The sequence below is a fragment of the Alkaliphilus flagellatus genome, from assembly GCF_018919215.1.
In the GTDB taxonomy this organism is placed as follows: domain Bacteria; phylum Bacillota; class Clostridia; order Peptostreptococcales; family Natronincolaceae; genus Alkaliphilus_B; species Alkaliphilus_B flagellatus.
The window spans coordinates 115,344-173,014 of record NZ_JAHLQK010000004.1; the positions used below are offsets into that span (position 1 = coordinate 115,344).

The window sequence follows — 57,671 nt, forward strand, 5'->3', positions numbered from 1 at the left end:
GTGAATATACAGCTATTACCTCTTTAAACATGCTCTTTACTACTTGAACCTGTCTATACTCTATCCTTGATTTTGAAAATACTTTAAAGTCAAATTCTGAAGGATATTTCTTAACATTTTTCTCAATCTTCTTTTTAGTAACTTCGCTAAATCTTATAAAACTAAATACATTTTCATTTATAAGTCTTGTAATAAGTTTTCTTTCCTTTGAACTTTCCATCTCTTCTAAAATGATTATAATTTTAATTCCCTTTTCTTTAGCTTTAGATGCTATCCTAACTAGGATATTCCCACTATCATCATCTAATAGCCTATTAAGTATTAATAAATCTGTACCTACAATATCCAAAACATCATAAATAATATTAATATTGTCCTCATAATCAATTATATTTATATTGGCTGAGTTAATAGCAGCTTCAACTTTAGTATCAATCTTTCCTATACTTAAAAGGACCTTGTATTTATCTTTATTTTTGCTTTTCAATCTCTTCCCCCCATTCAGGTAAATATTTATATGGATAGTACTTTTGATTCTTTGAAAATCTAATCATAAACTTAATCTGATCAAAAATAGATATGTTAGATTTGTCCTTTTGAGTTGCCATTACACTTGCTGTAACTGATGAAAGCATTATTACAACAAATATTAAAGTATTTTTAGTTATTAAAAATATAAAAGCATTAATTATCATTGCTATTAAGCATATAATTAACGCTCTAATCATTTCCTTCTTACCAAAGCCTGTGAAAATTTCATTTTCAACTTTAAGCCCCTGGGGTATATATAAACTTTTTTCTTCGCCCATATTTATATCAGCCTCCAAAATAATACATTGCAATATCTTTTATTTGAAAAATACTTTCTGCTAGAATGTAAAAGGTTATTGCATTTTTCATTCTTTTATTATAAACAGCAGCTTCTTCATCGTTTCCTATTTTTTTGAAGAAGCAAAACGCTACTCTAAAAATTACTCCCACTCTAGTAAGCCATATGAACAGCTGAGAAATCTCATCTAAAATATCCATTTCTACCTCCTATCGTTTAAATGCTATTTTTGTCATCTGCACCATTCTTGCGGCAGAATATACTCCATTCATACCTCCACCGCTACTAGAAGGTATTAAAAATTCTTGTAAGAACCTTGGTGTTTTAGCTGCTAAAAGTAAAGCTGCTATTCCAAAGTAGATATTATAATCTTGTATATGCCCGTTACGCATTAGTGCTAGACCTAGTTTGGCTAAGACTACTTGAATTAGTACAGTAAAAAACTCCTGAACGAGTTTTTGAATATATGTTTTAAAAGCACCTTTATCTGCATCCATAAGTCCTGTACATGCTAAAGGAATTCCAACTCTAAGCACAAATATTTCTAAACCTCTAACAATAAATTGAATATTTAGATACACAAATATAACCGTGAAAACTAAATATAGTATTGCTGGAAATATTCCTAAAGATGCTAAGTCATTTACTAGACTTAGCTGACTATTATCTATGTTTAGACCTATTGCCGTAATAACTTCCGTTGATAAATTCTCTATTATTTTCGCTACTGCTTCATAAATAACAGGAAATCCTATAGCGATGGTCATAGCTCTGAAGAAATTTGTAAGGAGTATTATAGGGTCTGCATCAGCATCTCCATCTACCCAGAGAATATATATATCAAATCCTTTCTTTAAAAATTTCAATACTATAAGAGATATTCCATAGCCAAAGAATATATCAAATAGAAAATTAAAGCTTTCAAATCCAATTCCAGCCATATGCTTTTCTGCATATAAAGCTAAGAAAACCATATTATCCAACCAAAAATTATACGCGAAAAATCCTGTAATAAAAGAAACTATCAGCCCTACAAATAGCACTGTCATATTATCACTTCCTTTTTTAAAAAGACAAAAGAAATTCAGATTTACAACTAAATTCTCATTTCTTTTGTCTATATGTTTTAAGCAAAGTATCCAATAATTAGATTAATCAAGGCAGAAGATACTACAACTCCTACAACAGAATATATGGCAGTATTGATTCTTTTCTGCCATGTTTTCTGATCCATTTCGTCTGCTCCACTTTTTCTAAGAAAGAAATACCCTATAAGTAATCCACCTACTATAGGTGCTAATAACATTAACAAAGAAGTAGCATCTTTAACTAGATTTTCAAATCCTTTAGCTATTTTACTGTTTTGTAGATTAATTGCAAATACAAAAGTATTTTGAAGTAAAATATAAAATATTATTGTAAGAATTGATATTGTTTTTTTATAAAATCTTTTCATAGATTAAATTCCTCCCTTTAATATTCGCCATATATGTGCCAAATGCCCCAAAGATCAATATCATTATCTATTGATTTAGCCTTTCTTGCCCTTTCTCTTCTTTCTCTCAATAACCTATTGTGCTCTTCATCTCCTAGACCTAACATTTTATTAAAATACCATTTACTTAGATCTGGAGCATGCATCATTGCTGGACGATTTCTTGACATTATTAATGAATATGGCCTAGAAATAAGCTTTACTTCATCATAAGTAAGTAAAGGTCTTGCAGTAAGATTTATACTATGTGAGCTGCTAGGTGTTGTATATTTTTGATGTGAAGCACTTTGAGAATAACTGCTTGTAGTATAGTTACCTAGCCTTTTAGATATTTCTTGTAATGTTTCATCATCATCAGTCTGTAGATATATCCAGTTCTCACAATTTCCTTTTATTGTTCTAGCTACTTCCTTTCCATACTTTTCTTCAAGCTGTGAAAAACCTTGTAAGAATAGATTAAAACGTATTCCTCTACCACCTCCAACAGTGAGTTTGCTTGAAAAGTCTGGTATCAAAGTAAAATTCCCGAATTCGTCTAATATAAAATTAATCCTATTTTCTAATCTTCCTCCTCTTGAATCTGCTGACTGTACAAGCTGCTCGTAATGCTGAGAAACTAATAAACTTGCTAAGCTGTAATATGTGGTCTTTTCATCAGGTAAAATTATAAATATAGCCATCTTCTTATTCCCTAAATCCTTTGGATTGTAAGTGCTTTTAGATGTCATAGTATTTATTAGTGGGTTTGTAAACAGCCTTAAGGTAGTTAATGCTGCTGTAAAGAAGCTACCTTTAGTTTTACTTGGTGCTACTTCTGATATAGCTAAAAGTCCTTTAGCAGGATGACTATCTTCTAATCCCTTTACATACTCTACTATAGGCATTGTTTTACCTACAGGCTTACACATTTCAGCTATAAAAAAATAAACGTTTGTCATATTCTGAAAACGTTTATTTTCCTTATCTTTATTATCATAAACTACACTCATAATGCTACTAGCTATAATAGAGGCTTCCCCATCACGCCATATTCTCTCACCTTTTGCCTCTCCTACTAAGGCAGCTGTAATATCCCAAGTAGCATCTATAGCACCAGCTATATCATTTTTATCTACCGAATCTATTACAGGCTGAAGGAAATTATATTCGTTACTTTTTAAAGGATTTTTAAAATCTATAGCAAAAACATCATATCCTAGTTTTCTTAAAAATGGCTCTGTGTAATTATATAATTCTCCCTTAGGATCACTTAGTATCATACTTTCTCCAGCAAGCCCTAAAGTACATATAGTAGGAATTACTATAGTTCTCGTTTTTCCACAACGGGTAGATCCTATAGTAATACTGTGAACATCATCTTCTATAGTATATATTTTTTCTTTTTTACCTAAATCTGTTTTTCCAATTACAATTCCTCCCTTTTGTAAAAAGCAGTTACCATCATTAATCACTTGTCTTCTTACCTCCTTCTGATGTATTAATGTACTTCTTATTTTCTTCCATAAGTGATTGAATAAATTTATCATTTTTAATTAATACATAGCTTTTAAATACCTGGTCCTTTTCTTTTTCTGTTAACCATCTAGCTGAACCATGCTGATTTTGTCCTGCTACTGCCGGTGTATATATCATAGGAGTTACTTTAATAAGTTTACTTTGATATGCTTTATCATTAGAAAAATAAAAGCCTATGCTAGCTAAAAAGCTAAGTGCTATAAAATATAAAAAGAGCTTTAAATGCTGCCTACTAGACATAAAGCTCTCTACACAATCTTTTAGTTTTGGAATACTTAAATTAGTAGTTTCTCCTGATAGCAACTTATGAAGTAATGTCGAGAAAAATATGCTAGAAACAATTCCAATTATAAGTATTAATATGGACATTATGAGTCTGGTTCTTTTTTGTTTATTCATATAAAAAGCTTCTCCTTTCTACGCTTTTCTTACTTCATAATAATTAGTTTCTATATCTACTTTTAAAAAACATTCCCTAAATCCATTTTCATTTTCAAATACGTAAAAACGTTCATAAGTTTCAATAAGTATGCCACAGAATTTTATATCATTACTTCTAGATTCTTTTCTTCTTACTACATATCTTTTACCTTTTGTTAATCTATTGGTCTTCACCAATTTATCAATATAAAAACAATTTATATCATCACCTTCTTTTACGATTTTTCTTTTGATGATTTGTACTTTTCTAGCCTTCTTCTACTTTCTAAAGCTATTAAACCATCTAGCTCCTGACTTAATGCTACTACCTCATTACTAGTAAGGCTTTCGGAATTTGAAATCGCTGAATTCAGCTTCTCTTTTAAATCCTGTATTTTTTCATGGATCTCTATATTAATCACCTCCTACAAAAAAAACAAAAAGACCTAAATAATTTAGCTCTTTAAATTAATTGATATTTATCTTTCCCAATCCAAGCCTTCGCCTTTTTCTTTCTCTTTAATTTTCTCCTTAAGTGCTTGGCCTTCTAAATAAGACCTCGGATAATCTTTATGTCCTTCACTAGGGTTGCTTTCAAGCATCTTTACAGTCTGTAATACTATTTCTTCTCTTTCGTCAAATTGTTTTTGTAAAGTAGAGTTATTAGTTATTTTTTCATACTGCTTATTAAGAGCAAATCTTTTTTCCATTGCCTCTTTGGTAAAGTTTTCAGGTGGATATAAACTGAGATTACTACATGGTCTTCCATTTGAAGTAGTAAATGTAATATTATTATCATCATTATCCCACTTAACCTGATATCCTAACTCACTCATGTTTTTAATAAATTCTTCTTTGCTTCTTGAATACTTAAGTACATTTCTAGCTGCAAGTTGAAGTTCGTGCTTCCAGCTCCTACCCTCTTCCCTTGCTTTGCGTTCTCCAATAGTTTCTGATTTAGTGTTAGCTCTTCGTTTTTTATTAGAAACACTATACTTAAGTCCATATTCTTCACAAAGTTTATCTGAATATGATATTAGCTCTTTCGCTTCTTTTATGCTCTGTTGCCACTTCACCCCAGTTTCATAATTAACAGTATTCAATATAAAATGAGTATGAAGATGATCCTTGTCTGTATGAGTCGCGACTAATATTTCAAACTCTTTAAATCTTTCTTGCTCTATAAGCTTAAGAGATATTTCATGAGCTAATTCTGGACTTATATCTTCATAAGGATGAAATGAGTGTATAAAATGTATAAATTGTCTTCCTTTCTCCTTATTGAACATCTTTTTAGTAACCATCATTTCATCAAAGGCAGATTCTGGACTACAGTTTATACCCGTTATTAATTTTGCTGATGTTTTACCATCTTTAGTAATATAATTTATTGCTCTATTTCCTTTATCTTCAGATATCAATTTTTCTACAAATGTCATTTCCTTGTCTAATTCACTCATATGTTCTTTTTTAATCCTGGCTGTGTTTATTTTTATTCCTTTTTCAAAGTTAGATTTATTAAGACTAAATATATTCTCTAATGCCTCTTTAGTGAAATTTTGGGCAGGATATAGCTTATTGTTTCTACGTACATGCCCATCAGGGGTAGTAAATGTTATATACTTACGATTATCCTCCCATTTAACCTGATACCCTAAATCGCTCATATTTTTAATAAACTCTTCTTTGCTTTTAGATATATCCTTATTTTTTTTAACTGCAGCAAATAGATTATATTGCCAATTTCTATCTTTATTATTTTGATTCATATTATCTTCATCTTTTACATTTAAATTTTCAAATGTAAATACTTCTGTTTTATTTTCATCAACAATATAATCTATTGCTCTTACTAGCCCCTGGACTTTTTTATTTGATCCGTTAATAAATTTAACAATTCCCATATTTCTTCCACCTTTTTTTGCGTCATTGATATGTCTGGACAAGTAATTTTACCTTGATGGCAAAGAATATTTAATTGATTAAGATTTCTTCCTATTCCTTTTAACTCCTTAGAAAAGTCTTTAAAATCCTCTATTATATTTATGTTTTTATTTAAAGAGCTGTATCTTAAATACTCGCTTAATCTCATATTTGCTTTTTTAGATTTATTCAGGATTTTTAAGTGTTCTTTTTCAGATACTCTAAAACTTATTTTTATTGTTTTATTTTCAATAACCATCACCTGCTTTTGAAACCTTTTTAAATATAGTACATGGAGTTTTCCAATTAAGTCTTCCAATACATTTTCCGTTATTGTTTATAAATCTTCTACACTCTCTACATTCTAAATTTATTTTCAATAAATCTGTTTCTATTATTTTTATAACCTCCTTTTTGTTTCCTTTAGAGGGTTCGGGATACTTCCCGAATATTTATAAAGCAACAGGCCAGTACCTGTTGCGAGCTATTTGACGAGCGAAGTCCGACAAATAGGAATCCTGCCTTCTCTAAAAGAGAAGTATTGGGTTATTGAAAAAGAAATAAAAAAACGTGTTTAAAAACACATTATTGTACATTTCTATCACTCCAATTCTCATAATATTTTCAGGATTATTGAAAAAATAGAAACTACATTTCTAGTTCTTCTTCATCCTCTATTGTTACTTCTTCTTGATTATGTTCAACTATCTCCGTTACTTTTACTTCCATACTTTCACTTTGTGTTCTTAAGTAAGTTTTTTCATTCATTAATTCTGCCTTATATTCCATATAGTTTGCAGTTTTCTCTGCTTCACGAATAGCTTTGATTAATGTATTAGGTTTTTCATTAATTGCTTGAATCCAGCTTTGCACATATGCCTTGTGATTATTAATATGTTCATCACTTTGTTCAGCATGTAAATTCACACTCATAAAACAGGAGCTGATTTCTGCAATTAGTTCTTCATAGGCGTAATCACTTGAACCGAACATATTGCTGATATTACGATTCAAACGGTGTACTGCTCCTGTTGAATGGGCCAATTCATGTAATGCTGTAGAATTATAAGCATAATCTGTCTTAAAATATTCGGGTTTTGGTAAATGTATCTTATCTTCCCTATGTCTATAAAAGGCCCTATCATTTCCGTCATTTAAAATTTCAACACCCATGTTCTTCGACAGTCGTTCAATAATTTCATCAGGCTTAATATCATTGGTTTCAAGGGGTGGCGATGGCGGTATCCCTGTAATATCTTTTCCATTAAAAACTACATAGTATTTTGCTGTAAAGCTTATGTTTTCCATGACTTCAGGATTGTTTTTAGCAGCATTAAACTCTTCCCATGTTAATGCCTTTTTATTTTTAAAGTCATATGGTAGCCAATACTCTACCTGTTCACCCTTTGAACCTCTATTTAGTTTCCATCCTTTATCTTTAATTTGTTTGAATGTACACCATCTTGGATCACTATAGCCTTTTTCTAGTGAAATAAAGCTTAGCCAAAATTTATTGATACCTTTGTATTTTTTATTGTTTGTGGCATTGACTGGAATCATGGATTGTCCTTTCCATTCCTTTTTCCAATCCAACTGTTTTTCTTCTAAAGATTTTACAAATGTATCTGCTAATTTTTGACGGTACTTCTTTACTTTTTTATTCAAATTTTAGTCCTCCTTTTCATTTTCTTTCATTTCATTTTCTTTCATTTCATCTTCCAAAATTGTTTCTGTGTCAATAAATATAATGATAGTTTCATTCGCCTTTTCTCTATTTTGTGTCAATCGGTGACACCTCCATTTCTAGTACTATTATTTTTCTAGCCTTCTATAAAAAGAAGTTTTGGATTATTGAAAAAGAAAATAAGAAAACACCTTGAATCCTAGTTACTGATACAAAGTGTTTTATTGAATAATGCATATTAGGTTTTGAAAGATATTGAGTAAAAAAGCTAAATTTCTAACTCCTCTTCCTCACTATCTTTATTATGTGCTAAATTTTCTTTTTGAATATTCATTACCTCATATAGTTTTTTTAAATCTTCATTATAATCTTTTTCATTAGGATACTCTATATTAACTATGTATTTATCTTTATATTTTTCCTTTAATCTATTAGCTGCCACATATCCATCACTATCATTATCAAGACATAGATTTATTTCTTTTATATTAGGTTTTTCTATTAAGTATCTTTCTAATGCTTTATCAGATAGTCCTCCCAAAGACACTAAATGATCATTAAACTTAAAACCATTACCTGAATTAATTCTTTTAAGAGTCAAATAGCTCATAAGATCTATAGGTGATTCAAAAACATATACTTTGGAACTATTTTTATTACCTTCTATACAAAAATTATAAGCTTTATCAGAGTTCTTTACATCACCTCTAAATCTTTCTATATTTGTATTAGTACCTCGTATACTTGCATATCTAGCTTCTCCTTTGTTGTCATAACCTACAAATACACAATTTTTATATTTATCTTCATATATTTTTTTATTCTTAATTAATCTATAAACTATATCTTTATCTATTTTTCTTGTTTGTATAAGATAAGCCATCATATGCTTATATGTATTATTTTTTTCAGGAAGAATTAATTTTCCTTTAGGTTCTTCTCTTTTAACTGTCTTCTGATAATTAAAGGCATTAATAGAAGTAACACCAATAAGCTGTTTTACTGCTTCTACCCAAGACTTATTCTCTGTGAACATTACAAACTGTATTGGTCCTCCACCTTTATTTTGACAAAAACAATTCCATTTATTTGTCACTGGATTTATATGTAGACCTCCATAGCCTTCTATTTTATATGAATTTGTACCTACTTTTTTAACATCAAATGATTGTTTTGCATACTCAAGTATATTTACATTATTAGCAAATTGTATTTGTTCCTCTGTAAATCTGCGTCTTTCATATGCCATAATCTTACCTCCTGTAAAAATTAAAAGACAAGCTAAAATTCTAGCTCCTCTTCATATTTTTATAACTCTAATTCTTCATCATTTTCATTTTCTAACGTATGTTTTGACTCTATCCTTTGTTTTAAAAATAATAGAGATTCAAGTTCTTTCACTTTATTACTATTTTTAGATACAAGAATATCATCCCAATTTAATTCTCCGTATCCTTTTTCCACAGCTCTGTAAATAGCTCCATTTTTTACAAAGCATTCTTCACCCCTCTTGCCCCTGTCACCATATCCAAACACCTCTATTAATTTATTTATTGCATCCTCTGGAGAGATTTCAATATCAACTCCATTTAACTTCACATTAGCTTTTATAAGCAATGATTTCATACTTTTCACCTCCTTCAATAATTAAAATTTTTATAAAAAAAGCGGGTAAATAAACTACATTTACCTGCTCAAGTGGGAGCTATTTAAACCTCTAAAATTTTCTTAATAATAAATTTCTATTCTAATATTTAATATAAAAATTATCGCCTTCGTATTTTTACAATAAAAAAGCAGATAGCTAAAATATCACTATCTACGCTTATTGCCTTATATAATTTTAAATTTATTCTAATTCCACATCATTATCAAAACTATTCGCAATTTTTAGCACTGAAATGCATTTTTCAAGTTCTTCTTCAACATATTTTAGACCATACATTATTCATTATCAATTTTTAATTTTGAGAAAAATAAATTTCTAATGCATTTTCTATAATTTCCTCAATCTCTTTCTGTGTTTGATTTTCTTTAAAATATCTACTAACCAGTTTAGGTTTTAATTTAAAAGACTTTATCTTTTTAGGCTTATCAAAATACCCACCTGATAAAACTTCATTAGCTTTGTCATAACTAAAATTCCTACTTTGTGAAAATGATTTTAATATCTCTGCCTTCTTTATATCTACCTTAGATTTATTCTTTTTCAATATCCCTTCTATAATTTCTTGTTCATCTTCTTTTAAGAAAGCTATCTCTACTCCTGCCATAAATGGAATTTCATTAGTGTCTATCCTGTCTTTCAATTCGCCTATTAAAGTGTCTATCTTTAAATATCTGGCAATCGTTCTTCCAGAAAGATCATAATTTTGACTTAGCTTTGTATCTGTCCTACCTTGCGTGCCAAGTTGGCACGCATCATTATTATCATTGAAATTTACAGCATTAGAAAGGTTTTGAAGCTCATCTATTAAATCTGTTCTTTTACCCTGCTGCTTTATTGAATTATAGTGTTCTACTAGTACTCTTGCCCTTTCAGAGTGAGATAAATCTGCGAAGGATCTTTGTATTAAGTTAGTTTCTGTAACTATAAGCATAGCTTCTTCATCTGTTAATCCTTCTTTAATTACTGCCGGTATTTTTTCTAATCCTACTATTTTTGCAGCATTAGCTCTATTGTGCCCTGAAAGTATTTCATACTTATCTTCTTGTATCGGTATTGGTCTAACTATAATTGGAGTTATTACTCCATACTCTTTAATACTTTCTACCATATCCTCTAAGCGTTGTCCTTCATATAGCTTAAATGGATGATTTCTAAAAGGTATAAGTTTATATAAATATATTTCCTTAATTCCTTCATCTGAGCTTCCTAGTATGCAATCTTCATCAGAAAACAAGTCATTTATATTTATAATCTTTTTCTTCTCAATCATTTAAAATCAGCTCCTTAGCGAATCTTTGATATGCTTCTGAAACCTTATTCTTAGGATCATATTCTATTATGCTTTTCCTGTTTAAAATTGCCTCTCCAGCCTTAACAGAGACTGGTATTTTACTATCAAATATTTTCATATCTAAATTAAATTTATCCTTTATGTAATCCGCACTTTCATTTACAGTTTTTATCATTTCCTTAGATAAATTAGTCCTCTCATTTAACATGGTCATTAAAATACCTTCAATTTTGATGGTAGGATTTATCCTCTTCTTAGTCTTTTTTATTGTAGCTGTTAAATCCCCTAAGCCTTTAGCTGATAAAAACTCAGGGGTTACTGGAATAATTATACTATCACAAGCTGCTAGAGCATTAATTGTAAGGGTTCCCAATGAAGGTGAACAATCTATTAATATATAATCATAATCTTCCTTTATAAACTCTATAGCTGATTTTAGTATTTGCTCTTTACACATAACATTTACTAAGGTCATTTCAATACCTGCTAGTTGTAGATTAGCAGGTATTAGGTGAAGATTTTCATTAACTTGTATAATGCAATCTTTTTCTATTTCTTTCTCTTCTATAGCATCTGACATGATAGTTTGAATACCTGGCTTATTGTCAGCTTTATATCCTAAAGAAACAGTTAAACTTCCTTGTGGGTCAAAATCTATAAGTAATACCTTGCTACCCATCTGTGCTAAAGCATAACCTAAATTTAAGGTTGTTGTAGTTTTTCCTACTCCACCTTTTTGATTTACTATTGCAGTTACTTTATTTCCCACTTTAATTTTTCCTCCTTTTTATAATCTGTATTTTTATAAATAAAAAAGAACAAACATATCTCTATGCTTGTTCGTAGTAATTAGTTGTTATCAAATTTATTATTTGCTATTACTATATTGAAATTAACTTTTCTAATTCTATCTAATGAATCTATATTTGACAATGTGTATACTCTCTAATCTCTTCTATAACGTTCTACTAATTCCTGATGTGGCATTTCTTGACTATTTTAGAAACTACCTATTGGTTGATAAATATAATTTTGTTCTCTGCTTGCTTTATTTATTTTTACTATGCAAAACCTTGAAACAGCAGCTCCTACTAGCAATGCTTTTCTCTGCTCTAATGGTGCTAAAAAATCACCATAGCTTATTCTTATTACTGATTAAAGTCGCTAGTCACCAAGGCCAGAGGCCAACAGAACGTCGGCCCCTCATATATTAAATGCCCAAAATATTTCTCTACTTACTGGAATGCATTAAAAATCATTTGTAATAATTTTTCCATTGCACTCCAATCATGATCTTCCGCTGGTAGTGACTTATTTTTTATTTGATCTATAACATGAAGAAATTTTTGTTGGACTTGATCCTTATTTGTTATTTCTCCTTGATATTTATTAATTCTGTCTATATATCCTTTCCATATTACAGGTACTAATTTCCCATCTTCATCACATAAAACATTCTTACCTAAAAAAAGCTCAATACTACAAGCCAAACCATTAATATTTGCATTTTGATTATTAAACGGACCAATTGTAGGGTAATCATTTGCTATTTCAATATCTGGCAATGTCAAGATCTTAATATTAGATGGAATTTCCATTTTTTCAAAATTTAAAATTTCATTATGAGCTGCAGCATCATTATCAAATAGAGCTATTATCTGGCTACTAATTCCTGCGCCAATAAAAGCTTTAATATAATGGGTTAAAAAGTTAGTACTGCCTTGAGCTTTAGATATATCAAAATCCATAAAATAATAAAAATGATACAAATGCGGATACATTATCTCTAATGATTTTGATATAATTTTCGAATCACTTTTCCCTTCAGTCATAATTATAATCTTGGTATCATAAAAACTTTCGATCTCATGGTCTGAGTCGTACCACCCTCCATCAACTAAACCAGTATAATCTAAAATAATTTCTGCTTCATCAGATATGCTCTCAAGTATTATTCTAATTGTAAACCACGGATCCATCTCATACGGCATTCCAAAATACGATTCATCATCATATTCTAATGATCTTAAAATGATATATCTGTCAATATCTTCAATCTTGCTTGTATTTTTCAAACTTCGTCTAATTCTTTCATAATTAATTCCGTTTTGTACTAAATCATTTGCGACATCAATAACAGTCTTTGACCATGTTTCATAAGAAAATTTCTTATACGCTTCTTCATAATTATCTTCATAATCTAATTCCAATTTGAATTCTAATTGGCATTTATATTCATCAAAACGTGTCTTAGAATTTTTTAATGTGTATCCTAAAATATCTAAACATTGTTTTGCTTTCTTAACACTAGTTTTGTACATATACCGGAAGTATTCTTCCCCATCATCATAATAGTCTTTTTCAATAACCTTATCGTTTTTATTGAATATAATCAACAAATAGTCTGCTAGACAATTCTTGCTTAGTAACAAATCATACTTTCCAACTGTCAATGTAGCATATGAACCCATGGCACCCTCCAATATGATAATTATTTAGTATTATTAAAGCTAAATATATCTCGAACACGTATTCAGTCACACAATGTGGCGGCCACTCACGCGCATTTTATATAAAGTCTCGTGTTTGCGACGATCCTGAACTGAACTCTAAGAGCATCTCTTCGTAGACAGTACTTGCACCTAGTGAAGGGATGTGGTGCGCTGATCTCTCCCTCTATACGTACTGCAAGCACCCTTGTGTAAACACACTGTTATCTGATGCCAAGGCAGAACCTATCCATAGGTATTTTTCAGATTGTTTTAAATCACTTAGCCTTAGCCAATACTTGTTTATGAATGTATTACCTCACATTTCCAATATTAGCAATACCTGTCGAATATTAAATAAAAGTTATTATAATATTTTTATACAGAACTTTTTAATTAGTATTTCTGCAATGCTTTTTATGGAGTCCCTCCAAAATAATTCTTTACTATTTTTAATCAAGGGATTAGGTAACTTCAATTCAAATTTTTCCCCGCTTTTTCCATGCACAACGCTATTACGAAAGCCATATAATGCTTCAGCAAACTTACTAATATCATGAGACGTTATTATATTTAAAGAAACGGCTTTTGTTATAAGCCCACCTATCTCTTCTTCTAGTGATTTTAAAAGTAATGTAAGTTGAGACAATTCCTGTTCCTTGTATATTTTCACTAACTTATTTATAACTAAATCAATATTTTTATCAACTATGTAATCTTCTATTATATTTTTAAATTCGTCTTTTCTAATAACAAGAAAAAAATATTCTATGATTTTATAAAAATATAACGTTGATATTTCTGTATCAATAATTCTCATCGCCTCATTATAAAAATAAAAAACTTCACAGAACCGTACATCTTCAAAATTCACGTCGTTTATTTGTTCAGTGATAAATTCATGCACAGATGTATTCTTATTGTAGTCTTTAGGTATAGTCCATAAGATAAATAGTGCCATATTGAAGTAATCAGCATAATTCTCTTTAGTTATACCATGTAATGACATTGTAATTACATAATCATCTGTATATGTCTCATATCCATATTCTAAATTTTTCAGCCACCGGTACATCTCAGAAGAACCTTCTATTAATATTTTTACACTACCTATATTAAAAGTAATACTACCATCCATTGTGTAATAATCAAATAAGTTTACTGAAATAAATGAATATAAATTTAATTCTATATAATCTCCAATTTTATAGCCATATCCATTCATAACATTAAGGTTTGGATTGATTTTAACTAATTCTTCCATATTACCTATAGATTTTTTTGTTATTGCTAGTTTTTTCTTTATCTTTATATCATTAATTACAATTTTTTCTTCACTTTTGTGTAAAAATTTTATATGTTCAAAATCTTCCTTAATTAGTAAATTTTCATAATAGATATTAATATCATATTTATTACGTTCATTATTCTCATCAAACAAAATTAACACCAACTTCCTAAGCTTTAGTAATAATAGAAAATGGTCGAAGATTACATATTATGTGTTCAAATATTTATTTAGTATCAGTGACTCTTAGTTTCTAATTTCTAACAAAATAGTTACTTTGTATAACTAACATTATTAGCCTGCTTTAAATAGCATTAAGTCTTACTATATAAAACTTAGGAGATAATGACTCTTTCTAAACTTCCAAAGTACAGGTTAAATCAAACTCCCCCTTGACGGGGCGAACTTTACGTTCAATTTCACTTAACGTTGTATTGCCGACACCAAATCCGCTTTATATATCATATTTAGTAGTATTCGCGAACCTTGATTCGGTAATATTTAGTTATATTAAATCTCAAATTAATACAAACACATATTTTCTCATAATTCAAAAACATATTTTAAAATTAATTTCTTAATTATTTTTCATTTTAGATTATAGATATTAGCTTATTTTTTGTCCTTTTTTAATACCACATGTCGAATTTCTTAAATTATCTACATTATATACCAACTTCCATAAGAATCTCGTCGAATTATGTCATGCTTAAAATAAAAATATCAGGTTTCACCCGATATTAAAATTCCAAATAGATTTATATTAAATAGTGCTTCATTTAATAGTTTTAGCTATAATATGAGTAACGCCATATCTATTATCATTATTTATACTCTCCAATATGTATACTCTCCCTCACGGAAATCATGCAGGAGACTTCCCTGTCTTATTTTCCAATGATGGGGTAGCAAGAATGTGGTTTTATACTAATAAATTTAATGTAGAAGATGTTGTAGGAAAAACAATTATAATTCATGAAAGTCCCGATGACTATCGAACACAGCCTGCCGGTAATTCGGGTAAAAGGTTGGCTTGTGGAGTAATTAGATGGTACTAATTATATAAAAAAGAAGAATCTTCTTAATAGATTCTTCTTTTTTATATAATTATCTTTTGGAGTAAAATTTAATTACTAATTGCTCATTAACATCAACAGGTATTTCTTGTCTATTTGATAATCTTAATAGTTTTCTGCTAAAACTAGCTGGATTTGTTTCTATATATTTTTATTTCGTATTCTTTCAGATAACTGCTGAATACTCGAGCCCTTATTTAAATTACTTTTAAGTACAAAACAGCAATCGCAAAATCATAATTCTGGGCTTTCTAATGAGTTAACTAATTCAGATTAAAGAAAAATATTTAAAATATAGGATATGTTAAGGAGGCTATCTTCCTCCTCTAATTTTTCATAAACTACAAGTTAATCCCTAACTCTTTAAATAAATTATTCAATCTATTCTTCTCATGTTCTATAATTTGAAAATTTGTATTATATAAGTAATGTTGGAGTACATCTGCGTCTTTGAGTATTTCGTCATAAACACCATCTACATTATGTTTGTTACTATGGTTAGATATTGAACTACAAATAATGTCAATTTCATCCCCCTCAAAATAGTTACTCTCATTTAGAATTTTTCTCGCTTCAACAGAACTTAACTTTGAGTGGTCAGCACTATAACCAGTTTTATAACTTGATATGTCGTGCAACATTCCTGCAATTGCACATAATTCGGCATTCATTCCACGTTTAAGTGCAAGTAAACTACAATTACAAGATACACCGTACAAGTGAACAAAACCACATCGTCTTTCTTCCAAGTCAGGTTGTTCCATCAAAATACTATCAACAATCTTGCGAATCTCTTCTAATCTATTCATAAATTTATCCCCCTGTATTTATAGTTATATACGATTTGTTACTAATGTGAATTTCTTATATACCAATTATAATATTAATTACAATAAATTATATATACCTAAATAAACAGTTGTATCTTATATATAAGACTATTAGAAAAAATCCTTTATTATATCTTTTCGTTTAACAAAACCATATGTATATAGTCTTCCCATTTTCCATTTATATTTAAATATTTATATGCCAATCCCTCGTTATAAAATCCTAATTTTTCAACTACCCTTAAAGAGCGTATATTTTGCAGAACAGAAAAACACATCTTACAATGTTGGTAAAGCCAACAAAACCTATTATCTTTCTATAATCACATTTTTTGAAAATCCATACCATAAACGAATTACCATTTTCAATATCAACTAACTCTTTATCCAATTGTTCTTCTTGATACCACTTTGTATAAAATTCCTCATCCTTTTTAGGCTCCCACTCTTCTAAAAATAATTTATTTCTTGAGTAATAGTCTAAAATTAATTCTGCATAAGTTTTGTCTAATATTTTTAATACAAGGCATTCTGTTTCATAAAACTGATTATCTCAAATTTTCTTAAAGATTATCCTATACGAAGAATAAATTAACAATAGTACTTTCTTTTTTAATCCATAAATAAAATTTTGAATTTTCAAATTATCTTCTATCTAATAATTCCTTTATTCTTTGCCTCAGTTAGCCAGCTTGGAAATTCCTTTAATAAGCGATCATACAACTCATCATCCGTAACTTTGTTAAAATCATCTAGGGCAAAAAAATTAGCATTATCCACAAATCTATCTTTAATTGTATCCAATTGTTTTAATATCCCATATCCGAAACCGCTAATTCCGACAAACTGCCAAAAGATAGGATATTTTGATGCTTCTATCATTAAATTCTTAATTTCCCTTTTAGATCCAACGCCTCCATCAGTAATAAATATAATATAGGCAGGTATAGAGCTAGTACGGTATTCTTCGATAATTTCTCTCATAACAGCAGGTTCATAGTTTCCATATCCTAGAGACTCCATTAAAGGTTTATAATTCACTGGAACTGCATTATAGTAGTTGGACATAGTAACCGCTTCCATCCTTTTAGGTCTGGAGCCATAATACCAAAAATCCAACTCTTCGTTATCATCAAATTGTATGGCCAAAGGCAATATTTTATTAACAATTGACTGAACTGTTCTATTTTTATATATCTTGGTCATTGATCCAGAAATATCAAGTATAAGTGCAACTTTGGCAACAATATCAGGAACCTTGTTTTTTTCCAAAGCTACTTTTAGAGGTTTTGCCAAATTTACAAGCTGCGGGGCATTTTTTTCTAATTTTTTTTCTAGTGAAACCTTTGAAGTGGGCGTTGGTATAACTGAAATTGGTGATGCTAAAGTGGAAGGTATAGCTTGAACATCTTCTTCCTCAACCCCACCATATGCTTTTAATAGTTGAGAAAGTCCACCATTAAAGCCATTTGCCACAGCGTTCATTCGCCATTCATTTTTATTATATATTTCAATAGCAATAATCGCCTTTTGATCTTTAAAATTACTACCTGTCAAATTTAACACTAAATCTTCCTGATGAAGTTGTGATAGTTTCACATTAATTTGATGGATCATACCCATAGTTCCATCACCATCAATACTGATTGTAAACACAAGCTTAACAACATCAGAAGGTAATTTATCTAAATTTACATTAAATGAAGTTCCATTCATACAAATTGCTCCATCTGGCGATTTTAATTGATTATAAAAAATCATATAACTATCATCGTATAATAGTTCATTCTTATCAACCCCAAAGCAACTAATATCGTATTCTGATGGTCCAGCTATATGAAAGTCAATCTTGATAGGCGCATGAATATCTCCTAGTTTTGTCCGATAACCTCTTTGTATAAACATTCTGATCAAATTCCCCCTTTTTTACTACCATACTATCATAAGTTATTACAGTTATCCATCACTTTTTTATCAGGAGTTTGGCGCCTAAAATTTTTAAAGGAGTTTTTAATTTATTTAGTCTATCTCTACTTGAATAAAAGTCATACTACTAACCAACAGTAGTGTATAATTACTTCTTTCACTATCTTATTTCTGATAATATAACAGATATAATTAACCCTTCCGAATTTTACAGAAGGGCTGTAGCTTAATTTCTTCCTCAATAGTATGTTTTAAAAGTCTACAATAATGCTAATTTTTCTTTATCCAATAGATTAGATTGTTATCAATGAATTTTTCAATCTTTTGAATTTCTGATAGATAGCTTATGTGTGCCATTATTACTGTATTCAATAAACAATACTGCCCAATATTATTTATTTGAATTCCATATATATTAAACAAATCTTGACTTATTTCCTGAATCGTCTTCTGTTTACTTACAATGTTCAATATACTTTCATCAATTTCATTTATTGTATTGATATTTGCTTCCACAGTTTGTTCTATATCCTCATATAATGATCCATGAGAAGGTACATAGTAACTATATTTGGTAGCTTTTAAAAAATTGAGGCTCTCTCTCTGTTTATTAAGGTCCATGTTGAATGGAATTTTATGCTTACTCAGTATGTCAACGCCAACGACAGTATCTCCACAGAACAAGACATCGTCCACTTCAATTCCAATTTGATTCGGTGAATGTCCTGGTAGTGGTATTATTCTTAATTTCAAATCGTTTATATATAAATAATTTTCATTATGTTTTATAATATAGTCCACTTTTGATTGTTTAGCCATATAAAATTTTTTCTTTAATTCTTTAATTGGACTTGCCCCAGAAAACAGATATAGCGGTTCTAAATAGGGGTAGGTTATTATGGTATCCTCTATTTCTGGAGCATAAATTAATGCATTAGTCTGCTTTTTAATATAAGCATTCCCTCCACAATGGTCTGCATGAGAATGGGTATTAATGATTGCCTTTACACTTATGCCTTCTTTTTCTAAAATATTAAGTATTTTCTTTCCTGTATGATCTTCTAAACCTGTATCTATTAAAATAGCATCATCTCCATTTAAAATACAGCCGATATTCGTAACATTTGGAATATAGTATACTTTATCATTTATTTTTGTGAGTTTCATTTTTTCCTCCTAATGTAACTGCTTTAATATACGTATTAAATACAAATTATAAATAATAATATTTAAATTACAACTACAGTGTCTAAAAATTTTTAATAAATTTCTATTATTCTAGTTATTAAAGCAAAATTATTTTATAAAGAATTAAGTTTATTTGAATCCCATAACTCATGAATTGGTCTGTTATTATTTCGTGTTGTTTGATTATTAGTATTATTAATCGAGATGAATATAATTAATATAGCAACTATTATAAATACTATAACAATACCGATACCTTTATTTCTTTTTTTCATTTCCCATCACCTCCTTAATTTAGGCTTAGGCCCTATAGAGCATAAAAAAACTTTCTTAATACTGTCATTCTATAGTATTAAGAAAGTTAACTCTTTACCTAAATTATGGATTTACTTAACAGGTTTTTGGATACTTTTCCTATATTCTTTAGGAGTCAATTTCTCGTATTCCAAAAATACTCTTGTTAAAGATGAATGGTGCTCATAACCAACCTGCTGAGCAATTTGTAGTATGGAATAATTTGTATTTAATAATAAATCTTTTGCCTTTGATACTCTTAATTTCTTAATATAATTAGTTAATGTAACCCCTGTTTGTTTCTTAAACCATTCACAGTAGTAAGCGATACTGTAATTTTCAATCTTAGCTAAAATATCTAAATTTATAATTTCATTAAAATGTTCATGTATATATCTAATTGAATTCGGAAGAGTGTCCAATAAAAGCATGTTATAAGAATAGCGAAATAAGTCTAGAATGGATTGATGACTAGCATTCTCTCCATTAATTTCATTTAAAAGTAAGAATTTAATCGCCTTCCATTTTTCATTAGGTAAAATACGTATTCCTCCATTTATCTTATTCATATCATCTTTATAAATCATATATAATGGGATATCTAGAACTAAAAATGTATTGTCCCCATTAGCAGCAAAAATATGTCGACAATTAGGTGGTAAAAAAAAGATATCCTCTGCTTGCAGGTTTATATGCTGCTTTCCTGTCTCTATGTAAAGATTGCCCTCAATTGGAAACAACATCTGTGCATAAGAATGGTTATGAATATTTAGAGCATTATCATATACTGCATATCTAAATTGAAAATTTTTTAGATTCTCCATTATACCACTCCCTACTATAATAGACTATACATTAAATTAAATATACCATAAAAACCATCGTTACTGTTGTATATTAGGTATCTTTTACCCACAATGTCTCAATATCAACTCTTTAATCTGCCAATACATCAAACGCAACTGTATTTTTTGCTCTTTTCTGAAAGGAACTCCGTGATATAATCAACATTCCAAACATAATCATTGATGACATTACTTCATATATGCTCATTAGCTTGGGTTGTATTTATTATTAAACTCTATTTTTGCAATAGTAGTATACTTGCTAATAAACTCCGTTTTTGCTTCAGTATAGCCGTCTCTATCGTGTTCATATTTACCTTTAAGGCTTATTTTTAATTCTCCATACTCTTGAGCAATATCTGCATACAATCGCAAGTAATCCCTAAAATACAATTCATCCCAATCGCCTAAATACCTTACATTAAGATGAAATACCTTCTCAGCAAATCCATTCTCTTTATAACCTTTCACAAACATCATATGTGGTGCTGGTTTCTGCGGTTGCTTTTCAAAAATATACCCATTTTCCTCTATCACACTTACCAAAAACTTCAAATCGGAATCTTCTGTTATTTCAAGCAATATATCTATTGTTGGCTTTGCAATTAATGCATTAACAGCAGTACTTCCAATGTGATTTATTCGTTCGATATTTTGACTCCCAATAGCACTCATAAGTAACTTTTTTTCTTGCAAATACCAATCTTTCCATATCGGATTATGTTCTTTCAATATCACTGGAAACAGTTTCCACAATTCTTCGAGTGACATCTCTGATAAACTTTTCCACACGGTTCAACTCTCCTTTTATCAAATAAAATACAGATAATCTTTCATTGAGTTATATAAAAATTATAACATATATTTTCAATACCATATTATTCAGTTTGCAAAGAATTTTTTATAATATCAGTATTTACTGCTTGGATTGCTGTTTTCTATTTTTATTATTTCCTTAACGTATTTTACTCTTAATGCGATATAAAAAATACCGCTTATTCATTTCTGAATAATACGGTATTAAAATAAGATATTCGTGTTTTATAATAGAAAATTATACGTGGTTTAAAGTTTTATTTTTACTACAAATAATATAAACATTATGTACCTTTTGTCTTAGAAACGCGCTTAATTAGCGAACCCCCAAAATTAGATATTATTAACCCCAGAAGTATTACAATACCGCCTAACCATTGCATTTTTGAAAGCTGTTCACCAAGAACAATCTGTGATGTAATAAGTCCAGTTATAGGTACAAGAAGGGAAAGTGGAGCTACTTTGCCAGCAGGATACTTTGCAAGCAACATACTCCATGTGTAAAAACCAAATAATGTTGCACAAAAAGCCAGATAAATCACAGCAAACACAGATAGGACATTCAAATTAATCACTGCATTCAATAATGTTTTTGGTGTGTCCAACATCATAGCAAAAGCCATAAGGGGGAGTGGAGGTACGAGACTTGACCATACCACCAGACTCAACATATCCAGCTTTTCCCCACGGGACTCACTTTGTTTCGAAGCATATCTTACTATTATGTTTGAAATCCCCCAAAAAGCAGCTCCAAGGAGTGTTAATAAAAATGGTCCAAGAGGAATTGAGGATAATCCATTACTTCCAACATTTCCGCCTATAAAATAAAGTCCAAGTCCAGCTGTTAAAAGACCTATCACTTGCATTCCTTTTAATGTTTCCTTTAATAATATTGCAGCAAATAAAAGTGTAAAGAAAGCCTGAGATTGCAGGACAACGGAAGCAACACCAGCTGGCATTCCTATATTCATTGCATAGAACAAACAAGCAAATTGCCCAACCCCCACGGTCATTCCATAAGCAACAATGTAACGCCACCCTACTGCTGGACGTTTTACAAAAGCTATTGCGGGTATGGCAGCGAAGGTATATCGTAAAGCAACCAGCAACATAGGTGGCACACCACTAAGCCCTAATTTAATTACTGTGAAATTAGCTCCCCATACTGTTACAACTAATAAGGCACGTGTTAAATCCCGTCTATTCATAAATCTACATCCCTTCTCTTTATGTCTTTCTGTAATATCTTAATAACCTTGTTGATAATTCGTAATAAAGTACGAATGAGACACATTTTATAATTATTGTGAATTTATTCAGCCAGCTACTTAATTCGTTTCAAAATTGGATGACCTTCTTTCAGCTGTACTAAATCCCATAAATTTCCATATAAATCCTTAAATACTGCGACTATTCCATAAGATTGGTCTTTTGGATCTCTCACAAATTCTATTCCCTTTGAAAGCATTTCATTATAATCTCTCCAAAAATCATCAGTGTTTAAAAATAGAAAAACTCTACCACCTGACTGGTTACCAATAAATGACTCTTGTTCAATTTTAGAGGCTTTTGCAAGTAATATCGTAGTTCCGACTGAACCAGGTGGAGATACTACTACCCAACGTTTATCTTGTTCCGGCTGATAAGTATCTTCAATTAATGTAAAATTAAGCTTCTTAGTATAAAATTCTATTGCCTCATCATAATCTTTTACTACTAAAGCTATATGAATAATTGATTGAACCATTTTCTCAACTCCTCCTAATTTTGGACTTTCTTATTCTGTCCATATTTTTATTTCAATTTTTACATCATAATATTTTACTAATCCGACTTATCTAACAAGAAAATTATACCATATTTCCTATATTGTTATAGCAAATTTCTATTTTATAATATCGTATTATTCAGTTTTCAAAAAACATTATTACTTTAAATTTTAATAGTTACGTCGCATTTTCTTCAAAGTACGCAATATTGTTGAAATGTGAAATAAAAATACCGTAAAATTCATTTCTGAATAATACGGTATTAAAGTAAAATATTCGTGTTTTATATTTTACAATAGAAAATTATAGGTTATTTAAGGTTTTATTCTTACTATAAATAATATGAAAAATGTGACTAACATTGACTTTCTATTATGTTATTTTGTCTATATCCACTATTTTTTTATTTGTTCTACAATGCTGTGTTCTGTTAATCCAGAAAGTTTTTCAATCCTTTCATTAACCATACTTCTAAAGCAATTCGGAAGATGATCTCTGTGTGCTCTGTGTATAGCAACACATTCTATGCATTTCCCATGATACTTACATGCTTTTTCGCAGGTACAATGGTCTACTTTTCCTATACTTTCTCTTAATTCTGCTACAAATTCATCTTGAAGTTTATAACCAAGTGAGCGTTGGCCTCTGTGAAATGCCTCCATGGCTTCTTTTTCTTTTGGATTATTATCAATAATCATTATATCTCCCCCATATAATATAAACTTTTATTCATAGTCATTTAATCCATTTTACAACATCCCTTTATTAACCTCAAATAAGTGATTATCTTGTTCTTAATAAAATACGAATAAGTAGCGATAAGCTATACTACCCCTGATTCAAGTATGGAAAAAGTCTTCTTATCACAATCAATTTCTGCCGTTGCACCATAGGGTAAACATATCATAGGTTCATTATGACCAAAGGACATATTATACACAATGGGTAAATGATAAAGTCCTAATTCTGTTACAATCTTCATGATTGAATTCTTGTATTCTTTATAATATCTTTCTTGATATGGTTTCCCAAAAATTATTCCCTTTAATTTTTGCAATATACCTTGGCTACCATAATTTCTAAGCCAATATTCTATATAATTTGGTTCTGGCATTTCTTCTGATGTTTCAAAGAATAGAATAGCATCTTCAAATATGTCATTGGATGGCCATAGCGAAGTACCTTTTATCATCTCCATTACTTCAATGCACCCACCAATCAAATGCCCTTGAATCACACCGTTGCCTTGCAAAAATTCATATCCTTGATTTTTTACCATAGTTTTTGCAATGGAGGCATTGATTTCACTCCATTCTATTCTCTCTCCAGTCCATTCCTTAGTGGCTGGTATTACTCCAATTGGAGAAGGGTCAAATAAAACTTTTTCTAACCAATGAGCAGTATAGTCAAACACTTTAATGTTTTCTGCTAATTCTGCAAGAATAGATGCGCCGTAGAAACTTGACAGATTTGCTTTAAGACACATAAAATGTGTAATAGTTGTATCAGAATACCCTATAAATATTTTAGGATTATTTTTTATGATATTAAAGTCGATATATGGCAACATTCGTATACTTTCATCGCCACCAATACAGGAAAAAATTGCTTTTATAGATGTGTCAGAAAAAGCTGCCATTAAATCTTCCGCGCGTTTTTCTGGGTGATAGTATAAATAATCAGACCCTTTTAAAGTGTTTGGCATTTCTACAACCTCTAAACCAAACTGCTCTTGTAATCTCTTTTTCCCTAAATTATATCTCCATAGTAAATCTGTATCACCAGCACCACCCCATGATAGGCTTACTGTAGCTATCTTATCACCTCGGTTTAATCTTTGTGGTTTTACTAGTTTTAGCATTTATTTAACCTCCCTAATATAAATAATTTTGCACAATATTCTACTGTTGCGTCTAAAAAAGAAAGTATGCAATATTACTCAACTACATTTTTTTGTTTATTTAATAATTTAGAAAAAACTAGACTTACTCCAACGTATGCAATTAACCATATTGCTAGATCCATTATAAGCCGTATCAAATTAAACTCTTCATTAAATACATTATAGGACAAACCAGTTATTAAAATAATTGCTTTTGCAATAAAGTAAACAACTAAAAATTTTACAATTCCATTATTTTTCAATACATTCACCCCCTGTGATATTTGTGCAGATAATCTACCTAATCTGATTTATGTAATAAGAAAATTATACCATATTTTCTACATTATTATAGTAGATTCTTAATTTTTCAATACCGTATTACTCAGTTTTCAAAGAACATTATTCTTATTTTAAATTTTAATAATTACATCGTGTTTTCTTCATATACCTTACTTTACTTGAAATGCGACATAAAAATACCGTAAAATTCATTTCTGAATAATACGGTAGTAAAATAAAATATTCGTGTTTTATGGTAAAAGATTATATATAGTTTAGAGTCTTATTTTTACTACAAATAATATAAATTATATTCAATAGTAATATTAAATAGTATTACTTTATATATTCAGTAACTAAATCAGTAAAAAGGATACCTTCTAAATGGTCTATTTCATGGCAAAAACATTTTGCTAAATCTCCTGTAGCTGTCAATATAATTTCCTCGCCATTTTCATTTAATGCTTGTACTGTTACTTTTGCAGGTCTTATTAACTTGCCCCATTTATTTGGAATACTCAAACATCCCTCTATAACTTCTTGAGTTCCCTCCTTATTAATTATCTTTGGATTAACTAATTTTATAAGTCCTTGTCCCATATCTATTACAACTAATCGCATTAATATACCTATTTGTGGAGCTGCTAATCCTCCACCATTTTCTGTATTATACATAGTATCTGCCATATCATTTAGTATTTGCCTTATTTTATCATCTACCACTTCAACTACTTTGCTCTTTTTTCTCAATATTTCATCATCAAAAAATCTAATTTGTCTTAATGCCATTTAAACTACACCTCTGCTTTGCTGTGATCTCGATTTTCTTTCACTTTCTTCAAAAAGAAAAACATCCTCTATGGAACAATTGAATATTTTAGAAATATCATAAGCCAACCATATAGACGGTTCAAACTTTTCTGTTTCAATAGAGTTAATTGCTTGTCTTGATACACCGACAAGTTCTCCCAATTGTTCTTGAGTTAATCTGAAAGATTCACGAAACTCTTTTAATCTATTTTTCATTAATTATCACTCCTGTAATGTTAACCTTACATCAAAAATATAGCATTATTATATTTCCGTGTCAAGTTAATCTTACATAATGTATAGTAAAGAAACTTGGCCTATAAATAAACTTCATCATATATTAACTGCTTGGATTGTGCTGTTTTTCTATTCTTATTATTTCCTTAACATATTTTACTTGAAATGTAACAGAAACATACCGTAAAATTCATTTCTGAATAATACGGTATTAAAATAAATTATTGGTTTCTAACATTTTTATTAGCAAGTTCTATATTGCAAAAACTTTATTCTTCAATAAACTTCATCAATTCTTCATTAAATTTGCATCGCTGGTCATAGAATGATCCGTGACCACTATATTGAAATGGCATAAGCTTCGAATTTTTAATACCTTGTTTTTGTATTTCACCTAGTTGGAATGGAACAACTTTGTCGTGAATACCATGAATAATTAATGTTGGAACATTTATTGTTCCTAAATCACAAAATAGTTCTTCACGTAACCAAGTCTTTGCAATAGCAGCAGTTGACCAACCTGCTGCTTGTAATCCCAATTGTAAGAACCAATCAGAGAATGGCTCAGTTATATGCTGAAAGAAAAATATATCACCAAAATCACTCAGCATTTTAGGGCGATCAGTGTATGTTCCCTCAATAATTTTGATTACAGTTTCCTTGTCTAAGCCATAAGGAAAATTAGGACGTTTGATAAGACTAGGAGCTGCTGCTGCAAAAAGAGCAAGTTTGGATACCCCATATCCATTATACCTAGCCATATATCTAATAGAAATTGCCCCACCTGTTGAGTGACCTGCCAGTATAAAATCTTGTAATTTGAGTGTTTCAACTACACATCTAACATCGTCAGCTAACCGATTGTAGTCATATCCTCTCCATGGCTTATCTGATTTACCAAATCCTCTTTGGTCTATTCCAATACATCTGTATCCACTTTGAGGAAGCTCATTAAACTGATATTCAAATAATTTATGGCTTCCAGGCCAACCATGTAAAAATACTATTGTCTTATGACCCTCCGGATTAAGATCCTCTACATAAATTTTTACATCTGGCTCTACTCTAACATAGTATCCCATCAAAATACCCCCAATAATTAATAGCTATATTGACATGTTATTCCCTTAAACACAAGTTTATGAATGTTTGAGCTAATTTTTAAATACCGTATTATTCAGTTTTCAGAGAACATTATTTACTTTACAGTATCTTGAAAGTACCCAATATACTTGTAATGCGACATAAAAAATACCGTAAAATTCATTTCTGAATAATACGGTATTAAAATAAAATACTACTTTCTAATATTAATTATAGTTCTTGTTCAACTTACTCACCCTTCAGTTGAACAAGAAACAATCAATATGCTGCATTCAAAATAATACAGGATGTTGATTAATCTTTATTTATATCAGATTGTAAAGTATCTGATTTGATAAGCATACTCTTAACCTCATTTAATTTTTCAACAACTATATAGGTACATACTATAATAACACCACAAAGCGTCATCAAGCCAGTATATGTAAACATGTGGTATGATATTGTAAATCTATCTCCTACAAAAATAATTTCACCAATTATAGAAAATATAAATGTGTTAAAAATATAAAAAATAATCATTGCTATAATACCTTTACTTAAGTGTTTCATTGTAAAAATTCCTCCTTCACATTTTTCACTGTTATGTTTAAAAATGATAATGTATCATAAAAATATATCAAAAGCTTAATCACGAAATAGGTATTTTTGTATTTTTATTTACTGGTTCAAAATATGCTTAACAACTGTATTAACCTGAGATTATAAAATTATCTCCATATCTTTATACTTATAGTTTCCAGATCCTTTTTCTAATTTCCTATCTTCTTTTGCCTTTTTTAATAGTTCAAATGTTTTAGCAATATAATCCTTACCTAGATCTGGATCATAATGGGCAGAAAGTATTTTTGTTATTTCATAATTTTTTCGAAGCAACTTTTCTAAGGATGTGTAATAAGCATTAGGATCATTATTGTCAGATCTACAATATAAAGGCCCACTGTATAGAAAATCCCCAACAAATAAATAGCCTGTTTCCTTTTCAAAAATACTTATAGAGTCAATTGTATGTCCCGGAGTATGAATAATCTCTAATTGTCTATCTCCTTGATCAATTATGTCTCCATCCTCAACTACTAATCCATTTCTTCCATCATATGGCTTATATGTATCTATTTCAAATTCTTTTGGTATATATTTTTTGTCAATATCCTTTACAATCTCCTGTCTAATAACCTCTAATGTAGTAAGTTCCCCCGTTTTAAGTAAATCCTTAGCATTTTTATGAAAATAAACTTCATCAAACTCATCATGATTACCTATGTGATCCCAATGAGAGTGGGTTGTAATTACTCTTCTTTCTTTATTATCAATTTTATCTAAAACGTGTCCTATCTTATGAAGTCCCATACCGCTATCGATACATACATTGAAATTTTTGCCAATCAGAAAATATATGTTGGTTTTTTCATAATGTTTATTTTCACTAATAACATAAGTTTTGTAGTCTATCTTATTAATATCAAACCAATTCATTCCGCTACAATACCTCCTCTGCAAATTCACATTTTCTATCAATTACAAATTATTCTCAAAAAAATTATATCATATTTCTCCAAATATATATTAATCTATCTTATAATTTTGATAGTCAATATTTTCAATACCCTATTATTCAGTTCTCAAAGAACTTGTTTTCATTTTAAGCTTCATGTTTATGTCATAACTTTTTCAAAGTATGGAATATACTTGAAATGTGACATAAAAATACCGTAAAATTCATTTCTGAATAATACGGTATCTTAAGAAATTATCCGATTATATAGTTATTACGCCTTATATGAAGAATACAGATCAACCTAATTAAGTATTATACTTAGTTTGTTTATTTAATAAATCTAATACTTAATTCGATGAGGAACTAATATAACTACTTTTATAATATTCGCTTTTAAGCATTGAATATATAATTTGATCCAAATAGCCACGTTCAGATTTATAGCTTTGTCTTAGAACTCCATCTAGATGCATTCCAAGTCCTTCATAAAGCCTAATTCCTATCAAATTATCAGGATATACATCCAACCAAAAGCGATTAATATTTCTATCTTCAAATGCATATTTTAGTAATGCAATCATAGCTTCTTTGCCGTATCCTATTCCTTTGTGAGAAATAGCAATTCTTCTCAGTTCAAAAACTTCTGATTTGAAATCTAATCTAATTAGAGCATATCCAATAATTGAATTGTCCACTTTTTGTCTAAATACAAAAACCAAGTAATTTTTATCTTCAATTTCTGCCTTGTGTTCTTCATAAGTACCAATCCAGACAAAGTTTCTATTATCCTCATGGCTTTCTAATTTGATAATAGTTTCAATATCTTCTTCAGTAGCCTCAATTATATAAAGACGTTTTGTTTCTATCATACTAGTCACCCCCACTTTTTGACTATTCGTATTATATAGATGTTTTTTATTTCCCTATATAAGAATATTATGTATTATATAACTATAACATAGGTTCATTTTCTATACTTTTACCAGTTTATTTCTAAACCTACTCCAACTTCTTTTACAGGCAAAGTTTTATGTATTTCTGCTCTAACAGCAAACGAAGTACAATGGCAAGGATATAATTCCTTTACATTGTTCTCTTTTAGATAATTGATAGTTTTATTAACCTGTTCAGTTACTTCAAATAAATGAAATCCTCCTATAACTCCTAATACTCGATTATCTTTACATACTTCTTTTGCATATTCTATTATATTGCATATCCCACTATGAGAACATCCTGTAATAATATAAATGCCATTTTCACTTTTATATACAAGGGCTGTATCATCTATTACATAATCATCAACTGAAGCTTCACCAACAATTTGTTTACCAATAGGTTTTCTATTTTCGAAGTCGTTTATTTGAGGTATTTCCCCTAAAAAAGTTATATGTTTGCTAACTTTAATAGGTTCTTTCGAAAGAACTAGATTGCATTTTCCTTTTAATTCTTCTTCTAAAATAGGAGAACAAATTTTTAAATTGTCTATTAATTTTTCTTTAAATGCATCTGAATGAGCAATAATAGAAATATTATTTTTATTATTTTGTTCAAAGTAGTATTTTAATCCTCTTGTGTGGTCATCGTGACCATGTGAAATAACGATAGTGCTTATATTTTCTAAATCTACACCTAATGCAGTTGAGTTTCTTAGAAATAAATCAGAATATCCTACATCCAATAGTAAGCTAATATCCTCATCTTCAATATAATACGAAACGGCAGGTTCGCCACAGTAGTATTGGTCAATGTATGTATTATTATCTACTAAAACTTTTAGCTTCACCTTTTTGCCTCCTTTATTTATACTTAATATGAATAAACTTAACAAAATAATACTAATCCAATTTATCTAACAAGAAAAATATACCATATTTTCTATATTGCTATAACAATTTTCTATTTTATCATACTGCATTATTCAGTTTTCGAAGAAGATTATTCCTACTTCATATTTTAAATGTAAAATCCCCTTCTTATGATTAGCCACTATATTAAAAAACTATGAAATATTCAAGTACCCTTAATTTTACTATTGTTTTTATAATTTCCATACCATTGAATACTCAGATTCCTTAGTATCATAATTTTCTTTTTCTTGTTCTATTTTAAATCCATGCCTCTTATAAAAATTTACAGCTTTCAAGTTTTTAGCATAAACATCTAATTTTAAAATTGGATAACACTGCTTACATTTTTCAATCAATTTACTTCCTATTCCACTATGCTGATATTGAGTTGAAATAAATAATCCTGCAATATAAGATTTATCTATAATACCTATAAATCCCTTTATCTCTCCATCATCTTCATAAACAAGAACGTCGGATTGAGGCAAAGCTTTTTTTACAAAATCATAATTTTCTATCCAGTAACTTTCAGAAACAAAATCATGAGCTTTAATATTTGCTTCAAGCCAAATTTTCATTACATCATCTATTTTAGATACTTCTAATTCTTTTATCATTATTTATGCTCCTTATTTGTAATAGATTCTAATTCCCTTTTTATTAAATATATCAATCTATATCATAATTTGAGTAATAAATATTTTATTATTTAATCTTCAAATACCCTTATTTTTACTTTAAACATAGTTACAGTTTATGTACTGTTATTTCAAATTTTTTATACAGAAGATCGTCATAAAATTGTTCACAGGCTGCTGTTAACACTTCTGTGCTTGGTGCGAACAAATCAAGCCCACGATCATCATACAGTTTAAAAATACAGAAGCCATCCAAATCTATAATAAAAACCGAAGAAGCAAAATCCATGCTCCCGCCGATATCAGATTTGATGATTTCCTGAAATAGCTTTTGAGTATACACACCCTTTGCAAGATAAAGATGCCTTTTACACGTATAGACCGTGTAATCCTGATGTATCGGTAGATCATTTTCATCAATGGGAAATTGCCATGTTAGGCTATAATCTTCATATCCTTCTACATCAACCAAGCAGCTTTCTAAAAATATCTTGTTTTCTAAAATATCATTGCTGTAGATATCATCGTACACAACTAGAATATTTTTTCCAAATCCCATGAACTCATAGACTTCCACTGCTTTTTGCGTACATTTATTAACATAACCCATATCAAGGCTGCCATCCTCCAAATATGGGTAATCAGGAGTCAATTCTAGACAAAGCACAGATTGTGGCGTCATTTGAAACAAAACTTGATCTTCTATTTTGTATTGTTTTAAAACCTTGTTTAAGGTATCTCTTAACATCATAATCTCATTCCTTTTGCTATTTCCTAGTCTTTTTCTTTACCTTACAAAAACCAGCGCACATATTAAGATCATTATCTACATAATAGTCATTCCATAGATGCATTTCTCTTAATACATCATCATGAAATCCTCCAAAAGTATTAAGTAACTCTATTATATCCTTTTCGGTTCTAATTTCTTGCCACTCCATTATTTATCACCCTTTTTACTATCTTTCATATCTTGTAGTATAATATTAATAGCTAATCAGATTTGCAAAAATGTGATTGTCATTATACAGTTAATCTTCTTTTTCAAATACTAGATCAAATTTTTTAATCACACCATGCCCGCTAAAACTTGTAGGAATAGCAGTAACAAATCTCCAACCTTTATTACTGTATTCATCAATCATTTCTTTATGATTTCCTTGCCTAAATATACCTTCAGCATTTACCTCAACATAAATATATTTATACATTCCATCATATCCTTTCTATATAAATTTCGAGAAAATTATATTGTATAATGAAACAATTACGGATTATCTTTCATAAGAATTATATCATATTTTATTAAATATATATCAATCTACTTCATAATTTTGGTAATTTATATTTTTAAGCCTTATTACTTAATCTTTAAATAACATTGTTTTACTTTAAGCGTAATTATTGCGTCATATTTTTTAAAATATAAGCAACTAAATTTGATTTTTTGCAAAATAAAAAACAGCTTAAAACTGTTTAATAAAAAAGATCTAATTATATAAGTAAAATTACACAGTGTATATGTTTACTTTTAAATTGTTTGTGGTATAATGTTAATAAGGTAATCGGACCTGCAAAGATGTGATTGCCTTAAACAACTAAATTAAGTTATTTCTTTAATCACGCTGCTGGCGGGCAGGGTGATTATTTTTTATCTCTATCTAAATAGGAGATAAGTGATATAACGAACATTGCAAACGCAATCATTAATGATATTGCTTGATATGTATCCATACCACACCACCTCCTTTCTTTCTATGTGAAATGAGGTGGCAATCATACCCTGCTTTTCCGATTACCTTGCTCTAATAATATCATATCTATTGATTCTATTTCAATAATCTTATTTTAATTGGATTGTTAAAATTAGTTATTATCTTACTGTCTTTAGTTTTGCAATATCATTCCAATTTTTTGATATAACTATTTCAATAGCGTTTAAATCTTCTCTTAGCGCATTCATACTACTTCCTAAATCTAAATGCATATTTGCGTTATTGGATTCAATATCATCTAACTTATTTTCTATGCCGTCTACTCTATTAGATAAAACAGAAAAATTTTCTTTAGTTTCTTCTCTGAATTCTGATAAAGTTATAGTTTGTTCCTGTATTGCATTGATATTTCCTTCTAGTGCTATTACTCTATCTGAGATTTCTAGCTGAACTTTTTCAAGATTTCTTTGTCCTTTTTCAATGCTCACCAGTTTCTCTAATATTAATTTTTGAAACTCTTCATTAGTCATTTTCTAAAAACCCCCTTTAATTCCCTCGTCCTCTATTTATGATATTATACCAAATATCATAAATTATGTCTTTAAAACTATAATTCTTAAATTGCATAATTCCTTAAATCCTTCTTAATTGGTATGTATTAAATCTAAGAATAAACCAAACTCTTTATTCGTATTTCAAACTTTCTATAAATCTTTTTGATTCTTCCGCTATTTTCTTATATTCAATAGCATGGATGTAGTGAGAGCAATCTAAGTAGATTATTTCACCTTGTTCAAGATTATCTATAGCATTTTTTTGAAAGTTCCTCCAATTTTTTTGCTTAATACTTAAAATGCAACATAGAAATACCGTAAAATTCATTTCTGAATAATACGGTATTAAAATAAAATATTCGTGTTTTATAGTAGAAGATTATAGATGGTTTAAAATCTTATTCTTGCTACTAATATTATAAACAATGTGTATTAACTGATCCTAAGGGCTATGCCCATAACATACAGTATATATTTTACACTTTAATTTACTTTTTATTTTTTATCGTTCCATAAATTATAACTACTGTACCAAAAATAATAGCGATTATACCAATAGGTATAATAATCTGAACAAGTGGTTGTTTCATTGCATAAAGAAATAGATTTGTTTCAACTACCTGTCCAGTAAGCATCATTCCAGGTAAGTGCATCCTTCTCCATGAATAGGCAACTCCAAGTGACATTGCGACAGTTAAACAACCCCAAATTATAAATAAGTATCCGCCACGGTACCAATTTCTCCTTAAGAAATTTTCGAAATTATTAAAGGTGCTATTTACGTTGTTTTCAATAGATACATTGTTCGAGTACTTATCCGTTTCAGCATCAGTGTTGCCTAATAAATCATCAGTTGAAATAGAAAACACCTTACTTAATGTAATTACTTTATCTAATTCTGGCATTGCAGTACCTTGTTCCCATTTTGATACGGCTTGTCTTGAAACTCCGACCTTCTCTCCAAGTTGCTCTTGTGAAAGACCCAATGACTTTCTATTTATTTGTATTTTTTCTCCTATCGTCATTTTACAATCTCCTTTCGCAGTATATTTATAATAATAGTAAATTTAGTGGTTGCGGTCTACCAATTTAAGCTTGAACTTTGTCAACCATTGGTTGCATCCTTTGTTTTATGCTGATTATATGAATTCTATTCCGTTTTTTTACTTTAATAAGTTTCCTTTGATATGCCTTATCATTGTAAAAATAAAAGCCTATACTAACTGAAAAATTAAAGGCTATAAAATATAAAAAGAGCTTTAATTGCTGCCTACTAGACATAAAGCTCTCCACACAATCTTTTAGTTTTAGAATACTTAAATTAGTAGTTTCTCCCGATGGCAAATTATGCTATCACCTTCTTTCTTAAATATCTTCTTTTGAAGAGTTATACTTCTCTAGCCTTAATCTACATTCTAAAACTATTAGTTCATCTAGCTCCTGACTTAGATTTACTATTTCCTTGCTAGTTAAAGGTTCAGTATCTTCAATTGCTAAATTAAGCTCCTCTTTTAAATTTTCTAATCTTTCCTTTACTGACATCTAAATCACCTCCTGATAAAAACTAAAAAAGAACCAACTTTTTAGCTTGTTCGGTTAATAATTATCTATCCCAATTTAAATCTTTGCTTTTTTCTTTAGTTTTCTCTTTAAGAGCTTGACCTTCAAGGTAGTTTAATGAGTATACAAATAATTTTTATCTATATGAGTTACAGCTAATATTTCAAAATTTTTGAATTTTCCTTTCTCTATAAGCTTAAGAGATATTTCGTGACCTAGTCTAGGACTTATGTCTTCGCATGGATGAAATGAATGTACAAAATCTATAAATTGCCTTCCTTTTTCTTTATTAAATATTTTCTTAGTAACTATCATTTAATCAATGGTACTAATTATATAAAAAAGAAGAATCTTCTTAATAGATTCTTCTTTTTTATATAATTATCTTTTGGAGTAAAATTCAATTACTAGTTGCTCATTAACATCAACAGGTATTTCTTGTCTATTTGGTAATCTTAATAGTTTTCCACTAAAACTAGCTGGATTTGTTTCTACATAATCAACTACATAATTCGCATTTTGAATGTTTGCTATATATTTTTCAATTTTTTGTGATTTTTCACGTAGAGCTATAGTATCTTCAGGATTAATACTAAATGATGGTATATCCACTTTCTTTCCGTTAACTAAAATGTGTCCATGATTTACCATCTGTCTTGCTTCTCTAATAGAACTAGCTAGTCCTATTCTATACACTATATTATCTAATCTACATTCTAATTTTTGTATTAGAACCTCTCCAGATAAACCAGGTGCCTTCATAGCTCTATCTACATATCTTATAAATTGTTTTTCTAATACACCATAATATGCTCTTAATTTTTGTTTTTCTAATAATTGTAGTCCATAGTTAGAAAGTTTTCTACTTACTCTACCAGGTGTTTTACCTGCCCTATTCATTGCTTTTGGATGACCATAAACATTTACACCTAAGCTTCTGCTTAGTTTAAATCTTGGTCCCATTATTTTTGCCAAATTATTTCCTCCTCGCATATATACCTAAATTAGCCGCGGTAAATACACAATTTGTATAAACAAATTGTATCATAGAAATAGAATATTGTAAATGATAATTATTATCATCATGTTAATTGTTTTTTATTTTTCTACTTTAACTAACAAAGAAACCACCTTATCCAAGGTGGTTTCTTGTAATTAAGATATTATCCTTTTAATTTAATAGTAAGCTGCTCTAACATATCCTTTGTCATAGCTGCTAAATCATACTTCGGATTCCAACCCCATTCTTTACGAGCTTCACTATCATCTAATGAATTTGGCCAAGAATCTGCTATTTTTTGTATATCAGGATTTACATCATATTCTAGCACAAATTCTGGAATATGCTTTTTGATTTCAGCACCAAGCATTTCTGGATCAAAGCTCATTGCTGTAATATTAAATGCATTTCTATGAACTAACTTAGATGGATCTGCTTCCATTAGTTGAATTAATGCATTTATTGCATCTGGCATATACATCATATCCATAAATGTACCCTTATCTATAAAGGATGCATACTTTTTGTTTTTAATTGCTTCATAGAATATATGTACTGCATAATCTGTAGTTCCACCACCAGGTAAAGACTTGTACGAAATTAAACCTGGGAATCTAACTCCTCTAGTATCAATATTATATTTTTGATGGTAGTAATCGCAAAGTAGCTCTCCTGCAACTTTAGTAACTCCATACATAGTTGTAGGTCTCATTAAAGTATCTTGAGGCGTGTTATCCTTTGGTGTAGATGGTCCAAAAGCTGCAATTGAACTTGGTGTACAAACGGCACAGTTATTTTCTCTTGCAACTTCTAATACATTGAATAGTCCGCCCATGTTAATATTCCATGCTAATGAAGGATTTTTTTCTCCTGTTGCAGATAAAAGTGCAGCTAAATGATAAACTGTATCTACATTATACTTTTTAACTACTTCATCGATTTTTTTTCCATCTACAACGTCTATTATTTCGAAAGGACCAGACTCTATAGCTTCTTGAGAGCCTTTCGTGCTTATGTCGCTGGCAATAACATTATCATTACCATAAGCTTCTCTTAAATTCATAACTAGCTCAGATCCTATTTGTCCCAGTGCTCCAGTTACTAAAATCTTTTTCATACTAACGCCTCCTATTATTTAATTAATAGATTATTAATTGTTATCAATTTATACACTACAATACATAGCAAAATATTCAGAAGTAAAATTTGCATCGCATACAGTATTATACCCATAATATAGTAAGTTATTAAGTTAATTATACTGTACAATATGATAATTAGTATGGTGAGAATACTTTATACTACATTTATATTATAAATTAAAATCTACATATTTAAAATAACCTAAAATACTAATTTTTACAAGTACATTAGTCAAAATATTAACAATAATTAATATTTACATTATTTATTATAGAAACACTTTAACAAGATTATTAAATTGCTCTTTGCTCTCTTTTATCTTACGTTCATTTCCCAGAACACACAAATAATTTTTCTTCATAGAATCCGCTAATAAAATAGAACACTTCCTTATATCTCCTACAGTTGTATTTAAAACTTCATCCCTCTCCCTTTGAAGTTCATCTAAAGTTATACCACTAATATAATAACTAGTAGCTTTATCTCCCTTCATAAATGGACTTAAAGGTGTATCCATATTACTAATTGTACCAATAATATATTTTCTCATTTCTCGTTCATCTGCATCAAAAGCTTCTATATACTTAAACATATCATCGTATACATGAAGTGTCTCTTTTAAATTAGGATCTCGATACGAACTAAATATAAGATTTCCACTTTTAGAAAAGTTAGCTAAGGATCCATAAGCACCACCAGCTACCCGTACTTTATTCCAAAGGTAATCTAAACTCACTATTGTTTTCAATACTTGCATATGCCCTAAATATTCATATCCTAATTCTTTAAAATTATATCCTTTTGCTACATATTGTACTTTGCTCGATGTTAATAAACCTTCATTTTTAGGAGCAAAATCAAAAGAATATTTATATTTTTCAAATTTACAATTAGGCAATCTTTCAATAAGAGATACAGCTTCTTCTCTCACAATTTCAAAGTCTGCTTTGTCTGAGCTAATACTTATTAACATATTATTTTTATTTAAAATCATATTATATACTTTCTTTAAGTTTTCCAATATTTCTTCTTGCTTTTCATCAAACTCACTATCTAAATTAGATATAAACATGTAATAGGAAATACCATATGTATTTTCTATATATTGGCCAATAGGAGAAAAATATGAATTAACCCTTCTAGCTGCCATAACATGTCCTTGATCAAAAATAGCCATCTCTAATCGAGACTTTGTTTCACCAATAACTTCTTTAATTCTATTTGATTCATCAAATTTTGTACTATTTATAAGCTCAGTTAACAGTACAAATAAACTTTTAATATTGCTAGTTAATGCAGATGATCTAAGAACAAATTTAGGTAAAAATTCTTTATGACTATATTTAAACGAGTAGGTCTCTACCTTAGCGTAAATACCGCCAGTATTAATATTTATTAAGTTTGATAGTTCTTCATAGCCGTGATTTTCTGTTCTAACCTTCCCTAAAAGACTAGATAATAATACTGTATATGGAACTAATTCTTGTGGTACCGCTGTTGTATCAAAAAATAAATTGACATATGCAATACCATTAGTAAAAATTGAATGATGCAAAATATTAACATCATTCTCAACAAACTTAATTAAAGGTATATCTTCAACTTCTCTTTTAATATCCTCTCTACTAAGCAGAGGTATTGTTGCTAATGCTTCATCTGTTTCTATTCTATTCTGATACTTTCCTAAGTTTTCCTTCTGCTTTATGATTTTAATAACTTCATCTTCTGATAATTGTTTCTTATACTCTTGTAGTCTTTTTTCTTCTTCTTGATCCTTTTCACTTGCAAGTCCTTTTTTAGGCTTTAATATTAGTAGACTAGTATGAAGATTGTTAAGTATATCCTCCTTTATTAGTCTTTCAAAATAGTTAGTTACCAAAGCAGTTTTAATATTTTTTAAACTTTTTTCATATTCTAAGTGTAACCATGGATCTTCATCATAAAGCCAACTATTCATTGCCTTTATATTATAGACTAATCCCTTAGGTCTATGTCCATAATCTGCTTCTCTAAGCTTAAACTCATGAATATTTATTGCTGCCTCAATTACCTTCTTGTCAATACCATTATCCACAAGATTTTCCAAAGTATCTTTAACTACCTTTAAGAATAACTCCTTATTTTCAACATCACTATTTTTAACAACAATACTGAAAGTAGGCTGCATAATACTACTATCAAAAGATCCAAAAACATCTTTTCCTATATTTGCCTCAATTAAAGCTTTTTTAAGTGGTGCAGCTGGAGACCCTAGAAGTAAATAATTTAAAATATTAAATGCTAATACCTTTTCAGAATCCTTAGAGTTACCTATAACGTAATTCTTACTTATAAATGTTTTATTTCTCTCATTTTCATCTTCAGAAATAGAATATACTTCTTCTATTTCTTTACTTTGATTAAATGAAGGTTGAATACTAATACTTGAATCAACCTGTATTTTATCAAATTGGTTTAAATATTTTTCATCGATAAACTTTAAATGCTCCATTAAGTTACCATTGCCATATAAGTAAATATAGCTATTTGACGGATGGTAATAGGTTTTATGAAAGTTTAAAAATTGCTCATATGTAAGTTCTGGTATTGATTCTGGATCACCACCTGATTCAAATCTATATACTGTATCAGGAAAAAGAGACTCTTCTATCTTTCTAAAGAGTACTTGCTCTGGAGAAGAAAAAGCTCCTTTCATTTCATTATAAACAACCCCTTTAATTGAAAGTGGCTCATCTTGACTATTTAATTCATAGTGCCACCCTTCTTGCATAAAACTTTCTGGGCCATTATATATATTAGGATGCAAAACTGCATCTAAGTATACATCCATTAAGTTAACAAAGTCTTTATCATTTTGACTAGCAATAGGGTACATAGTTTTATCAGAAAAAGTCATTGCATTTAAATATGTATTTAACGAACCCTTTGCTAATTCAATAAATGGATCTTTTAATGGAAATTTTTTAGATCCACATAGCACAGCATGTTCTAATATATGTGGCAAACCAGTATTATTCGTTGGAGGTGTTCTAAAACTAATAGAAAAAACTTTATTATTATCATCATTTTCCAGATGAAATAACTTAGCACCACTTTTATTATGATAAAACAGTCTTGCTATTGAATTCACCTCATTAATTCTCTTCTCTTCTAATAATTGAAATCCGTTATAAACATTACCTATATTTAATATTTGCATAATTTCCCTCCTTCTTACTGTTTTAATACTTCTATATTGTTATTCTATATATACATACTATTTCCTTTGAAATTATAGATAAATAATAAATAATAAAGTATAATATCCTTAATGCTAATAGTTTCCAATTATTATTAACTAAACACTAGGATGTGATTATTCAATGGGGGATTTTGTACAGTATTTAAAATCTAATAAGATTCTTACTGCTCAGGATATTATTCGTTTACGTACCTATATTGAAAATAAATACCCTAATTCCGATGTAAATAAGCAGGCCGATATATTAATTAATTCTATTAGAAGTATTATCGATGGGTATTTAAAATCTATTCCGAGAGATCACCAACATAAAATTAGAGAAACTTTATTGAAAAATAAATTGTTATATAAACAAGAAACTATAGTACTATATGATATTTTTGAAACCTTCATAACAATAAATGTTGAAGATTCCAATTTTTTAAATGTAATATTAGATTGGGTTAATTGTTATTTAGATAAGCCTATTAGTAAAGAAGATCTTTCTCTATATTTTCCTCATATAGAAGAAAACGATACTATACTCTTAAAAACTGAATATGGTATATCTAGTATTATTAATCCAGAAGTTATTGAAGAAAACTATACAGCTAGTAAAGAAGAAAATATTTTAAGTAAACAGTTTAATTTTAAAAAAATAAAATCTTCTTTTCAGCTAAGTTCTATAAATGTGCTCTTCACTGGATTATTTTTACTTATATTTTTTTCGTTTTTTGTAAACTATTTACAGTCAAACTCTGTAAAAGCTGAAGAAGAAGATATAATTGTTAAGATTGAAACCATAGAATACAAACACCCTTATTTACCAAGCTACTTCAGATATAAGAATATAGATGAAAATAAACTTAAAACATATTTAAAAAGTAGAGACTCCCTTTTAGAAGAAGAACCCTACTTTTCGTCTATTATAAATACATCCCGGGAATTTGACTTAAACCCTCTAATACTATTTGCTATTGCTGGACATGAGCAAGGCTTTGTTCCTAAAACAAATCCTTCATCTAAGGAGATTATTAATAATCCATTTAATGTATTTATTAGCTGGCAAGAATATAATACAGATATTATTGATTCATCACAAATAACCGCTCGAACCGTAATTAATCTGAGTAAAGATCGTCCAGATGAAATAGATCCTTTCCAATGGATAAATAGAAAATATGCAGAAGATAAAAATTGGTGGAAAGGAGTTCGTTCAATATTTAATCGTTTAGAAAGAGAAGTTAATAATTTCTCTTCGGAGTAAATCTAAGGCACTAGTTGTTATCATATTACGTATTCTATTTCTATCACCACTTAGATTTAACTTTTTAACCTTCGTGGTTCCATTCATACAAATACCTATGTAAGTAAGTCCAACTGGGCTGGTTTCAGTTTCTCCTGCTGGCCCTGCTATACCTGTAACCGATATACCAATGCTAGTGCCTGCAGACTTATATATACCCTCTGCCATTTCTTTGGCTACTTCTTGGCTAACAGCACCATATTTTTCTAATGTTTCTGGTTTTACATCTAAAAGTCTTATTTTAGATTGGTTACTATATGTAACAACACCTTCCATAAAAACTGAAGATATACCTGGGTAGTTAATTAGTCTTCCTGATAACAGTCCACCTGTGCAAGATTCAGCAGTAGCAATAGTCAGTTTATTTTCTATTAAAAGTTCTGCAACAACAGCTTCTAAAGTAGTATCCCCTTCTCCATATATATTATCACCTAATCTATCTCTTATTTGCTTTTCAACTGGAACAATAAGTTTTTCTGCTTCTTCATATGTAAATCCACTAGCAGCTATTCTAAGAGTTAAACCTTGAGTCTTTGCATATGGGGCTACTGTTGGATTTGTTTGATTATCCACAATATCCATTATTATCTCTTCCATATGACCTTCACCTATTCCAGAGATGTTAAGAACCTTAAATACAAAAACCTTATCTTGATATTTTTTTAAATAAGGAATAACCTCGGTTTCAAATAGTGGAACCATCTCTCTAGGTGGTCCTGGTAATAAAATTAATTTTTTATCATTATGTTCAACAATACATGCTGGAGCTGTACCATTAGGATTCGGTAAAATAATAGCTCCCTCTGGAAAATAGCCCTGTTTTCTATTGCCATCATTTACAGGCAAATTTCTTTTACTGAAAAATTCCTCTATTATTTTTAATGATTCATTATGAGGTACCAGTTTTCTATTTAAAAATTTGGCTGCAATTTCCTTAGTCATATCATCTTTTGTAGGTCCAAGTCCTCCTGTTGTAATAATTAAATCTGCTCTTTGAAATGCAACTCTGTATGCTTCATATAATCTACCTACATTATCACCAACTACTGATTGATGATATACATCTATTCCTAAACTAGCTAACTCCTTTGCAATATATTGCGCATTAGTATTGACTATTTCTCCTAATAGCAATTCTGTTCCAATAGAAATAATTTCTGCCTTCAAATTTATCACCTCATATCTATTAATGTTGCAATATAACTATATAAAAGCTATTTTTATTGTTAGTAACATCTTCTATTTTACTACAAAATTTCCTTCATTACATATTTAAAATACAAATTAAATTTAAAATATAAGAAGATCCCTCTTAGTTATAAATAAGAAGGATCTTCTTAGTATAATTATTTTTTTACCTAAATATAAATCTAATCTAGTTTGCTGTTGGAATACAAATTCTTTGACCTATTTGTAGATTATTAGGATTTACACCTGGATTAGCTCGTTGTATAGCTTCTACTGTAGTATTAAATCTTTGTGCTAATAGAAAGAATGTATCTCCTGATCTAATTGTATATGAAGTTGTTCCAGTTGGGCAGCCTGATGGTGGCGGTGTTGTATCTCCTGGCATACAAATTACTTGACCTATTTGTAGATTATTAGGATTTACACCTGGATTAGCTCGTTGTATAGCTTCTACTGTAGTATTAAATCTTTGTGCTAATAGAAAGAATGTATCTCCTGATCTAATTGTATATGGAGTTGTTCCAGCTGGGCAGCCTGGTGTTGGTGGTGTGCCTGGCATACAAATTACTTGACCTATTTGTAGATTATTAGGATCTACACCTGGATTAGCTCGTTGTATAGCTTCTACTGTAGTATTAAATCTTTGTGCTAATAGGAAGAATGTATCTCCTGATCTAATTGTATATGGAGTTGTTCCAGCTGGGCAGCCTGGTGTTGGTGGTATGCCTGGCATACAAATTACTTGACCTATTTGTAGATTATTAGGATCTACACCTGGATTAGCTCGTTGTATAGCTTCTACTGTAGTATTAAATCTTTGTGCTAATAGGAAGAATGTATCTCCTGATCTAATTGTATATGGAGTTGTTCCAGCTGGGCAGCCTGGCGGCGTAGGTCCTGGTATGCAAATTCTCTGTCCTATCATCAGATTATCAGGATCTACATTTGGATTAGCTGCAATTAATGCATCTAAACTAACATTGAATCTTCTAGCTATGGAGAAAAATGTATCTCCTGCTCTAATAATATAAGGCATTGTTCCTGCTGGACAAGTAACTGGTGGCGGCGGTGTAGGTCCTGGTATACAAATTACCTGACCAATGTATAATGCATCTGGATTTACATTTGGATTAGCATTAAGTAGTGCATCTAAACTAACATTGAATCTTCTAGCTATGGAGAAGAATGTGTCTCCAGCCCTAATAGTATAGTAGTTTCCTCCTGGGCATGGTGGAAAAGGAATAGGTATACAAATTATTTGACCTATACATAATGCATTAGGATTTACATTTGGATTAGCTGCAATAAGAGCTGCCACAGTTGTATTATATCTAATAGCTATACTATAAAATGTATCCCCTGCTTTTATCATATAAGATGTAGTACCCATAGGGCATGTATTTGGTTTCTTACTGTTATAATACATGGATTAACCTCCTTATTAATTTTGTATATACACCAAAATATACTTACTACAGTATATTCTAGAAGTTAAAAGTTGTTCTGAAATTATAATATTTTTTTAAAAAAAATTTAGTTTGTTTCAATAATCGAGTAAGAGATAAATATTTCTTTTATCCCATTTACCTGATAAAAATTTGCTCTAAACAAAAAAACAGCATAGCTCAGATTATCAATAAACCCATAAGTTAAAACTTATGGGTTTATTGATAATCTGAGCTATATGTAATAATCTCTATTTCTCATCGGCATTATTTTGTTTCTTCAAAATATCTAACAGTTGATTTAAACATAGCCTCTGCAACTTGTTGACGATATTGGCTTGTTGCAAGTTTTGCCTCATCTCCAGCATTCGTTAAAAATCCTGTTTCTGTTAAAACTGCTGGCATAGTTGTATTTCTAAGAACATACAGATCTCCTGCTTTTGCTCCTCTACTATTTATGTTTAGGTTTTTAATCATTTCGGCTTGAAATATTTGGGCAAGCTTTTTATTATCTCTATTATCTAATGGGTTTTTTTCACTAGGATAGTAAAAGTTTTCTAATCCATTAGCTGTATTAGTCAGAGCAGCATTTGCGTGAATACTAACAAATAAGTCTGCATTTAACTTATTCGCGGTATCTACACGATCCTGTAGACTTACATATCGGTCGTCAACACGGGTCATATAAGTTTTAAATCCCGCTCCTGTTAATAATTTATTGAGCCTTGTAGCAATATCCAACACAATTTCTGCTTCATGCAGCTTAAGTGTTGAGGAAATAGCTCCTGGATCCTTACCACCATGCCCAGGGTCGATAACAATAAGTCTTTCTCTATCATTACTAGTGTTCTTAACAAAATCTATTACAATCTCTACATTTTTTTCATCAAAAGTTATTTCATATTCAATTAGTTTTCCAAGGTCGACTACAACTCTAGTTATAAATGGATCATTTTGAAATTGTGATACTCTAACACCTTTTATTACATCACTACTGATCGGAATGTTTAAAGTTCCATTATTCTCTAGTTTATTTTTGTCACTTAAATTGAATTTTGCATTGGTTACATCAATTACCAATCTCTCAGGATTTGCTAACTTAAATTGTTTATAGTCAGCTTTTTTTGATGTTTTAATACGAACTTGAGGCGTAGAACCATCCATTTCAACCCTAACATCTGTAATGTCTGAAACATTTTCTTGTGGCGGGATTGGTTCCTTTTCGGACTCATCCTCTGACTCATTAGGAATATCGATTAAAGCAGTCCAGGTTTCTTGATCCCACTCTACATTAAGTCCAAGCTCCTCTGCAAAAAAACGAATTGGTACCATAGTCCTACTAGTATTGCCTAATGTAAGAAGCTTTGCAGGGATATTATCTGGAAGTTTTTTTTGAACACCATTAACCGTAGCAATAGGACTATCAATTTTTAAAATGATTTCCTTATCATTAGTCTTAACTTTTACTTCGTACTTAACTTGATCCCATTCGATATCCGCATTTAGTTTGTCCTCTAAATGTTCTACAATCATTCTTAATGGTACTAATGTTCTTGCTTGATTATTGATTAGATAAAGTACAGGAGGTACATCCGCAGATTTTACCACTTTGTTGTCTATTTTAAGATTTACTGCTTGGAAGCTTCTTACTTTACCATTTTCTTTCAGCGAAATCTTATTTGGAGATACATTTGCAAAAGAAATAGTAAAAGAAGCGATAAAAATTATTAGTACTAATATGCTCGAAATTAATTTTTTCATTGGTCCCTCCTATTCTTTTGTTAATAATTTGAAAATTATTAACACCTATACTATAGATTTCTATTACCAATTGTCTTGCGTTACTATTATTTATATCACTATGTAAAATCTTATGTCAACGAATCTAGGAAATTGTAATTAAGATGTAATAATACTGTAGTTTTTGGCAAATAAAATAGAAAAAAGTTCTATATAATACCAAAATATACATATAGAATACAAGAAACCCATCGTAAGATTACGATGGGCCCATTAATTCGATTAATTACTTAATATTTTTTTACCCTGTTCTTCTAAAAACTGATTTGTATAGAGTTTATAATAGTATCCTTTTTTATTAATCAGTTGATTATGATCACCTTGTTCAATCATTTTACCGTCTCTAATAACTAGAATACGATCTGCAGATCTAATAGTTGATAGACGGTGGGCTATAATAAAGCTGGTTCTACCCTTTAATACCTTATTAATAGCTTTTTGAATCATCTGCTCCGTTTCTGTGTCAATAGAAGATGTAGCTTCGTCTAGAATAAATATCCTTGGGTCGGCTAATATAGCTCTTGCAAAGGAAACAAGTTGCTTTTCGCCCGTTGATAACATACCTCCACCTTCTCCAACCTCTGTATCATAGCCTTTTTCTAATTTCATAATAAAATCATGGGCATTTACTAATTTAGCTGCCCTTATTATATCTACTTCACTAGCATCCAGTTTACCATATCTAATGTTATCTTTAATTGTTCCACTAAATAAATGTGGATTCTGCAACACATAACCTAAATTGCTATGAAGCCATAATAAAGGTCTCTGTCTATAGTCTATTCCATCAATTAGGATTTGACCCGAAGTAGGCTCATAAAAACGACAAGCCAAATTAACTATAGTACTTTTTCCTGATCCAGTTTCTCCTACTAATGCTATTGTTTCTCCAGCCTTTACATCCAAATTAAAATTTTCTAAGATAGGCTCTTCTACATTATAAGCAAAGGATACATTTTTGAATGTAATATTTCCATTCAATGAAGGCCAGTTTTTCCTGTTAGAATTAAAATCTTCTCCATATAATTCCTTTACCTCATCACTATCTTTAATTTCTGGCTCTGTATTTATCATAGAAAGAACTCTTTCAGCTGAAGCATGAGCTGATTGAAACTCTGCAAGAACTCTAGCAATTTCACGAACTGGTTCAAAAAATTGAATTGTATAAGAGATGAAGGCTACTAATGTACCATAACTAATTAGGGTTAAAATAACACCTTCTCCACCTCGCCATAGTGCTAGGGCAGTTCCTATGCTAGATAATGTTAAAATTATAGGCAAATAAAGTGCTGAAAAAATCGCTGCTCTTATGGAATGTGTTCTCATTTCACCAGTAATTTCTTTAAATTCGTTTAAATTTTCTTCTTCTCTATTTAATATTTTTGTTGTCTTTGCACCCATAATTCCTTCATTGAATACCCCAGTAATACGGGAGTTGAATTTACGTACCCTCCTATGACTACTTAGCATTTTTTTCTGAAAATATATACTAATAATAGCTAGAAATGGTATTACAGAGAGTGTAATTAAAGCCAACTTCGAATTTAAGTAAATCATAACAATCATAATAGCTACCATTTTTGCAAATCCCCATACTAAATCAACTAGTCCCCAAGAAATAGTTTCACCAAGTCTTAATACGTCCGATGTCATTCTTGCCATCAGCCATCCAACTGCTTTATTATCATAATAGGAAAAGGAAAGTTCTTGCAGTCTCTTAAATCCAAGCTTCCTTATATCATAACATAATCCTGTTTCTATACTCCCTGCTAGTGCAATTAAAAGCCACACACAAATAGCTAAAATCATAACCAGTATAGCATAAACTATACCAAATCCTTTGATACCATCAGTTACTCCTGGTATAATAAAATTATCTATGGCTATCTTTGTCATATATGGAAAAACAGCCTCAATAAATGCCACAACTATCATAACTATGGACAAGGATATTAGCTCTTTTTTGTAAGGTTTAGTGTATTTAAATAAATTTCTCCATAGCTTTAAGTCAAGTCCCTTTTCATAATCCTGTTCTTTATGTTCATTCATTACTAGTCACCTCGCTCATTAACTATATATATTTAATAATATTTCTATACGCTTTTAGCAGCAATAGTTTCTGCTCCTCCCTCAAGAGAGTTTTGAATTTCCCATACTCTTCTATAAAGACCCTGCTTCTTCATAAGCTCTGTATGATTACCCATTTCAGTAATCCTCCCTTTCTCTAGTACAATAATACAGTCTGCTTCTGAAAGAGTTGTTATTCTATGAGAAATAATAAAAGTTGTAGCTTTATTTTTACGCTCTTTTAAAGCCATTCTAATTTCGTTATCTGTCTCTGTATCTACAGCACTTAAAGAATCATCAAATACTACTATAGGACTCTCCGTAATTAAAGTTCTAGCTATAGCTACCCTTTGCTTTTGTCCTCCTGATAATGACACACCTCGTTCGCCTACCATAGTATCGTAGCCTTGATCAAAGTCTAAAATAGTATTGTGAATTGATGCAATATTAGCCACTTGAAAAACCTCTTCATCAGATGAGCATGTCTTTGCTAATCTAATATTTTCTTTTATAGATTTAGCAAATAGAAATGGTTCTTGAAGTACAATACCTATTTTTTTGCGAATCCATTTTTTATCTATAGTTTTTAACTCATGTCCATCAACCTTAATAGAACCTTTTTGGTAATCATATAATCTAGCCATTAGGTATACTAATGTGCTTTTTCCCGATCCGGTTGGACCTAGTATTGCAATTGTCTGCCCCTCTTTTACTTCAAATGAAATGTTTTTAAGAACAGGCTTCCCCTTTTCATATTCAAAAGAAACATTTTCAAATTTAATATTTCCTTTAATAATCGGTTCTTTACCACTTTCAATCATAATTTCCCTTGGCTGATCTAAAATATTTTGTATTCGCTCTACAGCAACTAAGGCCTTACCCATATCAGCTATAATTCTACCCATTTGTCTAATTGGCCATAGAAGCATACCTTCGTATGTTGTAAATACAACTAATGTTCCTAGGGTAATAATCCCCTTTGATGTCCAGTATGCTCCAACTACAAGTACTAGAGCAATTTGGAGCATACACAGAAAATCTGAAAGTGACCAATACCAAGCTAGTAATCTAATCATTCTATTAGTTAATCCTCGATGAATAGCATTCTTTTCCTCAAATTTATCAATCTCATAGCTCTGTCTTGCAAAAGCTCTTACTACTCTTACTCCAGTTAAATTTTCCTGTAAAACCGTAGACATACTAGCCTCTGATTCATCATAAAGTTGAAAAGCTGCCTTTATCTTTATAAAGAAAACAACAGCAAAAATAAATATTAGAGGTACTGCTATCATAGAAACAAGAGTCATTTTTACATTTAGACTTAACATTATATATGAAATGAAGGACAGCATAAAAAGCGCATTACCTATTTCCACAAATTGCACACCTAGAAATCTTCTTATGGTTTCTACATCCGATGTACACCTCTGTATTAAATCTCCTGTTTCCGCCTTTACATGATATTCATAAGGAAGATGTTGTAGATGATCGTATAGTGTTTCTCTAATTTGCTTTGCAGTGGATTCAGCAGCTACAGAAGCTAATTTACCTTTTAGGTATAAAAAAATTCCAGTAATAATTGTTAAAATTACTAAACTTCCTGCTATAATCCAAAGATTATTTTGTAATATTTTTACTCCTCCTAACCTATTAACCAGGCTAGTAATAGCCCCAGCATCTTCTAAAGGAGTATTTCCTATAATTGAATCTATTGTTGTCTTAATTATAAGAGGATTCAACACATTTAAAAGGGTGGCTATTCCAATACTAATAATAGCTCCCATATAGATTAACCTATTACCCTTCATATATTTCCAAATCAATTTTATATTTCTCACTATTCTGTCCTCACTTTCCTAATAATTGTCTAGATTTTAATTATTAAACATTAAATAAGCGACATTCCCCTCACCCCTTAATATATAGGTACAAAAATAAAAGACCTAAGAAAGTATCTTCCTAGGCCTTATTAATTCTTAACACAAAACAATAATTAAATTTAACAGTAATATAAAAAAACTGCAAACTTAGTTTGTATTAAACAAACAATAAAAAACCTAGAAAGGTAAACCTTCCTAGGCAATAAATTCTTTTATTTATTGTCAAAGATGATCCACTTTCTCTTAGCTAACATATTATTTAATTTTGGACGCACTACTCCTGTAGTAGCAATAAATACTGTAGTATTATTCATTTTAATTATTTTGTTATCAATTTGGTTAACTAAGCTAAGTGATTTCATCTTTTCACCTCCTAAATGTATTATCAGTAAAATTATACCATGTGCAAGAATTATTGGCAATACATTTTGAATAATTTTAAGAATTTTTTTAAAATACACACTGTATATTATAACTACACTTTTAAAGCTCTTATAGAGATAGTCTTACCTTATCTATATTATTTCTGTTAAATTGTAAATATACCTATCACCTTAAATCCTCTAATATGGCTATTAGTCTATTATAGTTTTCTTCAGGAACTTCTAGATATTCTAACTCCCTTTTTAATGAATATATACTAATACTCCCGGCAATATATCCATTAACCCGAGCAGTTAATGTTGAAGAAACAAACTCACTAAAGCTACTATATATATTTTTTAACTCCTTATATGGTTTTGTTGCGTTCTGTAAATAGTATTTTTGATGATATCCTTCTGCCAGATAAAAGTTTTTAAATGATACTATTTCAGTATATATTTTCTGTCCTCTTTCAGCTTCAATTTGTCTTTTTACATCTATAGCTTCTTCCATCTGCATATTGTTATGATAGAATATAATAGACATGTATTGCCTATTTCCAGTTTCATATATTGGATTATGCAGATTCCAAAATATATTTAAAAGCTCTCTATAGCTAATAATATTAGGATCATAGTTAATTTCAATTGTTTCCGTATGATCCCCTAAATTATAATAGCTAGGATTATTTGTAGTTCCTCCAGCATATCCTACTCTTGTACTAATTACTCCTTTTATACTCCCAAACTGAGCATCTGGTCCCCAAAATCAGCCTAAGGCAAAGGTTGCAGTAAAAACTTTTTTGTTATTTATATCCATATTAATTCCTCCTTGATAAAGAAAGCTTGATTCAGATAGCATTTTAACTCTACCTAAATTTTAGTTGCACTTATTTCTTGTATGTAGTGATTTATCTTACGATTATAAAAGTGAGAACCTTAGTAATACACCGAAGATAGATAAAGTAATTGCAATTTAAAACCTCTTTATAGAATATATTACCCCTTTTATTATTTTTCAACCGTAAAATATAAAAGCTACAGCCTTAATTGCGACTGTAGCCATACATTAACAATATTGCAAATAAAATTCTTGGTCCGTTGCCTTTAAATATTTTAATCCTTCCTTAATTCCAATTACAAAGGGAATTAAAGTAAAGAAAAAAATAAAATGAAGAAGTCCTTGGAAAACCTTACCTAAATAAAACTTATGAATTCCAAATCCTCCAAAGAAAATAGCCAATAATCCTGCTGTCACTCTTTTAATTTCTTTACTCTCCTGAATAAAGGTTTCATCACTATTTTTTAAATATTCTACACCTTGTACAATTCCAACAATTGTTGGAATTAGAGTCCACCAAAATAATAGCATAAGAACTCCTTGTATAGGTCTACCTAGATAAAACTTATGTCCACCTAGTCCTCCTAAAAATATTGCCAATATACCTGCAGTTATTCTTTTTCTTTTAGGCTTATCTATATGATTGGTCGTATTTTTCATTGATTGTAGATTATATTGAACTTCTTCCAATCTATGTGTGTCAAAGCATAAATCATTAATATACTTTTCCAAATTATTATAACCAGTTGGTGTAAATATAACTATATCAAATCCAACAAGGTGAAGAAAAACTAATGAAATAATATCTTCTTGACTAAATATATTTTTACTGCTATCGAATACTACTAGCTTAGGAATATTAAAAGGATAGTCAAAGTTTTGAATCAAATTTAAATATTGATCCTTAAGATTTAAAATAGTATCTAATATTTTGTACTTTAATTCAGTAGTTATTTCAAAGTTAAATAAATCCTTGGACTGAATCATCTCATTAATCTTAGATAAAATAAGGTTTTGTGATGAAGTTTTTAAATAAGCAAGTGGATAATTATCCATGGATTTTACTATATCTAAATCAAATAATTCCTTATCATTTAAAATACATTTATTAAAACTACGATTTTTATTAGGAGATGTAAAAGGTATAGAATTTATAAAAATAGTTGTTTTATCATCCTTCTTTAATTGATCTAGTTCATTCCAGTAAAGTTCTAAATCTCTATGTGTACCACTGATCTTAGCAAAAATATTTGGAACAATTACCGTATCATCTTCCACTTTAAAGCCCTGCCTAAATCTCGCCTCTTCTTTCCATAATATAAAAAGTTCATCATAGGTTGTCTTAAGGGTATTCTTTATTACCTGATAATTCTCAAACTGCCATGAACGATAATTTCCTTCTGTTTCATAGTGTAAAATGCGATCAATTTCTACAGAAGCCTTGTATGCTTCTGTTTCTTGTCTTTTTATTTTATTTAAAGAAATGGACTCCATCTTTTCAACTCCCTCTTCTTTGGTATATAATAAATCTATTTTACTTAAATTCAATAATTTACTGAGTTTATTATTGTTATTTATATTATATACAATTATATTTCTTGCACTTTATATCAAATAGTTTTACTATAGTTTATCCTAATTTTAATGTAATATCAATATCTTTAAGGTTTTCTATAAGTTTCTAAGATATATATATAATAATAATAATGGTAATAATTGTAGCAAAAAATAACACCACTTATTATACTTTTTTAGACTTCATTTCTTATATCCCTCCAATTCTATATAAATTATACGAACATATAATAAATCATATGATTTTATAAGGAGTGAGTACATGCATAAAAAGCCTATCATAATAATTATTGGGTCTTATAAAAAAAGAGCTATACCTCTTTGTATTTTACTTATATGTATACTAATTTTTCCTATGTTTATTTTTAATATTTCTTATCCGGTTTTTAATAACACTTCTTCAAAAACCATTGTGATAGACCCTGGACATGGCGGAATAGATGGTGGATCTAGTCATAATGATTTATTAGAAAAGAATATTAATCTAGAAGTATCATTAAAATTAAAAAAAATTCTACATGATAAAAATATAAATGTTGTTATGACAAGGGATGATGATACATCTCTTGAATCTAAGAGTAATATAAATGCCTCAAGATATAGAAGGGATTTAAATGCTAGAAAAAGTATTATTGACAACAATAATGCTGAGTTGTTCGTCAGTATCCATGTAAATGCACATCCTAAGAATACTAAAGTCCAAGGAGTTCACGTAATTCATCACCCTACATCGAAAGATAGTGAACATTTAGCTAAGGAAATTTGTGATTCAATCAATAAGCTAGTTTTTAATGAATTTTTAAAAACAGAACAAATTAAGGCAGAAGTATTGACTGGAAACTTCTATGTGTTAAGAGAATCTAAATCTCCTGGTGTTATAATAGAAATAGGTTTTATAACAACTCCAGAAGATAGAAAACTTATTCAAAATGAAGATTATCAATATAAAATCGCTACAGCTATTGCACAAGGAATTATTGAATATATAGCAAATAAATATTAAAACTTCAAAGCTATATAGCAGATCTTTATAATTCTAATTCCATAATCTTTAGAAATTGCCCTTCTAAATAATTTATCAATGGATAGTAATATTGATCTTCCTTTCTCTACATCTTCTACATAATTTAAAAGTTTATTATTGTGTAGTTAAAAAAGAAAAATATATATAAAGAAAACTAAAAATAACTAGGTTAACAATTGTTAACCTAGTTATTTTTAGTTTGTTCTAATATAATCTATATTTTGCAATTGCAAAATTCACGTCCACATCCGCATCTACGTTTACTTCCAAATACACAACATAATATAATAATTAAAAAGATGAAGGAAAAGAAATTATTTCCACATCCTCCAAAGAACCCTTTATTCTCAATGTTTTGACTCATATATTTCACCTACCTTTTTAAAATAGAGTAGCCAATAATCTATAAGTCTTGAATGAACCTTTAAAATCCATAGTCTTATTTATTTTTTCTATTAGCAACTTTATCTCTAGTTGTAATATATATTATGAAATTGTATATAAACCGTTCTATATTATTATGTTAAAATGAAAAATAGGTAGCTCAGGCTACTTTAATACTTTAAAATAGTTGCATTATATATGTTATGTAGCCGTTTTTCAATTTTATACTTTTCCATTCTATAAAGCAGTGTATGCCTACTCATACCTAACAGTTTTGCTGCTTTTGTCTGATTATATTCTGTTCGCTCTAAAGCTTGAAGGATTAAACTCCTTTCTAAACCTTCTATACAAATACCTTTTTGTGGCAAAAGAAATTCTTCTTCTACTATTTCAGAATAAACAATTTCCCTTGGTAAATTCTCCACTTTAATTATATTATCTTGAGATAAAATAGCCATTCGTTCCACTACATTTTCTAGTTCTCGAATATTTCCATTCCATTTATACGCGATAAGCTTTTCCTGAGCCTCTCGGTTTATGGACATATTTTTCCTTCCGATATCCTTTCCATAGCGATCTAAGAAATATTCAATCAATAAGGGAATATCCTCTTTTCTATCCCTTAGAGGGGGGATCTGCATTGGAATTACATTAAGACGATAGTATAAATCCTCTCTGAAACTGCCCTCCTGTACCATATTTAGTAGATCTCTATTAGTCGCAGCAATCACTCGAATATCGATTTTAACAACCTCGTTTCCTCCAACTCGTTCAAACTCCTTTTCTTGCAATACCCTCAAAAGCTTTACTTGCATCGCTAAATCTAGTTCTCCAACCTCATCTAAAAATATAGTCCCTCCCCTAGCCCTTTCAAACTTACCAATTTTTCTAGCAGTAGCTCCTGTAAAGGCACCTTTCTCATAACCAAAAAGTTCGCTCTCTATTAAATTTTCTGGAATAGCTCCACAATTCACTTTCACATAGGGCTTATCTCTACGATCACTATTATAATGGATGGCATTAGCAATAACTTCCTTACCAGTACCACTTTCCCCTAATACTAAAATTGTAGCATTTGTATTGGCTACCCGTTCTACGACTTTTAATACTTCTTTCATTTTTAGACTTTCGCCGATAATTGTCCCTCCTGTGCTTCTCTCTAGTTCTTCCTTTAAATAGCTTACTTGCTCCTTAAGTTCACCTACATCTAAAGACTTTTTAATTTGTATTTTTAATTCTTCTATATCGAAGGGCTTAGAAATATAATCTAGTGCCCCTAGTTTCATAGCTTCTACTGCTGATTCCATGGTCCCATAGGCTGTTAGCATAATTACAGGAATACCTTCCTTAGTTTCTTTTATCCTTTGGAGTGCTTCTATTCCATCCATTACAGGCATCCTTAAATCTAGAAGTATTAAATCTGGATAAGTTTCCTCAAGTTTTTCTAATCCTTCCTACCATTTGCTGCTTCATAAATGATATAACCTTCTTTTTCAAGAGCTTTTTTTATTGCCCATCGCATATTTTTCTCATCATCTATAATCAATATTCTCTTAGACATAGGTTGCCTCCTTTTCTAGCAGAGGTAAGTACACCTTCATCTCTGTCCCTTCCCATAATTTACTATTGAATTCAATTTTCCCATTATGCTCTTCTATAATTCTGTGTGTAATAGATAAACCTAACCCTGTACCACTTTCCTTAGTGGTAAAGAATGGATTAAAAATTTGATCAAATACTTCCTCCAAAATTCCTTCTCCCTCATCTTTAAAAGAGATAATTATCCATTTTCCCTCACTATTCCCTAGTGTAATCTCAAGCTTTCCTCCATTTTTCATGGCTTGTATTCCATTTAGTATAATATTGACGAATGCCTGCTTTAATTTGTCAGGATCTCCTTCTATTTTGCTTTCTTTCATTCTATTTAAAATTAATTCTACATTTTGCTGTTTTCCAAATTTACGTGTTACCAGCACTAATTCCTCTAATAGTTTTCCTAGGTCTATCCTACAATCCTGTATTTTATTTGGTTTTGCAAAGTCTAAAAGACCTTGAATTACCTTATTAGCCCTATCAATTTCATACTTAATAATATCTAGACCTTCTTTTAAATCTTCATCCCTCACATCTTGATTAATTGTTTGACTTATAGTTTTAATAATACCTAGAGGATTTCGTATTTCATGGGCAATACCCGAGGCTAACTGCCCCACAGCCGCCAAACGTTCCCCACGTCGGACTTGGTCTTCAAGCTTTTTCACTGTAGTTTTATCCTGCACCACAACTACAGCACCTTCTCGAACCTTAGACATATTTTCTATAGGATGTATTGTCATTTCAATATATATTTCCTCATCTTTGTCCTTAACATAACTCAATCCTCTTTTAATAATCTTTTCCTTGCCTAATAGTACTTTATTAATTTCTTCCACTATACCTTCTTGGGATATAAACCTCTTTACCTCTTCCTGTTTACCTAATATTCTCTCTATCCGTCTATTTACAGTGCCCAATTGACCTTCAGACTCAAAGGCTATAACACCACTATCTATACTTTCTAAAATATTATGAGTATAATTCTCTAAATTTGCGATCTTAACTACTTGATATTCAAGTGCTTTCCCTCTCTTATAGTCCTGTTCTACCAAGTATCCAGTTATTAATCCTACAACCATAAACATTCCTGACTCTAAAAACTGATTGATAACCTCAATGTTAATTTCTCCAAAATAAATCAAAAGGTGTGGAGCATAGATTAATACCACTAAAGTTGAAATAATAAACCCTCCCCTTAGTCGGAATTTAAATGCTCCTAAAATAATAGGAAGGTAATATAATCTTCTGTAAAAATCATGAATACCCCATAGACTAGATTGAGTAGAATAATGGAGTCCAGTTATTAAAATGAGTAATAAAATAATTACTAATTTATATTTTTTTTCATCATTCATTTAACCAC

At 29.8% G+C, this 57,671-nt stretch carries 62 protein-coding genes and 1 pseudogene (2 of these 63 cut by a window edge); 3 read left to right on the forward strand and 60 right to left on the reverse strand.

Annotated elements, in window-relative coordinates; translation table 11 throughout:
* The 18 genes from KQI88_RS10795 to KQI88_RS10880 form a co-directional block, all read right to left on the reverse strand.
* Positions 1-487, reverse strand: partial view of an AAA family ATPase gene (locus KQI88_RS10795; RefSeq protein WP_216417230.1) — the beginning only. 779 nt of this gene lie to the left of the window's left edge; 487 of the gene's 1,266 nt are visible here — the first part of the coding sequence; it begins with the start codon at positions 485-487; the stop codon falls past the left edge of the window.
* On the reverse strand, positions 471-809 hold the full coding sequence (locus KQI88_RS10800; protein WP_246579253.1) for a hypothetical protein: 339 nt from the start codon (positions 807-809) through the stop codon (positions 471-473). The genes KQI88_RS10795 and KQI88_RS10800 overlap by 17 nt, the downstream gene beginning before the upstream one ends.
* 7 nt (positions 810-816) lie before the next feature.
* The gene (locus KQI88_RS10805) at positions 817-1,029 is read right to left on the reverse strand and encodes a mercury transporter (RefSeq protein WP_216417232.1); all 213 of its coding nucleotides are present in this window, start codon (positions 1,027-1,029) and stop codon (positions 817-819) included.
* 9 nt (positions 1,030-1,038) lie between these two features.
* A complete protein-coding gene (locus tag KQI88_RS10810) occupies positions 1,039-1,878 on the reverse strand; it encodes a conjugal transfer protein TrbL family protein (RefSeq protein WP_216417234.1) in 840 nt (279 codons plus the stop codon).
* 77 nt (positions 1,879-1,955) lie between these two features.
* Complete coding sequence (locus tag KQI88_RS10815; protein ID WP_216417236.1) at positions 1,956-2,285, reverse strand: hypothetical protein; 330 nt, start codon at positions 2,283-2,285, stop codon at positions 1,956-1,958.
* Positions 2,286-2,302: 17 nt separating this feature from the next.
* On the reverse strand, positions 2,303-3,775 hold the full coding sequence (locus tag KQI88_RS10820; RefSeq protein ID WP_330656196.1) for a VirD4-like conjugal transfer protein, CD1115 family: 1,473 nt from the start codon (positions 3,773-3,775) through the stop codon (positions 2,303-2,305).
* On the reverse strand, positions 3,768-4,238 hold the full coding sequence (locus tag KQI88_RS10825) for a TRAG family protein (RefSeq protein WP_216417238.1): 471 nt from the start codon (positions 4,236-4,238) through the stop codon (positions 3,768-3,770). Before KQI88_RS10825 ends, KQI88_RS10820 begins: the two co-directional genes overlap by 8 nt.
* Positions 4,239-4,256: 18 nt before the next feature.
* A complete protein-coding gene (locus KQI88_RS10830; RefSeq protein ID WP_216417240.1) occupies positions 4,257-4,454 on the reverse strand; it encodes a hypothetical protein in 198 nt (65 codons plus the stop codon).
* 41 nt (positions 4,455-4,495) lie between these two features.
* The gene (locus KQI88_RS10835) at positions 4,496-4,681 is read right to left on the reverse strand and encodes an aspartyl-phosphate phosphatase Spo0E family protein (protein WP_216417242.1); all 186 of its coding nucleotides are present in this window, start codon (positions 4,679-4,681) and stop codon (positions 4,496-4,498) included.
* Positions 4,682-4,738: 57 nt separating this feature from the next.
* A complete protein-coding gene (locus tag KQI88_RS10840; RefSeq protein WP_216417244.1) occupies positions 4,739-6,163 on the reverse strand; it encodes a relaxase/mobilization nuclease domain-containing protein in 1,425 nt (474 codons plus the stop codon).
* The gene (locus tag KQI88_RS10845) at positions 6,112-6,441 is read right to left on the reverse strand and encodes a plasmid mobilization protein (protein WP_216417866.1); all 330 of its coding nucleotides are present in this window, start codon (positions 6,439-6,441) and stop codon (positions 6,112-6,114) included. Before KQI88_RS10845 ends, KQI88_RS10840 begins: the two co-directional genes overlap by 52 nt.
* A 389-nt stretch (positions 6,442-6,830) precedes the next feature.
* Positions 6,831-7,847, reverse strand: a complete 1,017-nt coding sequence (locus KQI88_RS10850; RefSeq protein WP_216417246.1) for an ArdC family protein — start codon at positions 7,845-7,847, stop codon at positions 6,831-6,833.
* Between the two features lie 287 nt (positions 7,848-8,134).
* Entirely contained in the window at positions 8,135-9,115 is a 981-nt protein-coding gene (locus tag KQI88_RS10855; protein WP_216417247.1) for a DUF3991 and toprim domain-containing protein, read from the reverse strand.
* A 59-nt stretch (positions 9,116-9,174) separates the two neighbouring features.
* Positions 9,175-9,492 carry a hypothetical protein gene (locus KQI88_RS10860; RefSeq protein WP_216417249.1) on the reverse strand — a complete coding sequence of 106 codons (318 nt, stop codon included), beginning with the start codon at positions 9,490-9,492 and terminating at the stop codon, positions 9,175-9,177.
* 335 nt (positions 9,493-9,827) lie between these two features.
* On the reverse strand, positions 9,828-10,805 hold the full coding sequence (locus KQI88_RS10865) for a ParB/RepB/Spo0J family partition protein (protein WP_246579255.1): 978 nt from the start codon (positions 10,803-10,805) through the stop codon (positions 9,828-9,830).
* Complete coding sequence (locus tag KQI88_RS10870; RefSeq protein ID WP_216417251.1) at positions 10,798-11,595, reverse strand: ParA family protein; 798 nt, start codon at positions 11,593-11,595, stop codon at positions 10,798-10,800. Before KQI88_RS10870 ends, KQI88_RS10865 begins: the two co-directional genes overlap by 8 nt.
* 466 nt (positions 11,596-12,061) lie before the next feature.
* Positions 12,062-13,297: a HEPN/Toprim-associated domain-containing protein gene (locus KQI88_RS10875; RefSeq protein WP_216417253.1), complete on the reverse strand. Its 1,236-nt coding sequence runs from the start codon at positions 13,295-13,297 to the stop codon at positions 12,062-12,064.
* A gap of 385 nt (positions 13,298-13,682) precedes the next feature.
* A complete protein-coding gene (locus KQI88_RS10880) occupies positions 13,683-14,756 on the reverse strand; it encodes a hypothetical protein (RefSeq protein WP_216417256.1) in 1,074 nt (357 codons plus the stop codon).
* 689 nt (positions 14,757-15,445) lie between these two features.
* Here KQI88_RS10880 and KQI88_RS10885 point away from each other — a divergent pair.
* Positions 15,446-15,661 carry a superoxide dismutase family protein gene (locus KQI88_RS10885; RefSeq protein WP_330656201.1) on the forward strand — a complete coding sequence of 72 codons (216 nt, stop codon included), beginning with the start codon at positions 15,446-15,448 and terminating at the stop codon, positions 15,659-15,661.
* Between the two features lie 359 nt (positions 15,662-16,020).
* On the opposite strand, the gene KQI88_RS10890 is transcribed toward KQI88_RS10885, so the two are convergent.
* The 30 genes from KQI88_RS10890 to KQI88_RS11030 form a co-directional block, all read right to left on the reverse strand.
* Positions 16,021-16,488, reverse strand: coding sequence for an HD domain-containing protein (locus tag KQI88_RS10890; RefSeq protein WP_216417258.1), 468 nt, complete (start codon positions 16,486-16,488; stop codon positions 16,021-16,023).
* A 672-nt stretch (positions 16,489-17,160) separates the two neighbouring features.
* A complete protein-coding gene (locus KQI88_RS10895) occupies positions 17,161-18,414 on the reverse strand; it encodes a VWA domain-containing protein (RefSeq protein WP_246579256.1) in 1,254 nt (417 codons plus the stop codon).
* 291 nt (positions 18,415-18,705) lie between these two features.
* Positions 18,706-19,602 carry an MBL fold metallo-hydrolase gene (locus KQI88_RS10900; RefSeq protein WP_216417260.1) on the reverse strand — a complete coding sequence of 299 codons (897 nt, stop codon included), beginning with the start codon at positions 19,600-19,602 and terminating at the stop codon, positions 18,706-18,708.
* Between the two features lie 134 nt (positions 19,603-19,736).
* Positions 19,737-19,898, reverse strand: a complete 162-nt coding sequence (locus KQI88_RS10905) for a hypothetical protein (protein WP_216417262.1) — start codon at positions 19,896-19,898, stop codon at positions 19,737-19,739.
* A gap of 111 nt (positions 19,899-20,009) precedes the next feature.
* Positions 20,010-20,741, reverse strand: coding sequence for a helix-turn-helix domain-containing protein (locus KQI88_RS10910; RefSeq protein ID WP_216417264.1), 732 nt, complete (start codon positions 20,739-20,741; stop codon positions 20,010-20,012).
* 228 nt (positions 20,742-20,969) lie between these two features.
* Positions 20,970-21,554 (reverse strand): GrpB family protein, encoded by a 585-nt coding sequence (locus KQI88_RS10915; RefSeq protein WP_216417266.1) that lies wholly within the window; start codon positions 21,552-21,554, stop codon positions 20,970-20,972.
* A 308-nt stretch (positions 21,555-21,862) separates the two neighbouring features.
* Positions 21,863-22,786 carry an EamA family transporter gene (locus KQI88_RS10920; protein ID WP_216417268.1) on the reverse strand — a complete coding sequence of 308 codons (924 nt, stop codon included), beginning with the start codon at positions 22,784-22,786 and terminating at the stop codon, positions 21,863-21,865.
* 116 nt (positions 22,787-22,902) lie between these two features.
* On the reverse strand, positions 22,903-23,325 hold the full coding sequence (locus KQI88_RS10925; RefSeq protein WP_216417270.1) for a VOC family protein: 423 nt from the start codon (positions 23,323-23,325) through the stop codon (positions 22,903-22,905).
* A 417-nt stretch (positions 23,326-23,742) separates the two neighbouring features.
* Entirely contained in the window at positions 23,743-24,045 is a 303-nt protein-coding gene (locus KQI88_RS10930) for an LPS biosynthesis protein (RefSeq protein ID WP_216417272.1), read from the reverse strand.
* Between the two features lie 125 nt (positions 24,046-24,170).
* The gene (locus KQI88_RS10935) at positions 24,171-25,208 is read right to left on the reverse strand and encodes a S66 family peptidase (protein ID WP_216417274.1); all 1,038 of its coding nucleotides are present in this window, start codon (positions 25,206-25,208) and stop codon (positions 24,171-24,173) included.
* Positions 25,209-25,282: 74 nt separating this feature from the next.
* Positions 25,283-25,492, reverse strand: a complete 210-nt coding sequence (locus KQI88_RS10940; protein WP_216417276.1) for a hypothetical protein — start codon at positions 25,490-25,492, stop codon at positions 25,283-25,285.
* 355 nt (positions 25,493-25,847) lie between these two features.
* A complete protein-coding gene (gene def, locus KQI88_RS10945) occupies positions 25,848-26,300 on the reverse strand; it encodes a peptide deformylase (protein ID WP_216417278.1) in 453 nt (150 codons plus the stop codon).
* A complete protein-coding gene (locus KQI88_RS10950; RefSeq protein ID WP_216417280.1) occupies positions 26,301-26,537 on the reverse strand; it encodes a helix-turn-helix transcriptional regulator in 237 nt (78 codons plus the stop codon).
* 290 nt (positions 26,538-26,827) lie between these two features.
* Positions 26,828-27,640, reverse strand: a complete 813-nt coding sequence (locus KQI88_RS10955; protein ID WP_216417282.1) for an alpha/beta fold hydrolase — start codon at positions 27,638-27,640, stop codon at positions 26,828-26,830.
* A gap of 316 nt (positions 27,641-27,956) precedes the next feature.
* A complete protein-coding gene (locus KQI88_RS10960; RefSeq protein ID WP_216417284.1) occupies positions 27,957-28,214 on the reverse strand; it encodes a hypothetical protein in 258 nt (85 codons plus the stop codon).
* Positions 28,215-28,364: 150 nt separating this feature from the next.
* Positions 28,365-29,138: an MBL fold metallo-hydrolase gene (locus KQI88_RS10965; RefSeq protein ID WP_216417286.1), complete on the reverse strand. Its 774-nt coding sequence runs from the start codon at positions 29,136-29,138 to the stop codon at positions 28,365-28,367.
* Positions 29,139-29,507: 369 nt separating this feature from the next.
* Positions 29,508-30,029: a GNAT family N-acetyltransferase gene (locus KQI88_RS10970; protein WP_216417288.1), complete on the reverse strand. Its 522-nt coding sequence runs from the start codon at positions 30,027-30,029 to the stop codon at positions 29,508-29,510.
* A 110-nt stretch (positions 30,030-30,139) separates the two neighbouring features.
* Complete coding sequence (locus KQI88_RS10975; RefSeq protein ID WP_216417290.1) at positions 30,140-30,946, reverse strand: MBL fold metallo-hydrolase; 807 nt, start codon at positions 30,944-30,946, stop codon at positions 30,140-30,142.
* Between the two features lie 255 nt (positions 30,947-31,201).
* Positions 31,202-31,627: an N-acetyltransferase gene (locus tag KQI88_RS10980; RefSeq protein WP_216417292.1), complete on the reverse strand. Its 426-nt coding sequence runs from the start codon at positions 31,625-31,627 to the stop codon at positions 31,202-31,204.
* Positions 31,628-31,757: 130 nt separating this feature from the next.
* Positions 31,758-32,399: a DUF3885 domain-containing protein gene (locus KQI88_RS10985; protein WP_216417294.1), complete on the reverse strand. Its 642-nt coding sequence runs from the start codon at positions 32,397-32,399 to the stop codon at positions 31,758-31,760.
* A 16-nt stretch (positions 32,400-32,415) separates the two neighbouring features.
* Positions 32,416-32,589, reverse strand: coding sequence for a hypothetical protein (locus KQI88_RS10990; protein WP_216417296.1), 174 nt, complete (start codon positions 32,587-32,589; stop codon positions 32,416-32,418).
* A gap of 90 nt (positions 32,590-32,679) precedes the next feature.
* The gene (locus KQI88_RS10995) at positions 32,680-32,859 is read right to left on the reverse strand and encodes a DUF4177 domain-containing protein (protein WP_216417298.1); all 180 of its coding nucleotides are present in this window, start codon (positions 32,857-32,859) and stop codon (positions 32,680-32,682) included.
* A gap of 433 nt (positions 32,860-33,292) precedes the next feature.
* Positions 33,293-33,382: a putative holin-like toxin gene (locus tag KQI88_RS18685; RefSeq protein WP_408629723.1), complete on the reverse strand. Its 90-nt coding sequence runs from the start codon at positions 33,380-33,382 to the stop codon at positions 33,293-33,295.
* Between the two features lie 139 nt (positions 33,383-33,521).
* Complete coding sequence (locus KQI88_RS11000) at positions 33,522-33,893, reverse strand: hypothetical protein (protein WP_246579257.1); 372 nt, start codon at positions 33,891-33,893, stop codon at positions 33,522-33,524.
* A gap of 512 nt (positions 33,894-34,405) precedes the next feature.
* Positions 34,406-34,942 (reverse strand): helix-turn-helix domain-containing protein, encoded by a 537-nt coding sequence (locus KQI88_RS11005; protein ID WP_216417301.1) that lies wholly within the window; start codon positions 34,940-34,942, stop codon positions 34,406-34,408.
* A 340-nt stretch (positions 34,943-35,282) separates the two neighbouring features.
* Positions 35,283-35,459, reverse strand: a complete 177-nt coding sequence (locus KQI88_RS11010; RefSeq protein ID WP_216417302.1) for an aspartyl-phosphate phosphatase Spo0E family protein — start codon at positions 35,457-35,459, stop codon at positions 35,283-35,285.
* 132 nt (positions 35,460-35,591) lie between these two features.
* Positions 35,592-35,792, reverse strand: a complete 201-nt coding sequence (locus KQI88_RS18690) for a relaxase/mobilization nuclease domain-containing protein (RefSeq protein WP_216417304.1) — start codon at positions 35,790-35,792, stop codon at positions 35,592-35,594.
* A gap of 66 nt (positions 35,793-35,858) precedes the next feature.
* Positions 35,859-36,452 (reverse strand): 30S ribosomal protein S4, encoded by a 594-nt coding sequence (gene rpsD, locus KQI88_RS11020; RefSeq protein ID WP_216417306.1) that lies wholly within the window; start codon positions 36,450-36,452, stop codon positions 35,859-35,861.
* 188 nt (positions 36,453-36,640) lie between these two features.
* On the reverse strand, positions 36,641-37,594 hold the full coding sequence (locus KQI88_RS11025) for an L-threonine 3-dehydrogenase (RefSeq protein ID WP_216417308.1): 954 nt from the start codon (positions 37,592-37,594) through the stop codon (positions 36,641-36,643).
* 294 nt (positions 37,595-37,888) lie between these two features.
* Entirely contained in the window at positions 37,889-40,819 is a 2,931-nt protein-coding gene (locus KQI88_RS11030) for an insulinase family protein (RefSeq protein ID WP_216417310.1), read from the reverse strand.
* 163 nt (positions 40,820-40,982) lie between these two features.
* Here KQI88_RS11030 and KQI88_RS11035 point away from each other — a divergent pair, with 163 nt between their 5' ends.
* Complete coding sequence (locus KQI88_RS11035) at positions 40,983-42,107, forward strand: hypothetical protein (RefSeq protein WP_216417312.1); 1,125 nt, start codon at positions 40,983-40,985, stop codon at positions 42,105-42,107.
* Here KQI88_RS11035 and KQI88_RS11040 read toward each other — a convergent pair.
* The 8 genes and pseudogenes from KQI88_RS11040 to KQI88_RS18490 all read right to left on the reverse strand — a co-directional run bounded on the left by KQI88_RS11040 (position 42,072) and on the right by KQI88_RS18490 (position 53,223).
* The gene (locus tag KQI88_RS11040; RefSeq protein WP_216417314.1) at positions 42,072-43,313 is read right to left on the reverse strand and encodes a competence/damage-inducible protein A; all 1,242 of its coding nucleotides are present in this window, start codon (positions 43,311-43,313) and stop codon (positions 42,072-42,074) included. The genes KQI88_RS11035 and KQI88_RS11040 overlap by 36 nt on opposite strands.
* A gap of 208 nt (positions 43,314-43,521) precedes the next feature.
* A complete protein-coding gene (locus KQI88_RS18125) occupies positions 43,522-44,760 on the reverse strand; it encodes a LysM peptidoglycan-binding domain-containing protein (protein ID WP_246579258.1) in 1,239 nt (412 codons plus the stop codon).
* Positions 44,761-45,046: 286 nt separating this feature from the next.
* Positions 45,047-46,540, reverse strand: a complete 1,494-nt coding sequence (locus tag KQI88_RS11055) for an N-acetylmuramoyl-L-alanine amidase family protein (protein ID WP_216417316.1) — start codon at positions 46,538-46,540, stop codon at positions 45,047-45,049.
* Between the two features lie 261 nt (positions 46,541-46,801).
* Positions 46,802-48,628, reverse strand: a complete 1,827-nt coding sequence (locus tag KQI88_RS11060; protein WP_216417318.1) for an ABC transporter ATP-binding protein — start codon at positions 48,626-48,628, stop codon at positions 46,802-46,804.
* Between the two features lie 44 nt (positions 48,629-48,672).
* Positions 48,673-50,484 (reverse strand): ABC transporter ATP-binding protein, encoded by a 1,812-nt coding sequence (locus KQI88_RS11065; RefSeq protein WP_216417321.1) that lies wholly within the window; start codon positions 50,482-50,484, stop codon positions 48,673-48,675.
* 254 nt (positions 50,485-50,738) lie between these two features.
* Entirely contained in the window at positions 50,739-50,888 is a 150-nt protein-coding gene (locus KQI88_RS11070; RefSeq protein WP_216417323.1) for a hypothetical protein, read from the reverse strand.
* A 187-nt stretch (positions 50,889-51,075) separates the two neighbouring features.
* Positions 51,076-51,645: pseudogene (locus KQI88_RS11075) on the reverse strand (peptide-methionine (S)-S-oxide reductase); the annotation flags it as partial.
* Between the two features lie 312 nt (positions 51,646-51,957).
* Positions 51,958-53,223 carry a YceG family protein gene (locus KQI88_RS18490; protein WP_216417325.1) on the reverse strand — a complete coding sequence of 422 codons (1,266 nt, stop codon included), beginning with the start codon at positions 53,221-53,223 and terminating at the stop codon, positions 51,958-51,960.
* Between the two features lie 343 nt (positions 53,224-53,566).
* Between KQI88_RS18490 and KQI88_RS11085 the strand changes: the two genes are divergently transcribed.
* Positions 53,567-54,307, forward strand: coding sequence for an N-acetylmuramoyl-L-alanine amidase family protein (locus tag KQI88_RS11085; RefSeq protein WP_216417327.1), 741 nt, complete (start codon positions 53,567-53,569; stop codon positions 54,305-54,307).
* A gap of 235 nt (positions 54,308-54,542) precedes the next feature.
* Here KQI88_RS11085 and KQI88_RS11090 read toward each other — a convergent pair whose 3' ends face one another.
* The 4 genes from KQI88_RS11090 to KQI88_RS11105 form a co-directional block, all read right to left on the reverse strand.
* Positions 54,543-54,692, reverse strand: coding sequence for a hypothetical protein (locus tag KQI88_RS11090; RefSeq protein WP_216417328.1), 150 nt, complete (start codon positions 54,690-54,692; stop codon positions 54,543-54,545).
* A gap of 190 nt (positions 54,693-54,882) precedes the next feature.
* Positions 54,883-56,109, reverse strand: coding sequence for a sigma-54-dependent transcriptional regulator (locus KQI88_RS11095; protein WP_330656204.1), 1,227 nt, complete (start codon positions 56,107-56,109; stop codon positions 54,883-54,885).
* Positions 56,110-56,265: 156 nt separating this feature from the next.
* Complete coding sequence (locus KQI88_RS11100; protein WP_216417330.1) at positions 56,266-57,663, reverse strand: two-component system sensor histidine kinase NtrB; 1,398 nt, start codon at positions 57,661-57,663, stop codon at positions 56,266-56,268.
* Positions 57,656-57,671, reverse strand: the end of a protein-coding gene (locus KQI88_RS11105; protein ID WP_216417332.1) for a zinc ribbon domain-containing protein. It continues 248 nt past the right edge of the window; the window shows 16 of its 264 coding nt (coding positions 249-264); the start codon falls outside the window, past its right edge; it ends in the stop codon at positions 57,656-57,658. Before KQI88_RS11105 ends, KQI88_RS11100 begins: the two co-directional genes overlap by 8 nt.

What these genes read in the sequence shown, in the direction of transcription:
- KQI88_RS18490 (WP_216417325.1), bottom strand. Translation starts at nt 53,223, where the DNA reads ATGGAGTCCATTTCTTTAAATAAAATAAAAAGACAAGAAACAGAAGCA.
- KQI88_RS10990 (WP_216417296.1), bottom strand. Translation starts at nt 32,589, where the DNA reads ATGGAGTGGCAAGAAATTAGAACCGAAAAGGATATAATAGAGTTACTT.
- KQI88_RS10840 (WP_216417244.1), bottom strand. Translation starts at nt 6,163, where the DNA reads ATGGGAATTGTTAAATTTATTAACGGATCAAATAAAAAAGTCCAGGGG.
- KQI88_RS10935 (WP_216417274.1), bottom strand. Translation starts at nt 25,208, where the DNA reads ATGCTAAAACTAGTAAAACCACAAAGATTAAACCGAGGTGATAAGATA.
- KQI88_RS10805 (WP_216417232.1), bottom strand. Translation starts at nt 1,029, where the DNA reads ATGGATATTTTAGATGAGATTTCTCAGCTGTTCATATGGCTTACTAGA.
- KQI88_RS10965 (WP_216417286.1), bottom strand. Translation starts at nt 29,138, where the DNA reads ATGAATTGGTTTGATATTAATAAGATAGACTACAAAACTTATGTTATT.
- KQI88_RS11030 (WP_216417310.1), bottom strand. Translation starts at nt 40,819, where the DNA reads ATGCAAATATTAAATATAGGTAATGTTTATAACGGATTTCAATTATTA.
- KQI88_RS10895 (WP_246579256.1), bottom strand. Translation starts at nt 18,414, where the DNA reads ATGTTTATACAAAGAGGTTATCGGACAAAACTAGGAGATATTCATGCG.
- KQI88_RS10800 (WP_246579253.1), bottom strand. Translation starts at nt 809, where the DNA reads ATGGGCGAAGAAAAAAGTTTATATATACCCCAGGGGCTTAAAGTTGAA.
- KQI88_RS11090 (WP_216417328.1), bottom strand. Translation starts at nt 54,692, where the DNA reads ATGAGTCAAAACATTGAGAATAAAGGGTTCTTTGGAGGATGTGGAAAT.
- KQI88_RS10860 (WP_216417249.1), bottom strand. Translation starts at nt 9,492, where the DNA reads ATGAAATCATTGCTTATAAAAGCTAATGTGAAGTTAAATGGAGTTGAT.
- KQI88_RS10815 (WP_216417236.1), bottom strand. Translation starts at nt 2,285, where the DNA reads ATGAAAAGATTTTATAAAAAAACAATATCAATTCTTACAATAATATTT.
- KQI88_RS10885 (WP_330656201.1), top strand. Translation starts at nt 15,446, where the DNA reads ATGTATACTCTCCCTCACGGAAATCATGCAGGAGACTTCCCTGTCTTA.
- KQI88_RS11005 (WP_216417301.1), bottom strand. Translation starts at nt 34,942, where the DNA reads ATGACGATAGGAGAAAAAATACAAATAAATAGAAAGTCATTGGGTCTT.
- KQI88_RS10845 (WP_216417866.1), bottom strand. Translation starts at nt 6,441, where the DNA reads ATGGTTATTGAAAATAAAACAATAAAAATAAGTTTTAGAGTATCTGAA.
- KQI88_RS10905 (WP_216417262.1), bottom strand. Translation starts at nt 19,898, where the DNA reads ATGAAAAAAAGAAATAAAGGTATCGGTATTGTTATAGTATTTATAATA.
- KQI88_RS10980 (WP_216417292.1), bottom strand. Translation starts at nt 31,627, where the DNA reads ATGATAAAAGAATTAGAAGTATCTAAAATAGATGATGTAATGAAAATT.
- KQI88_RS10890 (WP_216417258.1), bottom strand. Translation starts at nt 16,488, where the DNA reads ATGAATAGATTAGAAGAGATTCGCAAGATTGTTGATAGTATTTTGATG.
- KQI88_RS11055 (WP_216417316.1), bottom strand. Translation starts at nt 46,540, where the DNA reads ATGAAAAAATTAATTTCGAGCATATTAGTACTAATAATTTTTATCGCT.
- KQI88_RS10985 (WP_216417294.1), bottom strand. Translation starts at nt 32,399, where the DNA reads ATGATGTTAAGAGATACCTTAAACAAGGTTTTAAAACAATACAAAATA.
- KQI88_RS10925 (WP_216417270.1), bottom strand. Translation starts at nt 23,325, where the DNA reads ATGGTTCAATCAATTATTCATATAGCTTTAGTAGTAAAAGATTATGAT.
- KQI88_RS11025 (WP_216417308.1), bottom strand. Translation starts at nt 37,594, where the DNA reads ATGAAAAAGATTTTAGTAACTGGAGCACTGGGACAAATAGGATCTGAG.
- KQI88_RS11000 (WP_246579257.1), bottom strand. Translation starts at nt 33,893, where the DNA reads ATGACTAATGAAGAGTTTCAAAAATTAATATTAGAGAAACTGGTGAGC.
- KQI88_RS10995 (WP_216417298.1), bottom strand. Translation starts at nt 32,859, where the DNA reads ATGTATAAATATATTTATGTTGAGGTAAATGCTGAAGGTATATTTAGG.
- KQI88_RS10950 (WP_216417280.1), bottom strand. Translation starts at nt 26,537, where the DNA reads ATGAAAAATAGATTAAAAGAGTTTCGTGAATCTTTCAGATTAACTCAA.
- KQI88_RS10955 (WP_216417282.1), bottom strand. Translation starts at nt 27,640, where the DNA reads ATGGGATACTATGTTAGAGTAGAGCCAGATGTAAAAATTTATGTAGAG.
- KQI88_RS11085 (WP_216417327.1), top strand. Translation starts at nt 53,567, where the DNA reads ATGCATAAAAAGCCTATCATAATAATTATTGGGTCTTATAAAAAAAGA.
- KQI88_RS10920 (WP_216417268.1), bottom strand. Translation starts at nt 22,786, where the DNA reads ATGAATAGACGGGATTTAACACGTGCCTTATTAGTTGTAACAGTATGG.
- KQI88_RS18125 (WP_246579258.1), bottom strand. Translation starts at nt 44,760, where the DNA reads ATGTATTATAACAGTAAGAAACCAAATACATGCCCTATGGGTACTACA.
- KQI88_RS18690 (WP_216417304.1), bottom strand. Translation starts at nt 35,792, where the DNA reads ATGATAGTTACTAAGAAAATATTTAATAAAGAAAAAGGAAGGCAATTT.
- KQI88_RS10960 (WP_216417284.1), bottom strand. Translation starts at nt 28,214, where the DNA reads ATGAAACACTTAAGTAAAGGTATTATAGCAATGATTATTTTTTATATT.
- KQI88_RS11010 (WP_216417302.1), bottom strand. Translation starts at nt 35,459, where the DNA reads ATGTCAGTAAAGGAAAGATTAGAAAATTTAAAAGAGGAGCTTAATTTA.
- KQI88_RS10875 (WP_216417253.1), bottom strand. Translation starts at nt 13,297, where the DNA reads ATGGGTTCATATGCTACATTGACAGTTGGAAAGTATGATTTGTTACTA.
- KQI88_RS11070 (WP_216417323.1), bottom strand. Translation starts at nt 50,888, where the DNA reads ATGAAATCACTTAGCTTAGTTAACCAAATTGATAACAAAATAATTAAA.
- KQI88_RS10855 (WP_216417247.1), bottom strand. Translation starts at nt 9,115, where the DNA reads ATGGCATATGAAAGACGCAGATTTACAGAGGAACAAATACAATTTGCT.
- KQI88_RS10825 (WP_216417238.1), bottom strand. Translation starts at nt 4,238, where the DNA reads ATGAATAAACAAAAAAGAACCAGACTCATAATGTCCATATTAATACTT.
- KQI88_RS10910 (WP_216417264.1), bottom strand. Translation starts at nt 20,741, where the DNA reads ATGGAGAATCTAAAAAATTTTCAATTTAGATATGCAGTATATGATAAT.
- KQI88_RS10900 (WP_216417260.1), bottom strand. Translation starts at nt 19,602, where the DNA reads ATGAAACTCACAAAAATAAATGATAAAGTATACTATATTCCAAATGTT.
- KQI88_RS10970 (WP_216417288.1), bottom strand. Translation starts at nt 30,029, where the DNA reads ATGATAGAAACAAAACGTCTTTATATAATTGAGGCTACTGAAGAAGAT.
- KQI88_RS10865 (WP_246579255.1), bottom strand. Translation starts at nt 10,805, where the DNA reads ATGATTGAGAAGAAAAAGATTATAAATATAAATGACTTGTTTTCTGAT.
- KQI88_RS10930 (WP_216417272.1), bottom strand. Translation starts at nt 24,045, where the DNA reads ATGATTATTGATAATAATCCAAAAGAAAAAGAAGCCATGGAGGCATTT.
- KQI88_RS18685 (WP_408629723.1), bottom strand. Translation starts at nt 33,382, where the DNA reads ATGGATACATATCAAGCAATATCATTAATGATTGCGTTTGCAATGTTC.
- KQI88_RS11100 (WP_216417330.1), bottom strand. Translation starts at nt 57,663, where the DNA reads ATGAATGATGAAAAAAAATATAAATTAGTAATTATTTTATTACTCATT.
- def (WP_216417278.1), bottom strand. Translation starts at nt 26,300, where the DNA reads ATGGCATTAAGACAAATTAGATTTTTTGATGATGAAATATTGAGAAAA.
- KQI88_RS11035 (WP_216417312.1), top strand. Translation starts at nt 40,983, where the DNA reads ATGGGGGATTTTGTACAGTATTTAAAATCTAATAAGATTCTTACTGCT.
- KQI88_RS11095 (WP_330656204.1), bottom strand. Translation starts at nt 56,109, where the DNA reads ATGCCTGTAATGGATGGAATAGAAGCACTCCAAAGGATAAAAGAAACT.
- KQI88_RS10810 (WP_216417234.1), bottom strand. Translation starts at nt 1,878, where the DNA reads ATGACAGTGCTATTTGTAGGGCTGATAGTTTCTTTTATTACAGGATTT.
- KQI88_RS11060 (WP_216417318.1), bottom strand. Translation starts at nt 48,628, where the DNA reads ATGAATGAACATAAAGAACAGGATTATGAAAAGGGACTTGACTTAAAG.